The sequence below is a fragment of the Massilia sp. SYSU DXS3249 genome (assembly GCF_053668055.1).
In genome coordinates, this window is record NZ_JBSIPX010000004.1 from 55,778 (window position 1) to 113,448 (window position 57,671).

General features: G+C 60.2%; 43 protein-coding genes and 2 pseudogenes (1 of these 45 cut by a window edge). 19 read left to right on the forward strand and 26 right to left on the reverse strand.

What is annotated here, in order from left to right; all coding sequences use genetic code 11:
* Nucleotides 1–25: 25 nt before the first annotated feature.
* Complete coding sequence (locus ACWCIA_RS06445; RefSeq protein WP_454161771.1) at nt 26–202, reverse strand: hypothetical protein; 177 nt, start codon at nt 200–202, stop codon at nt 26–28.
* A gap of 233 nt (nt 203–435) precedes the next feature.
* Between ACWCIA_RS06445 and ACWCIA_RS06450 the strand changes: the two genes are divergently transcribed.
* Together ACWCIA_RS06450 and ACWCIA_RS06455 are read left to right on the forward strand one after the other, a co-directional pair.
* The gene (locus tag ACWCIA_RS06450) at nt 436–654 is read left to right on the forward strand and encodes a hypothetical protein (RefSeq protein WP_454161772.1); all 219 of its coding nucleotides are present in this window, start codon (nt 436–438) and stop codon (nt 652–654) included.
* 451 nt (nt 655–1,105) lie between these two features.
* A complete protein-coding gene (locus tag ACWCIA_RS06455; RefSeq protein ID WP_454161773.1) occupies nt 1,106–3,208 on the forward strand; it encodes an ATP-dependent helicase in 2,103 nt (700 codons plus the stop codon).
* Between the two features lie 274 nt (nt 3,209–3,482).
* On the opposite strand, the gene ACWCIA_RS06460 is transcribed toward ACWCIA_RS06455, so the two are convergent.
* From ACWCIA_RS06460 to ACWCIA_RS06470, 3 genes are all read right to left on the reverse strand, one after another.
* Nucleotides 3,483–4,307 (reverse strand): SIR2 family NAD-dependent protein deacylase, encoded by an 825-nt coding sequence (locus tag ACWCIA_RS06460; RefSeq protein ID WP_454161774.1) that lies wholly within the window; start codon nt 4,305–4,307, stop codon nt 3,483–3,485.
* Nucleotides 4,294–4,788, reverse strand: coding sequence for a phosphohydrolase (locus ACWCIA_RS06465; protein WP_454161775.1), 495 nt, complete (start codon nt 4,786–4,788; stop codon nt 4,294–4,296). The genes ACWCIA_RS06460 and ACWCIA_RS06465 overlap by 14 nt, the downstream gene beginning before the upstream one ends.
* A gap of 421 nt (nt 4,789–5,209) precedes the next feature.
* A complete protein-coding gene (locus tag ACWCIA_RS06470; RefSeq protein ID WP_454161776.1) occupies nt 5,210–6,391 on the reverse strand; it encodes a hypothetical protein in 1,182 nt (393 codons plus the stop codon).
* Between the two features lie 105 nt (nt 6,392–6,496).
* Between ACWCIA_RS06470 and ACWCIA_RS06475 the strand changes: the two genes are divergently transcribed.
* Nucleotides 6,497–6,757: a helix-turn-helix domain-containing protein gene (locus tag ACWCIA_RS06475; RefSeq protein WP_454161777.1), complete on the forward strand. Its 261-nt coding sequence runs from the start codon at nt 6,497–6,499 to the stop codon at nt 6,755–6,757.
* Between the two features lie 170 nt (nt 6,758–6,927).
* The gene (locus tag ACWCIA_RS06480; protein WP_454161778.1) at nt 6,928–8,085 is read left to right on the forward strand and encodes an acyltransferase family protein; all 1,158 of its coding nucleotides are present in this window, start codon (nt 6,928–6,930) and stop codon (nt 8,083–8,085) included.
* 275 nt (nt 8,086–8,360) lie between these two features.
* On the opposite strand, the gene ACWCIA_RS06485 is transcribed toward ACWCIA_RS06480, so the two are convergent.
* Together ACWCIA_RS06485 and ACWCIA_RS06490 are read right to left on the reverse strand one after the other, a co-directional pair.
* The gene (locus ACWCIA_RS06485; RefSeq protein WP_454162073.1) at nt 8,361–9,428 is read right to left on the reverse strand and encodes a cation transporter; all 1,068 of its coding nucleotides are present in this window, start codon (nt 9,426–9,428) and stop codon (nt 8,361–8,363) included.
* 101 nt (nt 9,429–9,529) lie between these two features.
* Nucleotides 9,530–9,943: a MerR family transcriptional regulator gene (locus tag ACWCIA_RS06490; protein WP_454161779.1), complete on the reverse strand. Its 414-nt coding sequence runs from the start codon at nt 9,941–9,943 to the stop codon at nt 9,530–9,532.
* Nucleotides 9,944–10,011: 68 nt separating this feature from the next.
* Between ACWCIA_RS06490 and ACWCIA_RS06495 the strand changes: the two genes are divergently transcribed.
* The 7 genes from ACWCIA_RS06495 (at nt 10,012) to ACWCIA_RS06525 (ending at nt 18,949) form a co-directional block, all read left to right on the forward strand.
* Entirely contained in the window at nt 10,012–11,256 is a 1,245-nt protein-coding gene (locus ACWCIA_RS06495) for a TolC family protein (protein WP_454161780.1), read from the forward strand.
* Nucleotides 11,257–11,258: 2 nt separating this feature from the next.
* Nucleotides 11,259–12,503, forward strand: coding sequence for an efflux RND transporter periplasmic adaptor subunit (locus ACWCIA_RS06500; protein WP_454161781.1), 1,245 nt, complete (start codon nt 11,259–11,261; stop codon nt 12,501–12,503).
* Nucleotides 12,504–12,539: 36 nt separating this feature from the next.
* The gene (locus ACWCIA_RS06505; RefSeq protein ID WP_454161782.1) at nt 12,540–15,725 is read left to right on the forward strand and encodes an efflux RND transporter permease subunit; all 3,186 of its coding nucleotides are present in this window, start codon (nt 12,540–12,542) and stop codon (nt 15,723–15,725) included.
* Nucleotides 15,726–15,773: 48 nt separating this feature from the next.
* A complete protein-coding gene (gene lpdA / locus ACWCIA_RS06510; RefSeq protein ID WP_454161783.1) occupies nt 15,774–17,210 on the forward strand; it encodes a dihydrolipoyl dehydrogenase in 1,437 nt (478 codons plus the stop codon).
* Nucleotides 17,211–17,235: 25 nt separating this feature from the next.
* Entirely contained in the window at nt 17,236–17,739 is a 504-nt protein-coding gene (gene lspA / locus ACWCIA_RS06515; protein WP_454161784.1) for a signal peptidase II, read from the forward strand.
* Between the two features lie 270 nt (nt 17,740–18,009).
* A complete protein-coding gene (locus tag ACWCIA_RS06520; protein WP_454161785.1) occupies nt 18,010–18,252 on the forward strand; it encodes a hypothetical protein in 243 nt (80 codons plus the stop codon).
* A 334-nt stretch (nt 18,253–18,586) separates the two neighbouring features.
* The gene (locus tag ACWCIA_RS06525) at nt 18,587–18,949 is read left to right on the forward strand and encodes a CzcE family metal-binding protein (protein WP_454161786.1); all 363 of its coding nucleotides are present in this window, start codon (nt 18,587–18,589) and stop codon (nt 18,947–18,949) included.
* Between the two features lie 104 nt (nt 18,950–19,053).
* Here the strand turns inward: ACWCIA_RS06525 and ACWCIA_RS06530 are convergent, their stop codons facing one another.
* The 3 genes from ACWCIA_RS06530 to cadR all read right to left on the reverse strand — a co-directional run bounded on the left by ACWCIA_RS06530 (nt 19,054) and on the right by cadR (nt 22,603).
* Nucleotides 19,054–19,671 (reverse strand): cation transporter, encoded by a 618-nt coding sequence (locus ACWCIA_RS06530; protein ID WP_454161787.1) that lies wholly within the window; start codon nt 19,669–19,671, stop codon nt 19,054–19,056.
* 461 nt (nt 19,672–20,132) lie between these two features.
* Entirely contained in the window at nt 20,133–22,034 is a 1,902-nt protein-coding gene (locus ACWCIA_RS06535) for an FTR1 family protein (RefSeq protein WP_454161788.1), read from the reverse strand.
* Nucleotides 22,035–22,132: 98 nt separating this feature from the next.
* Nucleotides 22,133–22,603 carry a Cd(II)/Pb(II)-responsive transcriptional regulator gene (cadR, locus tag ACWCIA_RS06540; protein WP_454161789.1) on the reverse strand — a complete coding sequence of 157 codons (471 nt, stop codon included), beginning with the start codon at nt 22,601–22,603 and terminating at the stop codon, nt 22,133–22,135.
* 90 nt (nt 22,604–22,693) lie between these two features.
* Between cadR and ACWCIA_RS06545 the strand changes: the two genes are divergently transcribed.
* Nucleotides 22,694–25,117, forward strand: coding sequence for a heavy metal translocating P-type ATPase (locus ACWCIA_RS06545; protein ID WP_454161790.1), 2,424 nt, complete (start codon nt 22,694–22,696; stop codon nt 25,115–25,117).
* 99 nt (nt 25,118–25,216) lie between these two features.
* On the opposite strand, the gene ACWCIA_RS06550 is transcribed toward ACWCIA_RS06545, so the two are convergent.
* The 6 genes from ACWCIA_RS06550 to ACWCIA_RS06575 all read right to left on the reverse strand — a co-directional run bounded on the left by ACWCIA_RS06550 (nt 25,217) and on the right by ACWCIA_RS06575 (nt 35,097).
* Entirely contained in the window at nt 25,217–27,214 is a 1,998-nt protein-coding gene (locus ACWCIA_RS06550) for an LTA synthase family protein (RefSeq protein ID WP_454161791.1), read from the reverse strand.
* An 80-nt stretch (nt 27,215–27,294) separates the two neighbouring features.
* Nucleotides 27,295–27,891 (reverse strand): SIS domain-containing protein, encoded by a 597-nt coding sequence (locus ACWCIA_RS06555; RefSeq protein ID WP_454161792.1) that lies wholly within the window; start codon nt 27,889–27,891, stop codon nt 27,295–27,297.
* Nucleotides 27,888–28,865 carry a cation diffusion facilitator family transporter gene (locus tag ACWCIA_RS06560; RefSeq protein WP_454161793.1) on the reverse strand — a complete coding sequence of 326 codons (978 nt, stop codon included), beginning with the start codon at nt 28,863–28,865 and terminating at the stop codon, nt 27,888–27,890. Before ACWCIA_RS06560 ends, ACWCIA_RS06555 begins: the two co-directional genes overlap by 4 nt.
* A 630-nt stretch (nt 28,866–29,495) precedes the next feature.
* Nucleotides 29,496–32,660: a CusA/CzcA family heavy metal efflux RND transporter gene (locus ACWCIA_RS06565; protein ID WP_454161794.1), complete on the reverse strand. Its 3,165-nt coding sequence runs from the start codon at nt 32,658–32,660 to the stop codon at nt 29,496–29,498.
* Between the two features lie 14 nt (nt 32,661–32,674).
* Complete coding sequence (locus ACWCIA_RS06570; protein ID WP_454161795.1) at nt 32,675–33,934, reverse strand: efflux RND transporter periplasmic adaptor subunit; 1,260 nt, start codon at nt 33,932–33,934, stop codon at nt 32,675–32,677.
* Complete coding sequence (locus tag ACWCIA_RS06575) at nt 33,931–35,097, reverse strand: TolC family protein (RefSeq protein ID WP_454161796.1); 1,167 nt, start codon at nt 35,095–35,097, stop codon at nt 33,931–33,933. Before ACWCIA_RS06575 ends, ACWCIA_RS06570 begins: the two co-directional genes overlap by 4 nt.
* Nucleotides 35,098–35,831: 734 nt before the next feature.
* On the opposite strand from ACWCIA_RS06575, the gene ACWCIA_RS06580 reads away from it, so the two are divergent.
* Nucleotides 35,832–36,164 carry a YnfA family protein gene (locus ACWCIA_RS06580; protein WP_454161797.1) on the forward strand — a complete coding sequence of 111 codons (333 nt, stop codon included), beginning with the start codon at nt 35,832–35,834 and terminating at the stop codon, nt 36,162–36,164.
* Nucleotides 36,165–36,217: 53 nt separating this feature from the next.
* Here ACWCIA_RS06580 and arsH read toward each other — a convergent pair whose 3' ends face one another.
* Nucleotides 36,218–36,934 (reverse strand): arsenical resistance protein ArsH, encoded by a 717-nt coding sequence (arsH, locus tag ACWCIA_RS06585; protein WP_454161798.1) that lies wholly within the window; start codon nt 36,932–36,934, stop codon nt 36,218–36,220.
* Nucleotides 36,931–37,197 (reverse strand): annotated as a pseudogene (locus ACWCIA_RS06590) (ArsC/Spx/MgsR family protein); the annotation flags it as partial. The pseudogene ACWCIA_RS06590 and the gene arsH, both read right to left, overlap by 4 nt.
* Before the next feature lie 828 nt (nt 37,198–38,025).
* On the opposite strand from ACWCIA_RS06590, the gene ACWCIA_RS06595 reads away from it, so the two are divergent.
* Nucleotides 38,026–38,604, forward strand: a complete 579-nt coding sequence (locus ACWCIA_RS06595; protein ID WP_454161799.1) for a hydrolase — start codon at nt 38,026–38,028, stop codon at nt 38,602–38,604.
* 169 nt (nt 38,605–38,773) lie between these two features.
* Here the strand turns inward: ACWCIA_RS06595 and gmtX are convergent, their stop codons facing one another.
* The 4 genes and pseudogenes from gmtX to ACWCIA_RS06615 all read right to left on the reverse strand — a co-directional run.
* On the reverse strand, nt 38,774–39,442 hold the full coding sequence (gene gmtX, locus ACWCIA_RS06600; protein WP_454161800.1) for a gamma-mobile-trio protein GmtX: 669 nt from the start codon (nt 39,440–39,442) through the stop codon (nt 38,774–38,776).
* Nucleotides 39,432–43,208: a gamma-mobile-trio integrase GmtZ gene (gene gmtZ, locus ACWCIA_RS06605; RefSeq protein WP_454161801.1), complete on the reverse strand. Its 3,777-nt coding sequence runs from the start codon at nt 43,206–43,208 to the stop codon at nt 39,432–39,434. The genes gmtX and gmtZ overlap by 11 nt, the downstream gene beginning before the upstream one ends.
* A gap of 7 nt (nt 43,209–43,215) precedes the next feature.
* Nucleotides 43,216–44,736, reverse strand: a complete 1,521-nt coding sequence (gene gmtY / locus ACWCIA_RS06610; protein WP_454161802.1) for a gamma-mobile-trio recombinase GmtY — start codon at nt 44,734–44,736, stop codon at nt 43,216–43,218.
* 181 nt (nt 44,737–44,917) lie between these two features.
* Nucleotides 44,918–45,037 (reverse strand): annotated as a pseudogene (locus ACWCIA_RS06615) (phosphohydrolase); the annotation flags it as partial.
* A gap of 184 nt (nt 45,038–45,221) precedes the next feature.
* Between ACWCIA_RS06615 and glpD the strand changes: the two are divergent.
* Complete coding sequence (gene glpD, locus ACWCIA_RS06620; RefSeq protein WP_454161803.1) at nt 45,222–46,796, forward strand: glycerol-3-phosphate dehydrogenase; 1,575 nt, start codon at nt 45,222–45,224, stop codon at nt 46,794–46,796.
* Nucleotides 46,797–46,868: 72 nt separating this feature from the next.
* Entirely contained in the window at nt 46,869–47,495 is a 627-nt protein-coding gene (locus ACWCIA_RS06625; protein ID WP_454161804.1) for a glutathione S-transferase family protein, read from the forward strand.
* 79 nt (nt 47,496–47,574) lie between these two features.
* Here the strand turns inward: ACWCIA_RS06625 and ACWCIA_RS06630 are convergent, their stop codons facing one another.
* The gene (locus ACWCIA_RS06630; RefSeq protein WP_454161805.1) at nt 47,575–48,426 is read right to left on the reverse strand and encodes a CheR family methyltransferase; all 852 of its coding nucleotides are present in this window, start codon (nt 48,424–48,426) and stop codon (nt 47,575–47,577) included.
* Nucleotides 48,414–53,333: a HAMP domain-containing protein gene (locus ACWCIA_RS06635; RefSeq protein WP_454161806.1), complete on the reverse strand. Its 4,920-nt coding sequence runs from the start codon at nt 53,331–53,333 to the stop codon at nt 48,414–48,416. The genes ACWCIA_RS06630 and ACWCIA_RS06635 overlap by 13 nt, the downstream gene beginning before the upstream one ends.
* A 373-nt stretch (nt 53,334–53,706) precedes the next feature.
* On the opposite strand from ACWCIA_RS06635, the gene ACWCIA_RS06640 reads away from it, so the two are divergent.
* Nucleotides 53,707–54,222 (forward strand): autoinducer binding domain-containing protein, encoded by a 516-nt coding sequence (locus ACWCIA_RS06640; RefSeq protein ID WP_454161807.1) that lies wholly within the window; start codon nt 53,707–53,709, stop codon nt 54,220–54,222.
* A gap of 12 nt (nt 54,223–54,234) precedes the next feature.
* Nucleotides 54,235–54,441: a LuxR family transcriptional regulator gene (locus ACWCIA_RS06645; protein ID WP_454162075.1), complete on the forward strand. Its 207-nt coding sequence runs from the start codon at nt 54,235–54,237 to the stop codon at nt 54,439–54,441.
* On the opposite strand, the gene ACWCIA_RS06650 is transcribed toward ACWCIA_RS06645, so the two are convergent.
* Nucleotides 54,416–54,631: a hypothetical protein gene (locus ACWCIA_RS06650; protein WP_454162076.1), complete on the reverse strand. Its 216-nt coding sequence runs from the start codon at nt 54,629–54,631 to the stop codon at nt 54,416–54,418. The genes ACWCIA_RS06645 and ACWCIA_RS06650 overlap by 26 nt on opposite strands.
* Before the next feature lie 212 nt (nt 54,632–54,843).
* Between ACWCIA_RS06650 and ACWCIA_RS06655 the strand changes: the two genes are divergently transcribed.
* A complete protein-coding gene (locus ACWCIA_RS06655; protein ID WP_454161808.1) occupies nt 54,844–55,449 on the forward strand; it encodes an acyl-homoserine-lactone synthase in 606 nt (201 codons plus the stop codon).
* Between the two features lie 12 nt (nt 55,450–55,461).
* On the opposite strand, the gene ACWCIA_RS06660 is transcribed toward ACWCIA_RS06655, so the two are convergent.
* Both ACWCIA_RS06660 and ACWCIA_RS06665 read right to left on the reverse strand, forming a co-directional pair.
* Entirely contained in the window at nt 55,462–55,977 is a 516-nt protein-coding gene (locus tag ACWCIA_RS06660) for an N-acetyltransferase family protein (protein ID WP_454161809.1), read from the reverse strand.
* Nucleotides 55,978–56,007: 30 nt separating this feature from the next.
* A protein-coding gene (locus ACWCIA_RS06665) for a prolyl oligopeptidase family serine peptidase (RefSeq protein WP_454161810.1) crosses the window boundary here: on the reverse strand, nt 56,008–57,671 show its 3' portion. It continues 448 nt past the right edge of the window; only the last 1,664 of its 2,112 coding nucleotides appear in the window; its start codon lies off the right edge, out of view — the gene reads right to left on this strand; the stop codon is at nt 56,008–56,010.

Below are 57,671 nucleotides of genomic sequence, written 5' to 3' on the forward strand. Positions count from 1 at the left end.
CGCGCCGGCCCGGCCTGCCGTCCAATCAGCCGCCGCCGATCCCCCGCATCACGCGTCCGCTGCCGCCGCATTGGGGGCAGGATTTGCCGTCGGCTAGCTTGCCGCTGCCGGAGCAGGCTTCGCAAACGTCTTCGCCGGCGCCCTCGGTGCCGGGTGCGGCTTCGTCGCCGGGATTCAGGTCGGGTTCGGGAGTCGTGGTCATGGGTTCCTCGCAAGCTGGGTTGAAGGTGGTTGGGGCGGCGCCAAAAGCGGCCTTGACTGCGGGCCGTGACTACGCGGCCATTCTAGGCCTGCCGCACGGCCGGCGGCGCACCGGTCGCGGGCACCCGTCTGTACAACTATTTCCGGTTTTTGATGGAAACTTGACATTGACATTGCCGCGGATTGATGAATACTCAATCGCAACGAAATTTACTCGTGTCAAGGGAGGTCAGGATGAGGTCAGCCGCAATCGTGTTCCCCAATGCCCATACCGTCACGACCGGCGAGGCCCGCCGCGACCTGCGCCAGCGCGCCATCGTCGACGACGCCATTGCCGTCCTGGCCGGCAGCAACATGATGTCCGCCTTCGAATACCTGCGTACCCACGACATTGCGCTCCACGTCATCGAGCGCGTGCTGCTCGAACCGCTGCGGCGCCGGGCTCTACCGTAAAGTTTCCGCGCGTCTACAGAATCCGATATAAATCTGTCATTTTTGTGGCGCCTGAACAAGTGTGGTTATACACAAAAATTTCTTTTTTTTATCGAAGCGCCGCTTTCGACTACCCTTGCACAACTGTGCGCAAGTCCTTGATTTTCCGTAGTTTGGACGCTGCCCGACGAACGGGCAGTTTGTTGAAACCCGCATCCCGACGCGTTTGCGCCGTGTCAAGCCCCCGCTTTTCCACAAAGTTATTCACAGACTTTGTGGATATCCGAAAAACCGCTTTGTTTCCGGTCACTTAGCCCAACTGCGTCGCGTGCTACTTGAACTTGGCTCAAGCATGGCGCATCTTTTACCCGATTCTGTTGCCGGCAGGGATTGCAAAATGTTCTTGCTACTCAGCACTGGACAAATGTACAGTTGCGCTGTCTCCCCGCTGTTTCCCCGATATCCGCCACCCATGTCCGTAGCCGCCTCCGCCACCACCGCCCCATCCGTCGCCACTGCCCCTGACGATCCCTTCGCCAGCCTCAACCCCGAACAGCGGGCGGCGGTCGAGCACGACGTCGGCGCCGCTGCGCCGCGGCCGCTGCTGGTGGTGGCCGGCGCCGGTTCCGGCAAGACCAACACGCTGGCGCACCGCGTCGCGCGCCTGATCATGTGCGGCGCCGACCCGCAGCGCCTGCTGCTGCTGACCTTCTCGCGGCGCGCCGCCAACGAGATGACCCAGCGTGCCGGCAATGTACTGCACCGCGTGATGGGCGGCAGCGGCCAGGGTTTTACGTCGCTGCCCTGGGCCGGCACCTTCCACAGCATCGGCGCGCGCCTGCTGCGCGAGTATGCCGGGCGCATCGGCCTGGACGAATCCTTCACCATTCACGACCGCGGCGATTCGGAAGACCTGATGGGCATGGTGCGCCACGAGATCGGCCTGACCGCAACGGCCAAGCGCTTTCCGCTGAAGGGCACCTGCCTGTCGATCTACTCGCGCGTGGTCAATTCGCGCGAACCGCTGGACCAAGTGCTGCAGAGCACCTTCCCCTGGTGCTGCGAGTGGGAAGCCGAGCTGAAACGCCTGTTCGGCGCCTATGTCGACGCCAAGCAGGAGCAGAACGTGCTCGACTACGACGACCTGCTGCTGTTCTGGGCCGAGATGGCGTCGGACCCGGAGCTGGGCCCCGAGATCGGCGCGCTGTTCGACCATGTGCTGGTCGACGAATACCAGGACACCAACCGCCTCCAGGCGGCGATCATCACCGGCATGAAGCCGGACGGGCAGGGCGTGATGGTGGTCGGCGACGACGCCCAGTCGATCTATTCCTTCCGCGGCGCGACAGTGCGCAACATCCTCGATTTCCCCGGGCAGTTCTCGCAGCCGGCCGAAGTGATCACGCTCGACCGCAATTACCGCTCGACCCAGCCCATCCTGGACGCCTCGAACGCCGTCATCGCGGCCGCGCTCGAGCGCCATGCCAAGACGCTCTGGACCGACAAGGCGGCCAGCAGCCTGCCGCAACTGGTCTTGATACCGGACGAGGCGGAGCAGGCGCGCTGGGTCTGCAAGCGCATCCTCGAGCACCGCGAAGCGGGCATCAAGCTCACCCACCAGGCCGTGCTGTTTCGCGCCGCCAGCCACAGCGCGGCGCTGGAACTGGAACTCATGCGCCGCAACATCCCCTTTGTAAAATTCGGCGGCCTGAAGTTCCTGGAAGCCTCGCACATCAAGGACGTGCTGGCCGTGCTGCGCTTCGCCCAGAACCCGAACGGGCGCATGGCGGGCTTTCGCGTGGCCCAGCTGATCCCCGGCATCGGCCCGGCCACGGCCACGCGCCTGCTGGACGCGGTGGCGGAGGCGCCCGAAGCGCTGGCGGCGGTGGAAGGCTTCGAGGCGCCCGGCAAGAGCCGCGGCGACTGGGATGACTTCGTCACCCTGTACCGGCGCCTGCGCACGCCCGGCCTGCGCTGGCCGGCCGACATCGAACTGGTGAAGAACTGGTACCTGCCGCACCTCGAGCGCCTGCACGACGACGCCCAGGTGCGCGCCGCCGACGTCGAGCAACTGGCGCAGCTGGCCGGCGGCTACGGGTCGCGCGAAACCTTCCTGGCCGAGATCACGCTCGACCCGCCGGAAGCCACCAGCGACCGCGCCGGCCCGCCGCTGCTCGACGAGGATTATTTGATCCTGTCGACCATCCATTCGTCCAAGGGCCAGGAATGGAAGTCGGTACACGTGCTGAACGTGGTCGACGGCTGCATCCCCTCGGACATGAGCACCGGCAGCGCCGAGGAGATCGAGGAAGAGCGGCGCCTGCTCTATGTGGCGATGACGCGCGCCAAGGAGCACCTGCACCTGGTGGTGCCGAACCGCTTCTTCATCAAGCAGCAGGCGCAGATGGGCGACCGCCACGTGTATGCGGCGCGCACGCGTTTCGTCACCCCGGCCATGCTGAAACACTTCGAAGAATGCGTGTGGATCACGGCGGATACGGTGCAGTCGAAGAAGCCGATGCCGGAGAGCGTCAGGATGCTGGTGCGGGATCGCGCCAGGAATAGTTGGAAATGAGGCCTGGAAATGATCCGCGAACAGGTGCGGCGGGGCGACTTATCCCCCGTTGTAGGACTTTGTAGGAATTTGCTGATACCGAGTTGGTGCGCCTCAAGGCTGCACGTGCAAGTCCTTGATTTCTAAGGGCTTCGTTTTTGCCTTCAGAATGGGCATTTTGTTGAAACCCGCATCAATACTGACCTTGCGGCTTGTCAAGTGGCGCTTGTCCACATACTTATCCACATTTCTTGTGGATATCGGTCTAAGCTCAATAAAATCAAGGCCTTAAGCTCTACTGTTTGCGATTAATCAAACTCGACAGTGCAAGCAGCGCCTCCTCTGCCGTGAGCGAAATAGCAACACCCGGATGACCGCCCAGTTGCGCGTCGCGCGGATTGATCCGGATGACCGGCACCTCTTGCGCCTCGCTCATGCGCCGCACCGACGGAATCGCCAGCCCGGCGCCCAGTTCGATCACCACCAGCCTCTCCACGCCCGCCCGCCAGGCGCGCAGGCGCGCGAACTGGGCCTCGGCCCGTTCGGCAATCCAGGCGCCGTCGTTGAACATCAGGATGTTGGGTCGCGCCAGCGCGCCGCAGCGCGGGCAGCGCGGGGCAGGGGAGCGCAGGCGGCAGGCCGCAACGTCGACCTCGGGCTCGAAGGCGTCGGCCGGCCAGGCGGCATCCGAACAGGGGCGGATGCACTGCAGGTGGTGGATCGAGCCGTGGCATTCGACGATGCGCTCCGGGTCGAAGCCCGCGCGCTGGAACTGGCCGTCGACGTTGCTGGTGAACACGAAGACTCCGCCGGCCAGGCGCGCGGCGATGTCGCGCAGGATCGCAAAGCCCGCATGCGGGCTGGTCTCCCGGTACAGGTTGAGCCGGTGGCCGTAGAAGCCCCAGGCCAGCAGCGGGTCGCTGCGGAAGCTGGCCGGGTTGGCGATCTCGTGGAAGTCCAGGCCGGCCTGGGCCAGGACGGGATAAGCCTTCCAGAAGCCTTGGCGGCCGCGGAAGTCGGGCAGGCCGGAATCGACGCCCATGCCGGCGCCGGCGCAGACCAGCAGGGCGCCGGCATCGTCGATCAGCCGCGCCGCGCGCGCCAGTTCAGGGGCGGCCATCGCCATCCTTCAGCGGCGCGTTGACCAGTTTTTTCAGGCGCTCGAGTTCGGCCAGGAAGCGCTCGCAGGCCAGCGCCGGCGGCCAGGGCTCCCAGGGCTTGCCGCCGTAGACGGCCACCAGCGGATCGTCCTGCAGCACGGCGGCCTGGATCTTGAGCGTGCGTTTGACCTCCTCGCGCGACCAGCCGGCCACGTGCACGGCTTCGCTGGCCGCGGCCAGGCGGTCGGCGCGCTTGTGGCGCGCGTGGTCCTGGGCGGTCCAGGACGGCAGGCCGTAGCGCAGGAAGACCACGTGCTCGAGCCGCCTGGTGAGGGCGCGGAAGCCTTCGCCGAGGAAGGGCTTGATGACCGACAGGGCGTCGAAGCCGAGCAGGCCTTCCTCGGCGTCGTGCAGCAGCTCGCGCAGTTCCAGCAGGGGTTCAAGCTGGGGTTCAAGCTGGGGATCAACCCGGCCTTTCAGCTCCGCGCGCTGCAGCAGCATGACGGTGATCGAATGCTGGGCGACCGAGAGCGGAAATTTATATCCCCCACAAACCCTATAACAAATCGCGTGGCCCCCTATGGCGAAGCTGGGTGCCAAGATTGTTATGTTTAATATTTCGTATAACATTTCACCTTGACATCGCGCGCGGGGCTGGCGTTGTTAAAATACAACACCCACACGGTTGTATGGCCCACATATGCATAAGTTGAAATTTTCCGGGGCACGCCAGCTTGATCTTCCTGGGCATCGTCACCCTCGAGCTAGCACTGAGCAAACTCCGTTGTGAATTACAAGCTACTTGCCGAAACGTGGGTCTAAATGTTGCAAGTGTCGCAAGCGTACCGAGTATTGGTGACGCTGAATCTATCGTTAGCGCTCTTGGCTCGACATTAGAATTAGCTAACTTTGGGATGGCGCTCTACGGCCGCCGGTAGAGAGATGAATTCTTACCATTCACTTGTTCAAAAGCTGCCGTGCCGGTATGAAAGACTTTGTCGAAAAGGACGCTCGTAATTACTGATTCCTTGTGTGGTTGTAGCCGGCCCCACGGGCGAATTTGTTGATTATTTGCTATCCTGCGATCGACATCACGCATGACAATTGTTGAAATCATATTGTAGACATGGGGGTGAGAATAAGTTCCTTCCTGAACTAATGCTGCAACGGTTCGCATTGTGCACCATAGAATATTCCATACCTGAGGCAGTGAAAGCCGATCTAGACAGTATCTAATTGCTCCGGCTACCTTCTCTGTGTATAGCATCTGCCTTTTAAATCTGTAGCGGTCACAAAGTTCACCGAAGTAGCGTTCACACTCCGCCTCTGCAATCAGGTACCAAAGGGCCGAAGCAGATGGAGGATCGAATTTTCCTATGATCAGTTCGAGAGCGTTCATTAACGACGCCGGGGTCATTTTGCGTTCGTCAAGGGCTAGTATCCATGTTACGTCATTGGGTAGAAATGTGAGATAGCTCTTGTCTCCGATATTAGGAAACGGACGATTACAGCTTGACGGAGATGGGATGATTATTTTTTCGCTCTGCAGGTGGAGATATATTTCAGTCGTAAGACTTGGTGTTGGTGCTAGCGTTCCGATTTGGGCACTGATGGGAGCTATCGTATTCTTGTTCCATTGCTCGCCAGCGGCCGAGAGGAGGCTATATAGCAGAAATGCGTTACTGTAATCTAGCTGATTGTAATCAATGACAGTACGAACCTTTTGAGAAGGTGCTTCTGATACCTGATCGGGGGGCAATTCGGGCGGTTTGCTTTGTCTTGCTGCTTGTCTATTAACGCAGTTGTCGCAGCGATACTGCCTATTTCTTTTCGCTACTCGCGTCACTGATTCAAAATCCGTGCGACTGGTGACCTGTATAGGGTTTGCGCATTCTTCGCAACGTAAATAAAGCATATAAGCAGAGCTGTTTTCTTTTATGAGGGAATGCAGAGCTGCTCGGCTCTTTCGGGTCTGTATTGTTAGCTGGGCAAAGCTAGAACACCATTTTCCATGCTCGTTCAGAGACCAGTACGCTAGGCATAATTCGTTGATGTAGTCATCATTGGTAAAAAAGCAAAGAAGTAGCGATCGGGCGATGGTCATGATGATGTAATTTTTCGGACAGGCAAAAATTTCTTATATGAAACTTTTATGAGTCAAGTTGTAAATTCTGAGTATACTCCGAAGACTAAGTGATACCGGAAGGACATGCTTTCTCCCTTTGTTGGGAGATCTCTGTTGGATCCTGGGCTAGCATTTGGAAAAGTATTGCGAGTAGTTCGTACAGAAGCGGGCCTAACGCAAGAACAGTTGGCCCTTGCAGCTGGAGTTGATCGCTCTTTTGTCAGCATGGTTGAGCGAGGTGTGAACCAGCCAACCATTCGGATGATTTTTAGGTTCGCAGCTGCACTCGGGGTAGCCCCAAGCCGTTTGGTTGAGCTAACTGAAGCCAAAGTCCTTTTGTCTTAGTCGGAACCAACTCGTTGAGCTCAATGCTGCAGAAGCCAGCCATTGCGCAGCAGTATCGTGGGCGCCGATTTCAGAACAGCTAAATCCGCTGAGCTTGTTCGTTATCAGGTAGGTAAGTTTCCCTGTAATTTAGGATGCGATGAACCGCGACCTCTCCCAAAGGCCCATCCGTGCCGAAGATCACCTTGCTCCAACGATCAAACCTGTCCGAAGACCAGTGGCATTCGATGCTCATCTCGCTTCTCCGGGGAGCTGCCGCGCTACAGGTCGCGGCCGCGCACCTGCGCGCTCAGGTCTACCCCGGCTTCAGCGCCGTCCAGGATCCTTCGCTCGCCTTCCAGGCGCTTGCCTTCGCCAGCGGATTCGCTTATCTGGCGGTGATCGTGTTCTTCGTGCTCAGCGGCTGGCTGGTCGGAGGCAGCCTGCTCAACCGCCTCGATACCGACAACGCCATCTCGAATTACGCAATAGACCGCGTGACCCGGTTATGGATCGTGCTGATACCGACCTTTGGCGTCATGTTGTTGTTCGGCCTTGCCACGAACGCACTCGACCCATCAAAGCTGTCGTTCGCGCCCGACAATGCCTATTCTGTCACTGCGTTGATCGGAAACCTGGCTGGACTGCAAAATATTCTGGTGCCTGAGTTCGGAGGTAATTTCCCGTTGTGGAGCCTGTCGAACGAGACCTGGTATTACGTGCTGTTCCCGTTGCTTGTGATGCTGTTCCATACGCGTTCCGCGCTGCACCGATTCCTGATCCTGATGGCGGTGGCGGCGATCGTGTACCTGCTCGACACTGCGATCCTGCTGTACTTCTCGATCTGGCTGCTGGGTGCGGCATTCTCGCGCGTGCGGATCGAGTGCGGCCCGTTCCTGCGCTGGGCCTTATTCCTTGGACTCATCGGCGGCGCTGCGGCTATCCGCCTGAAAGGCAAGAGCGATATCAGTGTGGAGAGCTTTGTCCAGTACCTGCTGTTCAGCCTGGTCTTCGTGCTTTTCCTGTCGAGCATGCAGCTCACGCGGGCACGTACGCGAGCTAACGAGTGGGTCAACCGCATTGGGCGATTCTTTTCGGAGTTCTCGTTCACGCTGTATGTCCTGCACATTCCACTGATGGCAGCGTTCCTGCACCTTGCAGTGCCCGTCCTTGGCAACGCCAAACTCGATCCGAGCCAGCCGCTGCATTTGCTGGTGTATCTGCTCCTGTATGTCGGGCTCGTCGCCGGCGCCTACCTGTTCCACCTGCCGTTCGAAGCCAGGACCTACCACGTCCGGGAATGGCTGAAGGCGACGCTACGTTTCCGGAGCCGCCCAGCCAGTGCCTGATCGTGACGGGCCGTGAACGCTGGAGGAAGGTGCACGGCTAACCAGCGGCCAGCCGCTCCTTCGTCGATGCCCTCACATCGTCGATAGAGCGGACGCCGGACGAACATTGGCAGCCGGCGGAAAAGTACGCGCTGTTGATCAGCTGCGCCTTACGTGGTTGCCCCTAGTCTGGAGAGCAGCTGTCGGCCGATTCTTCCATCAAGACGCCAGGAATCCCGTCAGGAATCCCGATACCCGGTGTGTCAGAACCTCGGCAGGACCGGGCAGAGGACTTGCTATTTCAGTTTGAGAATTCGACGGGCACCCGTTAATACGATCACGCCGATGACAGTACCGACAATCAGGTCTGGATACGGAGACCCGGTCCAGGTGACGAGGGCCCCTGCAGCAATCACCCCGATGTTTGCAATGACATCGTTTGCAGAGAAGATGTAGCTCGCCTTCATGTGCGCACCACGATCGCGTTTTTTCGCGATCAGCACCAGGCAAGCGACGTTCGCGACCAGTGCTACGGCGCCCACACCCATCATCAGTCCCGATTCCGGCTCACTGCCAAAGAAGGCGCGGCGTACTACCTCGCTCAAGGCCCCCAGCGCGAGGACCAGCTGCAGCCACCCGGCCAGGTGTGCCGCGCGTGTCTTCAGCGACGCTGCCCGGCCGACGGCATACAGGGCCAAGCCGTACACGGCAGCGTCGGCAAACATGTCCAGGGAATCAGCTATCAGCCCAGTTGATTCTGCAATCAATCCCCACACCAGCTCAACGACGAACATGATGGCATTGATCGCAAGAAGCAATCGCAGCGTCTTCGCTTCCGATGCGTCTCCAGCCTTGTCTGCCCCAGGATCCTCCTGGGATGAGTCCGGTTGGGATCCGAGCAGGTGGGCGCCCAGCTTTAGCGGCCCTAGCTTGGCCAAAATGGGATCCACCTCTCCCGTATGCGCAACACGGAGTTGTCGTTGCGAGAGATCGAAGGTAAGGGATTGGATGCCACCAACGTCCGCCAGTGCCATGCGGATCATGTTCTCTTCCGACGGGCAGTCCATCTTCGGAATCCCGAGCGTACTCAGCATGCGTTGGCTGCGGGCCTTTCGCTCGACAGGGCGCGAGCTGCGCAGCTCGACACCCAGGCGCAAGGGTTGCAGCACCTCGACAAGTTCATCTGCCTTGCCTTCGTGCAGCACAGTGACAGTACGGGTATTGAGGTCAAAAGCGATGTTGTCGATGTCGTCGACTTTGCCCAAAGCCATCCGAATCAGATTTTCTTCCGACGGGCAGTCCATTTTGGAAACAAACAATTCGGTTTCGAGGCGGGTCGTCAGGTTGGTTTGATCTTGTGTCATGTCGCTAAGCCTTTTGGTCGCTGGATTCACAAAGGATAAACCTTCAAGCAGCTTTAACGTCAAGCGTGCTCCCGGGACTGACGCTGCTTCAGCCGAGTAATCTACGAAACCTCATGTGGCGGCGTCAGAGCGTCAATGATCCGGCATTCGGCAAATCTCCCGCCGCGGCATGAAGCCAGCAGGCGAGAAAGATGTTCCTTCAACAGGTTGAGGTCCCTGATCTTTTCCTCAACCTCTGCCAGATGTCGCTCGGTCAGCGCAGTCACGGCACAGCAGTCACCGTCACCCTGGTCGGAAAAGGCCAGCAGGCTTCTTACCTGATCGATTGTGAAACCGATCTCCCGTGCGCGGCGAACGAACGTCAGCCGGGCCACATCTTCGCTTGCGTACAGCCGATAGTTGCTGCCTGACCGGGAAGGCGACTCGAGCAACCCGATTTTTTCGTAATAGCGGATGGTGGCTGCAGGAGTCTGCGCAGCCTCGGACAGCTGACCTATCGTGAAAGTTTGTGACATGTGCTTGACCTTGAAGTGGCTTTAAGGTTTATAAAGGTCATTTATTAATCCGTCAAGCCAAATCAATCATGCGCACCAAGATTAAGTGTTCTGTTTCTGCGGCACTGCTGGTCATATTTACTTCAGGGCCTGCCATGGCTGAAGGCACGGCGCTCACACTCGCTGAAGCCATCGCCAGGGCCCGCAGCCAGGCGCCACAATTGCAGAGTGCCGATGCAGCATTGCGCGCGGCAGATGCCAATGTAGGGCTGTCCTCCCTCAGACCGAATCCGACACTGTCCGTCGAGGCCGAAAATGTACTGGGCTCGGGACGCTACGCCGGTTTTGGCGGAGGCGAGAAGACATTGTCGCTATCAATGCCAATGGAGCTGGGCGGCAAGCGGGGCGCGAGGGTGCGCGTGGCAGAAGCCGAGCGTAGCGCGGCACGAATCGGCACGCAGGTCGCTCAAGCAGACCTGACCCTTCAGATTACCGAAGCCTTCGTTACCCTTGCCGCCAGCGAGAGGTACGTGGAGATCGCGAAAGCCAGCCATGCGCTGGCCGAACGAGCCCACCATGCTGCGCGCGAACGGGTACGCGTCGGCAAGGCGTCGCCTATTGAAGAGCAGCGGGCCGATGTGTTGCGTATTAACGCAGAAGTTCGGCTGGACAAGGCACTACGCGCCGCCCGGCTTGCCGGCGCAACGATTGCGCGACTGACAGGCAGCCCGACGCCGGTTGCGATCGCATCGACCTGGTTCGAACGAACCGACGCGGCGGTGCTTGGGCAGCCGGCAGTCTCGAGCCTGGCGCTTGCCGCTGCGGAGGCCGAGCTGACGGCTGCGAACGCCCGCGTCGACGCCGCCAGGCGCGACCGGATTCCCGATGTGACGCTGACCGCCGGCATGCGACGCTATGGCGAATCGTCCGAGAAGGCGGCTGTTCTTGCGCTGTCGGTCCCGCTGCCATTATTCAATCCGGGCACGGCTGCGATCGCACGCTCCCGCGCGGAATACGACCGCGCTTCCGCCGCGCGCCGCGCCGTCGCACTGGAACTCGAGCAATCCACGGCGCTAGCGGAAGCCGAGGTAGCTGACGCACTGGCAGCTGCACGCGCAGCCAATGGCCCCGCGCTCGCCGCCGCAGAGGAAGCGGCGCGCATCGCGAGGATCGGCTATGCCGAGGGAAAATTCCCGCAGCTCGAATTGATCGAAGCCGAGCGCTCATTGGCCGAAACGCGCGAAACGTCGGTCGACGCTCTCGCCGCACTTCACACAGCCCGGGCACGTCTCGCCCGGCTACAAGGTTCCAACTCTCCAATTTATAAGGATTGACCATGCAAGCGGTATTTCGATCCGGCCTGTGCGCCGCGATGATCCTGTTGGGCGCATGTTCCCCCAAACAAGAGCCAGCTAATTCCAAAGAAGCCGCAGAGCAAAGCGAGAAAGCGTCGAGCGAAAAGGGCGACAAGGAAGAGAAGGAAGAAAAAGGCCGACCTGAACACGAGGCCGGGGAGCGAGGCGAAGCTGCCGAGAAGGAAGGCGAGTCCGAAGCCAGGGAAGACTTCGTTACGCTGTCAGACCAGCAAATCAAAGCTGCAGGAATCGAGGTCATGCCGGTTCGCCAGTCCTTCGCCGGCGCGGTCGAGGCGCCGGCAGTGATCGCGGCCGACCCCAGGCATGCGGCCGTTGTTTCCAGTTCCGTCGGCGGCCGGGTAGTCGAGATCCGACGCAACCTTGGCGACTCAGTCGCGCGCGGCGATGTACTCGCTGTGATCGAGAGCCGGGACGTGGCCCAGCTCAGGGCCGATGTCGAAATCGCCAAGCGGCAGCACGAGCTCGCTCAGGCTACCTTCGCTCGCGAAGAGCGCCTGTACGGGGAAAAAGTCACCTCACGTCAGGAATTCGAGATTGCGCGTAATGCTTCCCTGGAAGCGCGAACCCGTCTGCGCCTGGCCGAGCAGCAGCTCGCTGCGGCAGGAGGCGCAGGTGGAGGACAGCTCAATCGCCTGATGCTGCGCTCGCCGATCAAAGGTAACGTCACGGCACGGCAAATCGCCTTGGGCGACATCGTGGCGCCGGACGCGCACCTGTTCGAAGTGGCCGACCTCAACGAACTCGCCGTCGAGCTTTCGTTGTCGCCGAACGACGCCGCCCGCGTCACCGTGGGCACCGCTTTGGATGTGTCGACTGATGGCCGGACTGGCACAGGACGCATTACTCACGTATCACGTGTGCTTGACCCGGCGACGCGACAGGTGCGTGCGATCGCACGGCTGTCGAATGGACAGAGACACTGGCGCATCGGCGAAACCGTCAACGCATCGATCGCGCTTGAGGGGGGAGCAGGTGGGGCGCAATTAGCGATTCCGAGGACCGCCGTGCAAACCGTCGAGGACAAGCCGAGCGTATTCGTCCGGGAGAAAGAAGGCTTCGCGATCAAGCATGTTGTCCTCGGCGGTAACGCGGCCGGCTACGTCAAAGTGATGTCCGGCCTCGACGGTAAGGAACAGATTGCGGTCAGCAATACTTACCTGCTGAAGGCGGAGCATGGGAAGGGAGAGGCAGGGGACGATGACTGATTTCCTCGTTCAACGGCTCCTGAAGGATACCCAACCATGATTGCTCGCATCGTCAACTTTTCCGTTGCGCGGCGGTGGCACGTCCTCATCGCCACCATCCTGCTGTCGATCCTCGGCGCATTTGCGCTGACGCGCCTGCCGATCGACGCCGTGCCGGACATTACCAACACGCAGGTGCAGATCAACGTCGTCGCACCTGCGCTCGCGCCGGCCGACGTCGAGCGGCAGGTCACCTATCCGATCGAAACGGCATTCGCCGGCATACCTGGACTGGAATCCACGCGCTCGCTGACCAGGCATGGATTTGCGCAGGTAACGACGGTCTTCAAGGATGGCACCGATATCTACTTTGCGCGTCAGCAGATGGCGGAGCGGCTGCGCGCCGTCGAGCGCAGCTTGCCTCCGGGTGCGACCGCCAGCCTGGGGCCGATCGCGACCGGCCTTGGCGACGTCTACATGTGGACGGTGGAGTACGCCTCCAAGCCGGCCGCGAAAGCGGGCTCGACGGCCGGACTGCAGGCAGATGGCAGCTATATCACCCCGGAAGGAGAAGTGCTGCGCAGCGCTGCCGAGAAGGCCACCTACCTGCGCACGGTGCAGGACTGGATCGTCGCACCGCAGCTCAAGAATACCGAAGGCCTGGCGGGCGTCGACGTCATCGGGGGCTACGTCAAGCAGTATGTGGTCACGCCGGATCCGCAACGGCTCGCGGCCCTGGGCATCAGCCTCACGATGCTGGGCGAGGCGCTCGAACGCAACAACACGAGCGCCGGCGCCGGCGTCGTCATCCAGAACGGAGAGGCGCTTACGGTCAAGGCCGATGCGCGCATCACGTCGACCGAAGAACTGGCGAAAACCGTCATTACTACCCGCAACGGCACGCCAGTGCTGGTGTCGCACGTCGCTACGGTTGGCATGGGGCAGGAAGTAAGGTTCGGCTCGGCGTCAGAAGGCGGCCAGGAGGTCGTCGTCGGTACTGCCGTGATGCGCATCGGCGAGAACAGCCGTACGGTCGCGGCGGCCGTGGATCTCCGACTGAAGGAAATCGCACGATCCCTGCCGCCGGATTTGCTGATCAGGCCAGTCCTCGACCGCACTCGGCTGGTCGATGCCACCATCAAGACCGTGGCAACCAATCTGACCGAAGGCGCGCTTCTGGTGATTGCGGTGCTGTTCGCGCTTCTCGGAAACCTGCGCGCGGCACTGATCGCCGCGGCCGTAATTCCGGTCACCATGCTGATGACCTCGGCAGGCATGCTCGAGGCAGGGCTTTCGGCGAACCTGATGAGCCTGGGCGCGCTGGACTTCGGCCTGATTGTCGACGGCGCCGTGATCATCGTGGAGAACGCCCTTCGCCGCATCGCCGAACGCCAGCATCAGACCGGCAGGATACTTACCAAAGCAGAGCGTCTCGATACGGTTGCCGCCGCCGCGCGTGAGATGATCCGGCCGAGCGTCTACGGCCAGGCGATCATCATTCTCGTCTACGTTCCCCTGTTGACGTTCCAGGGAGTGGAAGGGCGGATGTTCGCACCGATGGCGGTCACGGTGATCCTGGCCCTGGTCTTCGCATTCGTCCTCTCGCTCACCTTCGTTCCGGCTGCGATCGCGCTCTGGCTTTCGCGCCATGTCGACGAAAAGGAAAACAGGCTTGTCAAGGCCGTGTCGTCGTCCTACGCGCCCTGGCTGGACCGTGCGCTCGCCAAGCCCAAGCTCACCGGCGTGCTGGCGGCCGCTGGTTTCGCAGGCGCGCTTGGTTTGTTCACGACGCTTGGCCAGGAATTTCTCCCGACCCTGGACGAGAAGGATGTGCTGCTGCAGGTAGCCCGCATTCCCGGCACGTCGCTGGACCAGAGCCAGGCCATGCAGTTCGCTGTCGAGAAAGCTGTCGGAAAACTGCCCGAGGTAAAGCTGGTCTTCTCCCGAACGGGTACGGCTGAACTGGCCGCCGACCCGATGCCGCCGAATATCACCGACACCTTTGTCATCGTAAAAGACCGTTCGGAATGGCCGGAACCCGGGATGAGCAAGGCAGAACTTGTGGAAAAGATCGAGAAAACGGTTGCAGGCATCCCGGGCCAGAACTACGAGCTGACCCAACCCATCCAGATGCGCTTCAACGAGCTGCTGGCAGGCGTGCGGGGCGACATCGCGATCAAAGTCTATGGCGACGATTTCGACGCCATGATCCAGACCGCCGAGCAGATCGCAAGCAAGCTGCGGGCGGTCGAGGGCGCGGAAGACGTTCGTGTAGAGCAGGTGCAGGGGCTTCCGCTGCTCGATGTCCGGCTTGACCGCGACGCCATGGCCCGCGTCGGGCTGACCGCCCAGGACGTGCACGACACCCTGGCGGCAGCCGTCGCGGGACGGGAGGCCGGGTCGATCTACGAGGGAGACAGGCGTTTCGACGTCGTGGTGAAACTGGGCGAGAAGACCCGGAACGATGTCGAGGCCCTGCGCCTGTTGCCTGTGCTGACCCCGGGCGGCAGCTTCGTGCCACTGGGATCGGTGGCCACGCTGCAGACGGCCAAGGGACCGAACCAGATCAGCCGCGAGGACGGCAAGCGCCGGGTGGTCGTTCAAGCCAACGTGCGCGGACGGGACATCGCAGGCGTGGTCGGCGAAGCGCGCGAACGCATCAACGCCGACGTGCGACTGCCGGCCGGTGCATGGATTACCTGGGGCGGACAGTTCGAGAACCTCGAGCGTGCGCGGATGCGCCTGGCGGTCGTTGTGCCGGCCTGCTTCGCGCTCATCGTCGTGTTGCTGTATTCCGCCGTCGGATCCTGGCGCTCGGCTGCGGTCGTGTTCACGGGCGTGCCCCTGGCCCTGATTGGCGGTATTGCCGCACTCTGGCTGCGTGGCCTGCCATTCTCGATTTCCGCAGCCGTCGGATTCATCGCATTGTCCGGGGTTGCCGTCCTCAATGGACTGGTGATGGTGGGCTCGATCGACGACCTCGCGAAGGAGCTCCCCTGGGCGCAAGCGGTACGTGAAGGTGCGTTGCGGCGCCTGCGCCCTGTCCTGATGACGGCACTGGTCGCGTCGCTGGGCTTCGTCCCCATGGCACTGGCAACCGGCGCCGGCGCCGAGGTGCAGCGTCCGTTGGCCACGGTCGTCATCGGGGGCCTGATTTCCGCCACGATCCTGACGCTCTTCGTGCTGCCGACGCTTTACCAGCGCTTCGCCCGCCCCGCGGAGAGCGTGGCGGAGGGAATTTGAACAATCCGGTAGAGTGAACGCAACGACTCGGACATTGGAAGGAACCACATGAAAATGCAATACGACCTGGTCATCGTTGGCGCGGGTTCCGGTGGGTACATCGCCGCAATCCGCGCCGGACAACTCGGCTTGTCCGTCGCCTGCATCGAATCGAACCCTTACGCTGCCCCCGACGGCCAGCCGCGCCCCGGAGGAACCTGCCTGAACGTGGGATGCATCCCATCGAAGGCATTGCTCGCGTCGAGCCACCTGTACGAACAGGTCGTGCACCATACCGCCGAGCATGGTATTACCACCGGCGGCGCGGCGATCGACATCGACAAGATGATCCACCGGAAGGACGGGGTGGTCACGAAAATGGCCAAGGGGATCGAATACCTGTTCAAGAAGAACAAGGTCGACTTTATCAAGGCGCGGGCCCGCTTCGTCGGGATGCAGGACGGGGTGTACTCCCTAGAGGTCTCGGCCGAGGGTTCGGTGCAGCAGATCAGCGCACGTAACGTGATCATCGCCACCGGATCGCAGCCGCGCCAGCTGCCGGGCACCCGGATCGACAATTCGATCATCTGCGACAACGCCGGCGCACTCGATTTCCGCGAAGTGCCGAAACGCCTGTGCGTGGTTGGCGCCGGCGTGATCGGCCTTGAGCTGGGATCAGTGTGGCGGCGCCTGGGTGCGGATGTCACCCTGCTCGACGCCATGCCGGACTTCTTGCCGGGTTGCGACACCGCCGTGTCCAAGGAAATGCTCAAGTTGATGTCTGGCCAAGGGCTGAAATTCGACCTCGGCGTGGCCATCGACAGCATCGCACTCGGCGGCGACGGGGCGCATATTTCGTATCGAGACCGTGCCGGCGTCTCCAAGGAGCTCGCTTGCGACAAAGTGATCGTGGCGATCGGGCGAGTGCCGAATACGGATGGCTTGGGAATCGAGGCAATTGGCCTGGAGCTTGACCAGCGGGGCTATGTTCCGGTCGATGAACACTGCCGGACGACATTGCCAAACCTGTTCGCCATTGGTGACGTCGTGCGCGGGCCAATGCTTGCACACAAGGCTGAGGAAGAGGGGATCATGGTCGCCGAGATCATCGCAGGGCAATCGGGGCATGTGAATTACGGCGCCATCCCCTTCATCATCTATACGAGCCCGGAAGCCGCGTGGGTTGGCAAGACGGAGCAGGAACTGGCACGCGAAGGCCGCGCATTCAAGTCGGGACAGTTTCCCTTCTCGGCCAACGGCCGCGCATTGGGCCATGGCGACGCACAGGGGTTCGTCAAAGTCCTGGCCGACGCCCAGTCGGACCTTGTGCTGGGCGTGCATATCGTCAGTTCGCTCGCGTCGGAAATGATCGGCGAAGCGGCAATGGCGCTCGAGTTTTCGGCATCTTCGGAAGACATTGCCCGGATCTGCCATGCGCACCCGACTTTGTATGAAGCAATCAGGGAAGCCGCGCTCGCTGTCGACAAACGCGCGCTCAACCTCTGATCGTGAACTTTGAAGGAATTACATAGTGACCAAACCTTTGAAACCCCTCGCTGCCGTCGTGTTCGCCGGGTTGATCGCCACTGCTGACCTGGTCACCAAGGCCGCGATCGTGGAGCGGCTGGCCTACGGCCAGCAGATCGAATTGTTACCGTCCTTGAACATCGTCCATGTGATCAACCAGGGCGCAGCCTTCGGGCTACTCGCCACGGCTGGCGGGTGGCAACGCTACCTGTTCATCGTGGTCGCTGTACTCGCGTCGATCCTGATTGTTTGGTTGATCAGGAAGCCGGAAACGGGCTCCGCAGAAAGGGTCGGTCTGGCGATGATCCTTGGTGGAGCGGTCGGCAATCTCGTTGACCGCACCGCGCGGTTGGGCGTAGTCGACTGGATCGATGTGTATGTAGGGGTGCATCACTGGCCAGCCTTTAACATCGCCGATATCGGCATCACGCTGGGCGCGGCGGTAATCGTGTTGCACGCACTGTTTGGTGGCCGAGCGGAAGCTCCGGTGAGCGACAAGACCCGATAGTCTGCCGGCTGCTGCGGCCCGGCCAGTGTGGTGCGCCGACGCTGCGGCGACAGGTCTGAACAGGGCCACGGCCCGGCGTCGACAGAACAAAGCTAATCAGATCTACAACAAATCGGGACGCATGTTTTCGTCCAGTGGGTGTTGTAAAATTTACCATCCTCCAGTGTTCTCTTCTGTGATCAGGCAGTCAGCAACTACATGAAGCGCCTATTTCTGATTATATTGCTTGCGCTTTTGCCGTTACAGTCTGGCTGGGCGGCAGGATGGTGCGTGATTTCCGACGACATGCCGGTTGCCGCAGCGCTATCAGAAATGAGCGATGCCGACAGTCCACTTAAATCGCCGCTCGAATCCGTTTGCAGCGCGGCTTGTGTCTCGGCCTGCGACCTGCAGCCGCTCGACAGCGGTCTTTCGACGCTCAGGTGGTCAGAGCAGTCGCACTCCTTTCCTGCCAGTCCCAATCAACTGAATTATCAATCTCCGATCCTCGGCGGCTTGATTCGTCCAAAGTAGTGCCGATCATCCCAGCCGGCAAATACAGCCTGCGCTTGGTGGTGAACTCCATCACTCGACAAATCAAGCCATCGTTTCGGCAAGCCGAAGCACAGTTGTACGGTTCATGGACGAACCGTAGCAATTTCCTCTCCTCGGCGAATCAGGCGACGCGATGATGGCACGAAGCGACGTAGGGGCGGACTTGATTCGAGCAGCCAAACAGGCATTCAACATATTTGCTAGCTAAATCCATTGCGTGTATACATGCCTTGCTCACGACCTTGGCGGCTAAGGAACAGCCATGTCGAGAGCCAGTGCATTCAACAAACCTTACTTTCAACTGGAAAATTCGATGAAGACTTACATTAATTGCGTATTCGCCGCGCTCCTCGCATGCGTACTCGTGCCATTTGGAGCCGTGGCCAACGCGGGACAGGTGCCTGCAGAGATCACGGAGAAAGCGAAGACAGGAATAGTAGCGCCGTTCGGATACCCCTCCAATGGGGCGCCCGAGCGTGTTATCACAGTAATGCCTGGGAAGCCTAGACCGATCCATGTCGAGCGACTCGAGACTGTCCGTATCGTGGACGGCCCAAGAAGCGTTACCTGGACGTTCGATACCCTCGGCATGCCGAATATTCCCCTGGCAGACATCCTCCCCAACGCAACCAAGGTAATGATTTATGTTAAGGAAAATTCGATGTACGCTAATTAAGCTCTGCTATCGGTGATTGTAGAGATCACCATTTGTCGTTCGATGCCGCACGCGGCATCGAACCTCGAGAATATCCTTCTTTCTTATGAACAGGACGTATGCCGCTACTTTGGTCGGGCTTCTTTCGCCTCCGAAAGGATTTCGTATCCTCCTTTTGCAGCAATGAACGAAACCACTGTTCCCAGCAGCAGATCGGGAAGGTTAGATTTTGTCCACATCACTAACGCGCCCGACAGCACGATCGCGCCATTGACGATCGAATCGTTATTCGTAAAGATAGCGGAAGCTTTGAAATTGATGTCCTGGCCGCGATGCTGCTTCAAAAGCCGGATGCAATAAATATTAAGAAATGCATTTGCAGCAGCCATCCCCATCATGGCAGGTCCCAACGGGGCTTCACCGCCGAGGAAGCGACGGACAACCTCGATCAACAATAGACAGGCAAATCCAATGAGGAGCCATCCGGACAACTGGGCTGCACGTGTCTTGATCGCATCGGACCTGCCGACAGCGTACAGGCTCACACCGTAGACGGCGGCGTCCCCCAGGTTGTCGAGGCCAGCGCCGATCACCGCGGTTGAGGATGCCCAGGTGCCCCCCACAACGCCAGCCAGGCACTGCCCCAGATTGATCAATAAGACTTTCCACAGGATGCTGCGATCGCGTTCGTTGGCAGCGTCAAGGCTTGGTTCGTCAGGGCTATCGTTGATACTGTCCTTCATTCGCTCTCCGTAAAAGGTTCAAAGGAAGTACGCGTGGCCCAATCGGCAGGGGCGCTCACCGTTCTTGCCGGATTGGGTTATTGTTTTTTGCGGGAATGCTTCAGCACCTGCACCACTTGCGGTAACGCCCCATCCTTGCATAAGGGCGGGAATATCTCGACCTTATCGTGAAGCTCAACCTCGATTGAGTCAGGTACCAAGGCGCTTACATATCTGTATGACCGTAGATGAGGAACTGAAATTAGCGCGTACCGATGGCCGGCAATGTCGGTGTCGCTGAGATTTGCCAGGCAGCCAGGGCGGTTCGCCATTAGTCTCTCTGCCGTATAAAATTCGGTCACCCAGCCGGTTTTGCTGTTCGGCCCCACCCTTGGATCAGCACATCCACCCAGGAGAACGAGCGCAGCACATGGAACGGTAAAGATTGTCTTCCTGATCATGATTGCTCCTTGTCGAGCTGATTATCTGCGGGCTTTTACCAAATTGAATCCAAAACCAAGGCCCGCTGCGAGAAGCAGGGCCAGCTGCGCTCCATAGGTCTGTATGGTCGGGTAAATGCCAAGCACGGGCACGCGCAGCCCAGTGACTGGCGTGGCCATCATCCACCCGGCTTCCTGCAGCCCGGCGATTCCTTTACCGACCAGGACCACCGCCAGGACAGCCACCAGCACGGAACTGAACGAGAAGAATTTACCGATCGGCATACGTGCGCTGGTACGCAGGAAAACGGCAGCGATTACCGACAGCAGGACCAGGCCCGTAATGAACCCTCCCAATAGTGCAGGGCCGTTGCCATCGGCCGCGAGCGCCGAGTAGAACAGGACTGTTTCGAAGACTTCCCGGTATACCGCGATGAAAGCAAGGGCAAACAAGGCCCATGCGGAGCGTTTCTCCATGGCCGCAGTGAGATGCTGCTTGAGATAGGCCTGCCACTGTCCGGCCTGGCCTTTCTGGTGCATCCAGAGCCCGACCGACAGCAATACCGCCGCGGCGAAGAGCGACGACAGGCCTTCGGTCACTTCGCGGCTTGCGCCACTGATGCTGACCATATAGGTGGCTACCAGCCAGGTCAACGCGCCTGCGGCCAGCGCCGAGATCCAGCCGGCGTGCACGTAACGCAGCGCCTGAGGACGCTCCGCTTTGCGGAGGAACGCGACCATCGCGATCACGATCAACAGGGCTTCGACGCCTTCGCGCAGGAGAATGGTCAGAGCGCCGACGAACACCGTCGTCGCATCGGTCTTGTTCGCGCCGGTAAGGTCCTCGACGCGGACGAAATACCCGTCCAGTTGCTGGGCGTATTCGGTCGCGCGCAGCACATCGCCTTGTGCAACCGCGCCTCGATACAGCTGCATGGTTCGTTCCACGTCGACCAGGAGTTGGCGGTCGGTCGCGTCGAGCGTCGCCTCGAGCGGTTCGAAGCCGTCCAGGTAGGCCGATAAAGCGAGCTCGGTGGCCTTCGCCCGCTGATTATTCTTCAAGGCATTCAGGCTGTCTTGCAGCAGCTTGCGCGCAAGGGCGATGCCCGACCGTTCCTGCTGCACCCGTACCGCCTCGGGATGGGTGCGTGCGTACGCCAGAACGGCTCGCACGGTTGACGGTGAGCTTGCCTTCGCCAGTTCTTCTTCGGTTGCCGTCACAAGGGTGTTCATGTCGGAAATGGTGGCGGACGCGGCCTTGTTCTGTGCGAATGCGGACTCTCCCGCTGCGATATCCGTGTCCTTGAACGCCAAAGTGCCGACGTGAAACGCCAGCGACCAACGGTCATGCTCGGACAGGCTTGCAAAGGCTGGCATCGAGGTGCCTTCGACGCCTTGGCTGATGACCTGATACAGCGCCATGAGGGAACGGGAGCGGGCTCGTTCCTCGTCCGTAAATGCGATTGGTTTGGGTTCGAGCGTGGCCGCAAGTGCGCCATCGCCGGCGCCGGTCGCGCCGTGACATGCAGCGCATTGCGCCTGGTAAAGCGCGGCACCGCGGGCCAGGTCGGGCATGGCGCGTGGCGCAACAGGGAAGGGGTAGGCCTGCAGAAGCAAACGGTTTGCCTCCCGCGCAAGCTGGGAAACCTGCTGCGGTGAGTCCTTCCGTTCGACCGCCTGCTTCAGTCTCGAGGCGGCATCTGCCAGTTCTGCGTGCAAGGGATGCTGAGGCAATGCCTGCACCTGGTTTTGCGCCCGCGTCGAGAACTCCCGCATTTCGCCATATTCCAGTTCGCTGATGATCGCGCCGTTCTGGACGGCGCCAGCATAGTCTACGGCAACGTAGTCAAGCAACTGCCAGAGCTGGCGGACTTCTGCCTCTCGCGATGTGGGGTTTGCGTGGGTCGCGCCGATCACGCAACCAAAGAACACGACGAGGGCCATCAGCCGACGCCAAATGGAGTACTTCATATCAGGGCACTTGTCTTCATGTACGAGAACCTGACATTTAACACCTTCTAGCTACTTGAAGGTCAAGCGCATTATCCCTGTTGTTCGCTGGCTGGGGCGGAAAGATTGGACTCGCCAATCGCGCCATGCCGTCCTGGTTCGTCGCCGGCGTCTGAAGTGCCAAGCGCATGCAGGATCTCGCATGGCCTCGTGCTGTCGGTGGCGACACACCGGCTCCTGAGGTTCCTGAGCTGCGTCTCCAGTATCGACAGGTTTGCTATACGGTCGACGATGTGTCCGATGTGTTTGTCGAGCAGCGCGTTGACGCCCTCGCAGTTGTGCCCGGGGGTCTCGCGAAAATCAAGCAGCATCCGGATCTCATCGAGTGTCATGTCCAGGGCGCGGCAGTGCCGGATGAACAGCAAGCGCTCGGCATGAAGTTCGTTATAGGCGCGATAATTGTTCGACGCCCGCTCGGGCGGGGCCAGCAGGCCAATCCGCTCATAGTAGCGGACGGTTTCAACCAGGCAGCCTGAGCGTTCCGCCAATTCGCCAATTTTCAAGAAAAATCCCGTTATGTTGGTTTAGTGCTTGACCCCGTACCCGCTACAGGGTGTTCAATGCGAACTATACACAGTTCTCAAGGAGTCGTCATGTCGGAATGCCAGGCCAAGTCATGCTGTGCGAAGTCTGCGCCAATCGAGACCACGGGTACCTTGCCTTCAACCCAAGACCGTTCGCTGCTCATTCGCATCGATCAGATGGACTGCCCGACAGAAGAAGGGCTGCTGCGGCAAGCGCTTGGGCGCATCGAAGGCGTCGGAAGGCTGGAGTTCAATCTTGTCCAGCGCAGGTTGCGGGTGGAGCACAGCCTCGGCGACCCACAGCCGATCCTTGCGGCGGTACGTGCGGTCGGCATGGACCCGGTGGTGGAGCAAGCTGGTGGCGAAAGCGGGGCAGCGGCCGGTACTGTTTTCCGGATCGAGAACATGGACTGCCCGACCGAGGAGGCGCTCATCCGTAGCAAGCTGTCCGGCCTGCCGCAGGTTGAACAGCTCGACTTCAATCTCGTCCAGCGCCGTTTGAGCGTCAGACACAGCGGGCCAGCAACGGCGATCCAGGATGCGCTGACGTCCATCGGCATGCAGGCGGTGCTCATCAAGGCCGGACAAGGACGAGCCGAGGCGGCGCCTCCCACCTCCCGAAAGCGGCAGTATGCGATCCTCGGGCTTGGGTTGGCCGCAGCGATCGGCGCCGAAATCGTTGCGTGGACGACGGGCGATGAGAACTGGTGGCCAGTCATCCTGCTATCGTTGCTTGCGATCGCGACGACTGGCTTGGGGGTGTACAAGAAAGGCTGGATCGCGCTCAAGAACCGCAATCTCAATATCAATGCCCTGATGTCGATCGCCGTGACTGGTGCGGTACTGATCGGGCAGTGGCCGGAAGCGGCAATGGTGATGGTGCTGTTCGCGGTGGCCGAGATGATCGAGGCACGCTCGCTCGACCGGGCGAGAAACGCCATCCAGGGCCTGATGGCATTGACGCCCGAGCGGGTCAGCGTGCGTCTGGACGACGGTAGCTGGAGTGAACAGGACGCCACCGCGGTCGCGATCGGCGCCTTGGCCCGTGTCGCTCCCGGCGAGCGGATCGCCCTGGACGGGGAAGTGACCTCTGGCCAGTCTTCCGTCAACCAGGCGCCGATTACGGGCGAGAGCATGCCGGTACCAAAGACGGTCGGCGACAAGGTGTTCGCCGGCACCATCAACGAAACCGGCTCTTTTGAATACCGTGTCACTGCGGGTCACAGCAACTCGACCCTGTCGCGCATCATCCGCGCGGTCGAGGACGCGCAAGGCAGCCGCGCCCCGACCCAGCGTTTCGTTGACCGCTTCTCCAGCATCTACACGCCTATCGTATTCGCCATCGCGCTCGCCGTTGCTCTCGTACCGCCGCTCATGCTGGGCGCCGAATGGATGCCCTGGATCTACAAGGCACTCGTGCTGCTGGTGATTGCCTGCCCCTGCGCCCTGGTGATCTCGACCCCGGTGACCGTCGTCAGCGGCCTGGCTGCCGCAGCCCGCGCCGGCATCCTCATCAAAGGCGGCGTCTACCTGGAGCAGGGCGGCAAACTACGCTCGCTCGCGCTCGACAAGACCGGCACGATCACCCAGGGCAAGCCTGAGGTGACGGACGTGCTGCCCCTGCAAGGCGATGCACAGACCCATCTGCAGCTCGCGGCAGCGCTCGCGGACCGGTCCGACCATCCGGTATCGACCGCAGTGAGTCGCCACTGGCAAAACTCGGGTTTGGACCTGCCGCTCGCTGCCGTGACCGAGTTCGAGGCGCTGACCGGCCGCGGCACCAAAGGGCGGATCGACGGCAAGTGGTACTACCTCGGCAATCACCGACTGGTCGAGGAGCTCGGCATCTGCAGTGCCGCGACGGAAAGCATCCTGTCGAAACTCGAGGGTGAAGGCAAGACGGCGGTTGTCCTCTGCGATGAAACGTCGCCACTGCTGGTGATCGGGGTGGCCGATACCATTCGTGAAACCAGCCGCGAAGCGGTGGCCCAGCTTCATCAGTTGGGAATCCGGACGGTTATGCTCACCGGCGACAATGCGGTGACGGCTGCGGCGATTGCAAGGCAGGTTGGCATCGACGACGCCCGGGGGAACATGCTGCCCGAGGATAAGCTCGCTGCCGTCAATGACGAGGTAGCGCGATTCGGCACCGTCGGCATGGTAGGGGATGGCATCAATGATGCTCCGGCGCTGGCCAAGGCCGATATCGGGTTTGCAATGGGCGCAGCGGGCACCGACACAGCAATTGAGACAGCCGACGTCGCGCTGATGGATGATGATTTGCGCAAGATCCCGCAGTTCATTCGCTTGAGCAGGCAGGCGGCTACCATCCTCAAGCAGAACATCGTCGCAGCCTTGCTGATCAAGGCTGTGTTCCTGGTGCTCGCTATTGCAGGGTCGGCTACCCTGTGGATGGCCGTGTTTGCGGACATGGGCGCGAGCCTGCTTGTCGTGTTCAATGGCCTGCGCCTGCTGCGCTTGAAAACCCGGTAGCTCGAACAGTCCGCTTTTCACTGCCGCACGTTCCGCGAGCGCGAGCCGGCTCTGCTGCCCGGTCCACAGGCCCGGGCAGCCTTGCACATCACGCCGCCATTACTGCGCCAGTCTGTAGCGATGTTCGCGGTAGAGCAATGAAGGCAGCATTACATGTGCCATCGCCCTGCCTACTTCGGCTTGAGGCGGCGCGTCGGCGCTGACGTCCAGCACTCCTGTCTCACTGTCGTACCGGCCCATCAACGGTGACTGGCCAGGACGCAAGATGGTGGCGGACTTCTCGTCGAGCCATGCAAAGTAGTTGTTGAACTGGATGAGCGCACGTCCGGGCGTGCTGTCATCCTTGACGAAATCCCGGCCGATCATTGGGTGCTCGCTCGAGACCCCGAGTAGTGAAAGCAAGGTAGGACCGAGATCGACCTGGCTCGCGATCGTCCCGATGCGCTTGGGCTTGATATCCGCACCAAGAATCAGTCCGGGAATATGGAATTTCTTGATCGGTACCAGCGCGTTGCCATATACCCGGTTGTCATGATCTGCCACGATCAGAAAGACCGTATCTTTCCAATATTCCTGCTTCCTGGCTTCCCTGATGAACTTTCCGAGTGCGAAATCGGCGTACTTCACTGCGTTGTTGACAGTCTGCTTGGGCTTCTCATACAGCTCGATTTTTTCGTCTGGGAACTCGAAGGGCTCGTGGTTGGATGACGTAAAAATCAGGCTGAAGAAGGGCTTGTTCTGTGCATGCAGGGATTGGAGGCGCTCAAGCGATTTATCGAACAGGTCTTCGTCCGAAGCACCCCAACTCCCGACAAACCGGGGAGACATCTGCCGCAAGTCCACGATTTGCTGGAAACCGTTGCCAGTAAAGAAGCTGCGCATGTTATCGAAATGCGCTTCGCCCCCATAGACGAACTCCGTGTGATAGCCCTGCTGGCCCAAACCGGCCGCCAAGGTATAGAAATTCTGCTGTGCAAGCGAGAGTTTGACGACACTACGGGCCGGCGTCGGCGGATAACCCGCGACAACCGCTTCGATCCCGCGGACAGAGCGTGTCCCTGTCGCGTACAGCTGTTCGAACCACCAGCCTTCCCCTTTGAGTTTCTCCAGCTCAGGCGTTACCGGAAGGCCGCCCAGCGATTCGACAAAGGTGGCCCCAAGGCTCTCTTGTAAAACAATTACAAGGTTTAGGGGACGGTCGCGTTTGATTGCCGCTTCCTGCCGGTGGAGCGTAGGCAAATCTTTATTCGAGAAGACATGGTCGCGCAGCCAAGGAGCGGCTTTTACTTCAGCCAGGACTTGGCTTGTCGGGATGCTGCCGTAAATTTCAGACGAGTTCGCCTCCTTGCGCAATGAGTTGACGGCATCGAGAACAGACCATCCCGAGTTGATGATCAAGGAGTTGACCATTGCATCGCCGGTAAGGGCGAACAAGGCTGGGTTGGCAGGCCGATGGCCAGTGGTGGAGCGAACCTGCGCGAATACCACCAGGCAGATAAGTGGCCAAGTCAGCAGCAAGGTACGGGCCGGCCAGAACTTCATGCCCGAAGCCGCGTGCCTGAACACGTAGAAGAACAGGGCGGTCAAGGCGACCGTGGTGCCGATGCCGAGTATGACAGCGGTGCGAAAGCCATTCCACAGGGTGGCGAAGACTTCACGTGGATAGGACAGATATTCGACGAAGAGGCGATTTGGCCGCACGTCGTACTGCATGATGAACTGCGGGGACGACAATTCCATGAACACGATGAACATCAGTGCGAACGTCGCCCAGCAGCTCGTAAACCCTTTCCAGATTGATGCGCGAGAAGGGTGCGCGAGCAGTGGCGCGAGCAGCAATGGAATCGCAATGAAATAGCCCAGCAAAATCAGGTCAGCCCGTGCTCCCTGGAGCAGCATTTCGCCTGGAATGCCGCTTGCCCGGACCCGGTCCCATTGCCACACCATCATTGTGAAGCGGGAAAGCGAGAGCATGACAAAGCCGAGCAACGCCATTTGCAGGATGGTCACATATGGCCCGGCCCAGCTTGTCAAGTGCGCCAGCCGTGCGGCGCCTGCGTGGAACAAGGAGTGTACTTGTGTATCGGATTTCTTCATGTTGCTACCAGCGAGATCGAAAGGACCACCATTGCGGGGCAAGGGGGTCCTAAAGGTTGTGATTTTTCGGATGGCGTTACTTAACGTGGCTGTTCATAGTTCGCAGGCTGAAGTGCCCGCTCGACCAGTTCGATCAGGATATGGATGACCTTGATATGGAGCTCCTGCACCCGATCAGCGTAGCGTCCGGCGCTCGTGCAGATGCAGACATCCGCACATTGCTCGAGTTGCGATCCCGACCGTCCAGTCAGCCCGACTACCCTCATTCCCTTGGCGCGGGCTGCCTGCGCGGCAAGAACAACGGACGGGCTGCTCCCGCTCGTACTGATCGCGAACAGGACATCGCCAGGCCCGCCGTTGCCCTCGACGAAGCGGGCGAAGACCTGGTCGTATCCATAGTCATTGGCGACGCAGGTGATGTAGCTCGGGTCGCTGATGGCCACGGCCGCCATGGCGGGACGATTCTCGCGGAACCGTCCTGACAACTCTTCGGCCAGGTGCATCGCGTCACACATCGAGCCGCCGTTTCCACATGAAATGACACGACGCCCACTGCGCAGCGAATCGATCAGGAGGGCGGCCCCTGCCTCGATATTTGCGAGCTGGGTGGCGTCGTTGATCAGGCGATCGAGCGCTTCGCGCGCCTCGACGAGGTTTGCCCTGATATGATCAATCATCGCTTTTCTCCTTCATGCTCATGGTGGCCGGCGTGCTCCGCATGCTCGGCATGGTCATGACCTGCTGCCGGACCGAAGGTATGCTCTTCGATTGCCTGCTCGCAGGGCGTCGTTTCGATCTGGATGGTGCTGTGATGGATGTCGTACTTGCTGGCGACTAGCTGGCGGACAGCAAGCAACAAGGCCTGCGGATCGGTGACGTCGTCACGCTGGACCACATGTACCGTCAGGCTGGCTTTGCCGCTTGTAATCGACCACACATGCAGGTCGTGCACGCTTGCCACACCCCGTACGCCGGTGATCGCTTCCTTCACTTCGTCGATGCCGAGGCCTTCCGGAACGCCTTCGAGCAGCACGTTCATGCTCGCCTTGAGTAGCGTCCAAGTGCGCGGCAATACCCAGAGCCCGATGGCAACTGCGATGGCCGAATCGACCCAGGCCCAGCCGGTGTACCGAATCACGAGGGCACCGATGATGACGCCGATCGAGCCGAGCATGTCGCTCCATACTTCAAGGTACGCGCCCTTGACGTTCAGGCTGCTGTCCTTGCCGCTGGAGAGCAGCCGCATGCTGATGAGGTTGACGACGAGGCCAAACGCGGCAACCAGCAGCATCGTCCCGGATTGGATTTCCGGCGGGTTGTTCAGGCGTTGGTACGCTTCGTACAGGATGTAGATCGCCACCAGGAACAGAAGGATGGCGTTGAGTGCGGCCGCCAGGATCTCGAAGCGGTAGTACCCGAAGGTGCGCGCGCTGTCTGCCGGCCGTTTGCCGATGCGGATCGCGGCAAGCGAGATCGCCAGCGCTGCACTGTCGGTGAACATGTGCGCAGCATCCGAGATCAGGGCAAGGCTGTTGGTGAGAATGCCACCGATAATTTCAGCGATCAGAAATGCCGTTGTGAGGATGAGCGCGATCCAGAGAGGTCGCTCGTTCTGGCCTGGCTGTGCTGCATGAGAATGTCCTGAACCCATCGTCTTCCCCTTGTGTCGTGTTTTTGATTGTCCTGCCTGCTTAAATCAACGAAGGAAGTCCCGTACCGTCGAAACACCCTGTCGGATACCGGACCGCCATATCGTTGTGCGGCTCTGCGTTGGCCAGGAGCGCACTACTTTCGCTTTGCCTTCGGTTTTGAGCCCTTTCGCGGTTTGGTCCTTGCGGAATTGTTTCGATCCTTGTACTTGAGCCAACCGAAGAACACCATCATCACGCCGAACAAAACGAGGCCTCCGATTCCGATCACTTCGAACAGGTAATCGTGTAGTGCCTCTGCGGGCTGTTGTTGTAGCTTCATTCATCGCCTCCTTCGATATCAATCGACGCACCGTCCGTTTAACAGCAGTTCAATCCGGCGTCTGCTCGTCCGTGATCTCTGTCGAGTACAGGCGAAATCCGACACTGGCCACTTGATGTGAGGCTGCTCCCATCAGGACGACGCTTTCAAGAACGATTCCCCCAGTCGCGCAGCTCACAAGAGCTACCCCGTGCGCAGCCAAGTCCAGCCCTACAAGCCGACGGGTTCTGCAAGCGCACCCCTTGCGGTTGTCTCGACGCATTTTGTTCTCCCTGGCTGGGCCGCAAGAAATCCTCGCGGCCCAGTACGCTTAATGGACGAGGACTTTCGCCTTCTGCACCGGTACCTCATCGCTATCCTTGCGATGCGCAAGCCGGTAGAGCAGGGGAAGAACGAGCAGCGTCAGTGCCGTCGATGACAGGATGCCCCCGATGACAACGGTTGCCAGCGGCCGCTGTACCTCGGCACCGGTACCGGTTGCGATGGCCATTGGTACAAAGCCCAGCGATGCTACGAGGGCGGTCATGAGGACTGGTCGCAGCCGTGTCAACGCGCCATGTGTAATCGCCCGGTCCAGGCCCATGCCTTCCTCCCGCAAGGTGCGGATATAGGAAATCATCACCAGCCCGTTCAGGACCGCCACGCCGGATAGCGCGATGAAGCCGACCGCTGCCGATATCGACATCGGAATGCCGCGCAGGGCCAAGGCGATGACGCCGCCAGTCAGGGCGAATGGAATTCCCGTGAACACTAGCAAGCCGTCCTTGACGTTGTTGAACATCATGAAAAGCAGCGTGAACACGATGAACAGGGCAAGCGGCACGACCACCTGCAGGCGCGCGGTCGCCGACTGCAGCTGCTGGAAGGTGCCGCCCCAGCTCGTCCAGTAACCCGGGGGCACCTGGACTTGCTTGGCGATGGCAGCCGCGGCTTCGGGCACGAAGGTGCCGATATCACGTCCGCGCACGTTGGCGCTCACGACAATGCGCCGCTTGCCGTTTTCCCGGCTGATCTGGTTCGGCCCGGGCGTAAATTCGAGCGTCGCCACTTCACCCAAAGGAATGTAGGACGTCGGGCTGCCCTCCTTGGCAGGCAGCGGGACAGGAAGCTGCCTGAGCGCGTCCAGATCGGCCCTCAGCGTCTCGGGCAGGCGGACGACGATGTCGAAGCGGCGGTCGCCCTCGAACATGGTGCCGGCCTCGCGCCCGCCAGTCGCGATCGCCAACGCCTCCTGCACAGCGCCAATGTTCAGGCCATAGCGCGCCGTCTTCTCGCGATCGATGTTCACGGTTAGCATAGGCAGGCCGCTCGTCTGCTCGACTTTCACTTCGGCCGCGCCTGGAATGCGCTGGAGAACCTCGGCGATTTCCTGGCCTGTCGAAGCAAGCACATCCATGTCGTCGCCAAAGACCTTGACGGCCACGTCGCTGCGCACGCCGGAGATCAGCTCGTTGAAGCGCAACTGGATCGGTTGGGAAAATTCGTAGGCATTGCCGGCGTACTTTTCCGTTTCCTCTTCGATCGCTTCAATCAGCTCCGCGCGGCTCTTCTTCGGTGCAGGCCAGTCCGATTCGGGCTTGAGCATGATGTAGCCATCCGAGATGTTCGGCGGCATCGGGTCCGACGCGATTTCCGCCGTGCCGGTGCGGGCGAACACCCGGTCGATCTCGGGGAACTTCGCCTTCAGGCCGGCTTCCACCTTCTTCTGCATTTCCACGGACTGGCTCAGGCTGGTCCCGGGAATGCGCAACGCCTGCAACGCCAGGTCGCCTTCGTTCAGGCTCGGGATGAATTCACTGCCAAGACGCGTGACCAGCAGGCCCGACAGGAGGACCAGGACGATTGCGCTCGTGATGACCAGTGCGGCGTTGCGCATCACCTTTTCGAGCATCGGTGCATAGGCGCGTTTGGCCATGCCCATGATCCTGTTTTCCTTCTCCGTAACGCGCTTGCCGATGAACAGGGCAACTGCGGCCGGAATAAAGGTGATCGACAGGATCATCGCACCGACCAGTGCCGCCACAACGGCGAACGCCATCGGATGGAACATCTTGCCCTCGACGCCAGAGAGCGCGAAGATCGGCAGGTAGACGACCATGATGATGAGCTGACCAAAGAGCAGGGGACGCCGTGCTTCCCTGGCAGCTGCGAACACTTCGTGGAAGCGCTCGGTCAGGGTCAGGTCGCGCTTGTGCTGCTCCTGAGCATGCGCGAGGCGCCGTACGCAGTTTTCGACGATGACGACCGCGCCGTCGATGATGATGCCGAAGTCGAGCGCACCCAGGCTCATCAGGTTGGCGCTGACCCGGTAGGACACCATGCCCGTGAACGTGAACAGCATTGCCAGCGGAATCACCATCGCGGTGATGATCGCCGCTCGAATATTGCCGAGGAACAGGAAGAGGATGACGATCACCAGCACCGCGCCCTCGAGCAGGTTCTTCTTGACCGTATTGATGGCCTTGTCGACCAGCACGGTGCGGTCGTACACCGTCACTGCCTTGACGCCTTTCGGCAGCGAGCGATTGACATCGACCATCTTGGCGGCCACCGCCTGGGACACCGCACGGCTGTTTTCGCCGATGAGCATGAACACCGTTCCCAGCACGACCTCGCGGCCGTTCTCGGTCGCCGCGCCGGTGCGCAGTTCGCGGCCGATATCGACGGTTGCGACATCACGTACCCGAATCGGGACGCCGTCGACGTTGCTGAGGATGGTATTGCGGATATCGTCCAGGGTGCGCACCTGGCCGGGCGCCCGGATCAGGAACTGCTCGCCGCGGCGTTCGATATAGCCAGCGCCGACGTTATTGTTGTTCTGATCGATCGAACCGACGACGTCGGACAGCGACAGCCCATAGGAACTGAGTTTGGCGGGGTCAGGCGCGATCAGGTATTCCTTGGCGTAGCCACCGATCGAGTTGATTTCGGTAACGCCGGCCACCTGGCGCAACTGCGGCTTGATGATCCAATCCTGGATTTCACGCAGGTCTGTCGGCGTGTAAGGGGTGCCGTCTGGCTTTTTCGCACCGGGTTCGCTTTCCACCGTCCACAGGTAGATTTCGCCGAGGCCCGTGGAGATCGGTCCCATCATCGGCACAACCCCGCCAGGCAGGTTTTCCCTCGCCTCCTGAATCCTCTGGTTGACAAGCTGGCGGGCAAAATAGATGTCCGTCCCGTCCTTGAAGATGACGGTTACCTGCGACAGGCCGTAGCGCGACAGCGAGCGGGTCTCTTCCAGGCCAGGCAGGCCGGCCATGACCGTCTCGATCGGGAAGGTGACGCGCTGCTCGACTTCGAGCGGCGAATAGCCGGCTGCCGAGGTGTTGATCTGGACCTGGACGTTGGTAATATCAGGAACTGCGTCGATCGGCAGCTTTTGGTAGTTGTAAATGCCGACAGCAGCCATCGCGACGACGGCGACCATGACGAGCCATCGGTGCTCGATGGCAAAGCGGATTATTCGTTCAAACATGTCTGGTTCCTCGTTCAGTGTTCGTGCTCGGCACTGCCTTTGCCTTGCTCGGCCTTCACAACGAAGCTTCCCGTTGCAACATACTCGGCACCGGCGGCCAGGCCCTGGACGATCTCCACGACCTTGCCGTCGCTCGCGCCGAGGGTGACTGGCCGGGCCTGGAAGCCCTCCGCCGCTTTGACGAACACGACCGGCTTGCCTTCGATCGTCTGCACGCCGTCTGCCTGCACGGTGACGGCCGCCTCCTTCTTGCCGCGTACCACCGACACGTTCACGAACAAGCCGGGGCGCCAGACGAGGCCAGGGTTATCGACCACGACGCGGGCGGTCGCAGTCCGGGTCTGCTCGCCCAGCAGGTTGCCCATATAGCTCACCTTGCCGTTGACTGCTTCGCCGCCAGCCGGGGACCGGATGGTCACGCTCTGGCCGACGCGGATCGTTCCCAGGTCTTTCGGGCTGACCGCAATCTGTACCCAGACTTTCGACAGGTCGGACAGGACGAAGGCATTGGCGTCTTCCTTGACGGCCTCGCCTTGGACAAGGTGCTTTTCTACCACCACGGCGTTGAACGGCGCGCGTAATACATAGCGATTCAGGGCGCCTGAGCCTGAGCCGGCGCCCAGGGCGGTCAGCTTCGACCGCGCCGACTGGGCTTCGATCTGAGCCTCGCGGTATTGCTGCTCTGCCTGCAGGAAATCCTGGTGGGCCGAGATCTTGTCCTCCCACAGCTTCTTCTCGCGTTCGTAGGTTGCACGCGCGAGACCAACACGCTTGTCGGCCGCGAGGGCAGCACTACGCAGCTCGGCGAGCTCCGGGCTGGCAATCTCGGCCAGTGCCTGGCCCTTCCTGACGTCCTGACCAAGCGCGGCGGAGACCGATTCGACGACACCGGCGACACGGGGAACCACGTGCGCCGTGCGGTCCTCGTTGAAGTGCACCTCGCCAGGGAGGGTCACGGCCGTGTCGACGCTGGCCGGGCTTGCCTTGGCGGTAACAATGCCGGCGCTCTGGATTTGCTGGGACGTCATCTTGACCAGGCCGGGCGCGGCGTCGGCGTGGCCTTCTTCCTTGCCTTCGGCATGCGCTTCTTCCTTGCCTTCAGCCTGCCCGTCTTTAGCAGCGGATTTTTCCGTCGTCTCCTCAGCGTGTTCGGTTTCGCCATCACCAGAAGGGGCGTCTTTTTTCCAGAACAGAATGGCAATCGCAAGAACAATACCTACGGCCACAACGGCCAGGATGGAGAAGGCGGACTTTTTGTCGATGTTGAGCTTCATGGGGAGATCCTGTTGTTCGAGGTGGCGCCGTCGATCTCGACATAGCGGCCAAGGTCTGCGACGGCACGGTAGCGGTCGTACAGCGCCTGGATGTACTGGGTGCGGGTCTGCAGGAGCGTGCGCTGGGCATCGAGGACGTCGAGGAAACTGAACTTGCCTGCTTCAAATCCTGTGACGGCCGCATCGAACACGCGCTGTGCCCTTGGCAAAATGTCCTGGCGCATCGTGCGTACCTGTTCGCGGGAGAGCTGTGCCCGCTGGTAGGCGGCGGTCAGCGATTGGTGCAGGCGCAGCTGCTCCGCTTCGAGTTCCGTACGTGCCTTTTCAGCCCGGGAGAGCGACGCCTGGAGACTGCCCTGGTTCCGGTTAAACAAGGGAATTGGTACCGAAACGCCGAGCACGGTTTGCGAGCGACCGATTTCGTCATCCTTCTGCCTGCCGACAATGAGCGTCAGATCGGGCATGCGCTGGGAACGGTCGAGGCCGACCTGCGCTTCCTCGCGCTCTACCTGCAGGCGGGAGCGCCGCAGCTGGGGCGAGGCATCCAGCCGGCGCTGCAGCTCGTCCAGTGCCGGCGCAGGCGCCAGGTCCAGCTCGGGGATCGCGAGGGGCTGCGATACCGCGCTGGTCTCCCCCCAGTACGCAGCCAGCGTGTGCAAGGCGATGGACAGTTCGCTCTGGGCCTGGGCAAGCTCGAGCCGCGCCGATGCCTGGGCAACGCCAGCGCGGTCCTGCTCGACAGGCGACACGCGTCCGGCCGCCACCCGCTTTTCCGCTGCAAAGGCAGCCTTGCCGGCCACGTCGAGCGAAGCCTGGGCCACTTGCAGCCGCTCCTGCGCACCAAGTGCGTCGAAATAGGCGGTGGTGACATCGGCGCGCAAGTCGGTGCGCGCAACGCCAAGGTTTCCTGCGGCGAGGCTGCGCTCGCTTTCCGCGAGTCTGATGCGGGCGGAGCGCTTGCCTCCGAGTTCGAGCACCTGGCTAAGCTGAACTGTTTGGGTGCGGGTGCCGCGCTGGGTTCCCTCGCGAACGAACGAGACCTCTGGATTGCGAAACACGCCGGCCTGGCGGCGCGCACCCTCGGCAATCGCCACGTCGAGGGCGGCTGCGCGCAGTGTTGGATTGGCGGCCAGCGCCTTGGCAACGGCCTGCTCGAGCGTCAAGGGTGAGCTCGTGGGCGGGGCGGGCTGCCGGGTTGCCCCAGGTGAAACTGGCTGCGCTGTCATCTGCGCAGCACTCGGCAGCGCCTGTGCAAATAGCACAGCCGCCCCGAGGACGAAAAACTTGGAATGCATGAATAACTCCGGTTATTGAAAGCGAAGGCTATTCAGCAGCGAGACGTATCGGGATGGCCTTCCGGCCTCCCGCACAACGATGAGTGGATGTATACGATCTGCCGCCGAATCAGACGGCGGAGATCCATTGAGGCCGCTCGGGCCGATCGGAGAACAAGGAAGAATAGTGCAGCGAAGTAGCCGACGACACGAGGCGAGCAGGCTCCAGAATCGCTACAGCAACTGGGAGAGCATCGAAGGACAGCGAGATGTGGGCGCAGGACGAGCAGTGCGAATGCACGCTTGCTTTCTTCGCCGAGCCAGAGGGCTGGTCCTTCCCGTCGAATGCGACTTTATGAGCATCGGCGTCGGACGAGTGGTGTCCGAAATGCTGAGCGGCACGGCCCGACTCATGCTCGCAATACGCAGCGACCACGCTCCAGCTGAGCTGAAGAGCGAGAATCGTCAGGACGAGGTAGATGAAGCGTCGGGCAGCCATGGAGAAAAGTATAGCATGGGGCATCGTTTTGCTTCCGCGCCTCATTGCGGTAGGCTGGTGAGCGAGCGCAGCAAGATGGTGCCCATCTATAATGCTGCAGTGTTGCTACTGGATGAGAACTGCGTTGATACTGAAAACCACACTGCTTTTTGTCGCCACCGCCATCGCCGAAATTGTCGGCTGCTTCCTGCCTTACCTATGGCTGCGCAAGGGAGGCTCGATCTGGCTCCTGGTGCCGGCAGCGGCCAGTCTCGCGATTTTTGTCTGGTTACTGACTCTGCATCCAGCAGCTAGTGGGCGAGTGTACGCAGCCTACGGCGGCGTCTACGTCGCAACTGCCCTGGTCTGGCTGAGATTCGTCGATGGGGTGAAGTTATCGACACTGGACTGGGCAGGGGCAGCAATTGCCTTGTTCGGCATGGCGATCATTGTCTCCGGGTGGAGCAAGGCGAGCTGAAACAGATGTGTCGAAGGAAAATCAGGACGGGGGCGCCTGATTTCCTTCACGATTCAGATTTTTTGTATTTGCCGGTCGATCGCTTTCTGGGCGCGCTCGTTACGTTCGCTGTACCTGTCTGTCAAATAGTCCGTGCGACCCCGCGTCAAGAGGGTAAATTTTATTAACTCCTCCATGACGTCGACCACGCGGTCATAGTAAGCCGAGGGTCTCATGCGCCCCTCGTTGTCGAACTCCTTGTAGGCCATCGGCACCGAGGACTGGTTCGGGATCGTGAACATGCGCATCCAGCGGCCGAGCAGGCGCAGGGTGTTGACCACATTGAAGGATTGCGAGCCGCCACAGACCTGCATGACTGCCAGGGTGCGACCCTGGCTCGGGCGGATTGCGCCCATCTCAAGTGGAATCCAGTCGATCTGGTTCTTCATCACCGCAGTAATGGCACCGTGTCGCTCCGGGCTGCACCAGACCTGACCCTCGGACCACAGGCACAGCTCGCGCAGCTCGACCACTTTCGGGTGGGTTTCCGGCACGCTGCCGACCATCGGCAATTCCATTGGGTCGAAGATCTTCACCTCGGCGCCGAACTGCTCGAGGATACGCGCGGCCTCGTATGTGAGAAAGCGGCTGAAGGAGCGTTCGCGTAGGGAGCCGTAGAGCATCAGGATGCGCGGCGGGTGGTTCATGTCGCCAACCGGTGCGAGCTTCTCGATAGTTGGCATGTCGAGCAGCTCCGGCTGGATGTTGGGGAGGTTTGGACTCTTGCTCATTTGATTCGCTTTCCCTCTGCATCGATGACAACCTCGCCGTCTTCTTTTGTGAAGGCACCTTGTTGCGGCAGCGGCAGAATATCCAGTACGACCTCGGAAGGACGGCACAGGCGGACGCCAGCTGGGGTTACCACGAACGGGCGGTTGATCAGTATCGGGTGCGCCAGCATCGCATCGATCAGCTGGTCGTCGGTGGTGGCGGGGTTGTCGAGGCCAAGCTCGACGAAAGGCGTGCCTTTCTCCCGCACAGCCTCGCGCACAGAGGCCTCTCGTTAAATAAGAAGTACGAACCTGCAAGGTCGACCATACGTCACACTCCCAGCAATAAACCCTACAAACATCAAATCACGGGCTTCGGCGCCGGACCAAGCCTTCGAACCAAGTGTTGGGAAAGCCTCGCAGCCCCCAAGCCGGCCGCTTCCGATCCCAGTTGCGCACCGCTTCAGCGTTTTGTCGACAAGTTCTCGAAGGTCTACACTAAGGCCGTGTTCGCGCAGCACTTGCAGTCACCGTTTTTCCCGACGCTGGGTTTGGCGGCGCAGTGGATGCCATGGAGTCACAAGGCGTTTGTCCTGCTCGTGACCGCCCGTCCGTGTGCTCCTGTTATCTCGACCCCAATGACAGTCGTTAGTGCTCTTGCCGCAGCAGCCAGCACGGGGATCCTCATAAAGGGTGACCTCAATCTTGAAGAGGGCGGCAAAGTGCGTTCGCGTGCTTTGGACAAGACGGGTACGATCGCGGAGGGATACCAGTCGTGACCGATGTATCCACCTCACTAGGGGACGCGGGCGACTCGCTGCAACTGGCGGCATCGCGCGCTGACCGCTCGGACCATCCCGGTGTCGACCGCGGCGATCCCCTACTGGACAGACCATGCAGGTAGCGTACCCGTGTCGGCGGTGACCCTACAGGCAACCGTTCTAGACCAATGGGCTGCCCAGACGATTTCTATCGTCTCACACCAAACTTTTCAGTTCGACGATACTACATCGATGTAGGATAACGACAGAACTTGGGCTCCAAAATGCATCAGGCACAGCTTCTCTACTGGATACAGCGATAACACTACTGACAAACGGCAACATTACACAATGCAACTTGAATTATTAGATAAACCGGATGGACGTACGTCAATTTTGCTACCATCAGGATACGTCCTTGATCTGCAAGCTCCGGACGCCACAGGATTGCCGATTTCTGATATCGCCCTGTGCCTAGCCTCGCAACCCCGGTGGGGCGGCGCTGCAAGGCCTTGGTATTCAGTTGCCGAGCACTCGGTTATGGTGTCTCGTCTTGTTCCGGAATCCCTTGCTTATGCTGCATTGCTACACGATTGTGAAGAGTTCCTGGGCGATTGGCCGTCTCCTGTGAAAGTAATGTTGGGGCGTGAATACGTAAAATCGCATATTGAGCCAGTAAAGAACGCATTACGTCGCCGTTTCGGCTTCAATGACGACAATCCATTAATAAAGAATGCCGATCTAGTCTCAATGGCGACAGAATTGCGGGATTTGCTGCCCCCGGCATGGCTAGAATGGGGGCACCTTCCCGACCCCCATCCATGTAAAATCGTTCCGGTTGGGCCTGACAAGGCATACCGTTTGTTTTTGGAGCGCTTCGAAGAACTGAGGAATTTGGCAATTTCTTTTCCAGCGAAGGGCACGACATAAGGTTTGTTGACGGGAGTTGCTAGCTGTGCGGCGATCGCTAAGGCTTCTGCGTCTTTATTGCGTGAATTTACTTGACCAGCAATTGGACGATAGATACGTAGCCAGCGAAGGAAATTTTTTCTTCTGTGGACATTGGATAAACTCTTGTCATTTCGCAGTAAGAAACCTTTCATCCTGCTCCAAATGTTAGTAGAATTTTTTTTATCGCTGTCGCGAAACCGGGTTTAAAGACAATAAAAGGACCTTTGGTAACTGCGCCGTTCTCTACATTAGTGCTCCAGCCATGTCTACGCATCGTCTCCGAACTGAGTGCGTCCCGTAAAGCATCCAATTCCTGCTCAAGCAATGAGGCGGTGTGTGTAGCGGTTTCGTTTAAAGGAGTGTTTTGTCTATCGTAAAGACTAATCACCACGTTATCTTTGGCGATGCGCTTCAGAACCTGATTTTCGTTCTTAAGCTTTCTATTTTCAGAAATATACGTCTGCACTAGGATCCGAGCAACTGAGTCGTTTATCATTGATAAGACGTCGTCTTCCAGTCGGCTGGGTTTCAATTTCTCAGATGGGCTCGATTTTTTGTCAGCGAGACAAGCCCAAGCGTCAATTAAGGTTCGATAAACGGCACCGCTTTTATTGCGGATGGGTTGTGCTTTTGGGCCACCTGCGTTTTCCGAAAGTTGTCCAATCATGCTGTAACTAAAATCACGACTGCCTCGCTCAAACTGCTCTCGGCAAGCAAGATGAATTAGGTCTAATGATTTAACTGTCCGCAGCGACTTAGCGCCAGCTTTAAGACGTGCCAGGATCTCGTCTGGATGTGGGTTAATGTTAACTGCCATCTGTTGCACCAAAAGCCGAAGTTTCATGAGGAAGCGTAGAAAGCCTTGCGTTCTCCTTCCGCTGAAAGACGATCGGACGCTCCTGCTTGCGCCCTAACAGCTGGATTGGCGTTCCAGCTGACGCCAAGCTCAAAATTTCTTCGGTATCTCCGATTAATCCAAGTTCTGACAACTGTTCGATCCCTTCAATAAATGGGATCGCGTTTCCAATACTGCCGGTGTAGGCTCGCAACAATCGCGTCATGTGAGAGACTACTAAGGGCAGTTCACGGTCGTCCAGTTTGAAAAAAACTGGCTCCTTCCCATTCATCGACAGCATGCGATCAAAGGCGTTTCCAGCCTTTAGCATCGCTCGGTTCGCTTCTTCGTCGACGTAAATTGTAGACCCTACTGCTACCGTCAATACTTGTTCCAGTTCGCTACACTCGCGCACATTAATCGTTACCTCATCCATTCCTCCTACAGAAAGGAGAACAACCTCGTCGTCGTGAGTACTCGCGAGGTCAATAATCCCTTTGCAACGAATGATCAGCCTCATGGTTGCAAGAGAATCGGCGGCAAGTTTTTCATTGCCGTCGTAAATAACGGCCAATTGATGTCGCAAGCTCTCTAATCTTGTCTGTTCTTTAAATCTAATGCCATTCTTCTGACAAGACAGCATCTCAGTCTCAAGCTCTGTAATATCAGTTGACATTTGGAGGTAACGCTCGCCACTGTCACCCAGGTTGTAGTGGAGCAGGTTCCAATGGTGCACTAATGCTTGGAGAAATGCAGGGCCGGTCAGAAACCATCTACAGCGTACACAGTTCTTCTGTTGTGGATAACCCGGAGTCGGTCCATACGAAACTGCTTGACTGTCTTCATCCACATAAATCCCACCATCGCTACATCCCATACCCCCCTTCGCGCATAGACCCAAGTTTGTCCTCAGCAGACTGACTCCACCTTGACTCAGTGCGTCTTGAACTGTTTGCAAAACAGACAGATCGACGCTGGCCGAATTAACTTCTAGTTGTCTTAACGTCGCGTCCTTCATCCAACGCACCCAGTTCTTCTGCTCTACCGTTTCCTCTTCCAACCGTTCGGATGCAGCATCCATCGCTTCACTCACGTACACAATTCCAGATTTCTTGTAGTAGAGTGTCATCAAAATTCTTGCATGTCCGGCAATGCACTCAGAGAGGATGCTCATCTCGATACCGCCATCCGTCGCTAGATGCGTGATCAAGGAAACGCGCAGGGAATGCAACGAATACAGTACTGGAGTAGTTGCGTCGTCGTTTTTGCTTATAAAGCGCAGCGGTGAGCCATCAGCAGATAGCTGGCCGGTTTCGGCGCAGAGTTCTTCTAACTTCTCTAACATCCGCACCCATAAGATTGCTAGCTTCCCTTCAGGAATAGGCCAAGCGTTCTCGCCCTTGCAGGCCGCTGGATCGCGAAGAAGAAAGGCCATACTTCCCATTTGGCTTTTCTGAAGATCTGTTTTTTTTCCAAAGATTTTTTCGGATAATTCCATGCACGGCACCAAACGCGCCAGCTTGTTATACTTCTCCTGCCATTTGCGTAGCCGTTCACACCAATACAAAACTTTGCCATGCTGCCAAGGGATTACATATCCTCTATCCCAACGTTCTTTGCCACGATCTTGCGTTTTATTAGTATTGATATACAGGCCTGCAAAAACCTTTCCGGAGTTTGCATCCGGCATGCGACGAAAAACTCCCGCGTGCCTTTCAGTTTTACCGATATCAGAAACGAGCGGGCCTTTGTTTTTTTCGAATTTTCCGGCTCGATAGATCCATTCACCCCGATGATTTTTCTCCAGTTTGCTCCCGCCAAACCGCCAGGTATCAGCTTCTCCACTGTCCAGCATTCTCACCTGAAGCGTACGCAAAGGTAACTCAAGCTTAATTAATATCCCGACTGCTCGTACAGGTGACCAAATCTCGTAGATCACATGGTGTTTCAAACCCTGTTTTCTAGTATTTTTTCCATAAACTAATCGCCCTCGCCATACACAATCTGGATCCTCCTTATCAATTACATCGGGATGGACTTCGAACCAATCTCCAAATGGCAGTGCATCGTGGGCCCACTTGAGGTCACGAAAATACTCTGCACCATTCGGGCAGATCATCTCACGCATATACTTCAGATAGCGGGTCGGCAGCACATCCTTGTTCGACTGTGTCCCATTCGTACCACCACTACGCGGCAGGTCGCCGAACTGATGGAGGAGGAAGTTACGGAAGTCTCCGGAAACGGTGCGTCTACCAAAGTCATCTTCAGCCGAATAATGCGTAATTAGCACATAATCGATAAACTCTATCGCTTTCGAGAATTGTGGAAGGGCATGTTTCGAGCCAAGTGTTTCCAGTGCAGTTCCAGCATAAGAGGGAATCTCATTTTGACGCTGCCATTCTACAGACAGCAATGTAGACGGGTCTGCAGGGAGACGTAAGGAGGCAATGTAGTCAACGACGAGCTGCTTGACAGCGTTATAACCGGCCCCGAGGTTTGCCTTCATGGACGCTAACCAGCCTACACCATAAATACGCCACTGCTCAAGTTGCGGGTTTATATCTGTCAAAAACGTTAGTTCGGAATCCTTTAGCGCGCCGAGGGGGATCAATATTTTGTTGTTTGCACCTCGCACTGTGTCAAATCTAGAGCCGGCGATCGGAGGAAACGTATTTTCATATTCCTGTTTGCGTACCCGATAACCTTGTCCGTCGACTAATGCAAACGCACCATTTTGGTCGAGCGCGTACTCGAGCATTACGTTAATAGAGCGCCATCGGTTGAAAACCTCCCCCGCTGCCAGTTCCTTCATACAAACCTCGGCGATTGGGGGCGGCTTATATCCTTTGCTCAAGAAGGACTTAGGAGTGAGCCGCAGCGCTTGAAGGAACAGGTATTCGTAAAAAAAATTATGCAGTGCCAGGTAAGTTGCTTTTCGTTGCCGTTCTTTAATTTTTGTTTCGAGAAACTCGAGAAGAATGGGTCTCCATTCGCATAATTCTGGATGCAGTAACAGCCATCGGAAGCGAGTTGTGTCGGCTGTGGGTGCGTACTTCCACAAATCCATTGCAAATCGATATCGCCGCCAGTGTTCAATTGAATCTTCTAGCTGGGTATCGCTTAGATTAACCGCCGTGTTCTTTCGCGTTTCTCGTACGAGCATCAAAGACGGGACGGATCCCGTTTTTTCAAATAACGCGTCACAAACGCTTCCGACATCGTCTAAGATGCATTCCTTTTGCGCTTCCTGCCATCTTTTCATACAAGCATGCACGCGAACTGTGCGGGCGCCCTGAGACTGACCTTCACCTACTGAGGTCGAAACGCCTTCCTCGAAAATCATTCGAAAAGTCGGCAGGCATCCGATTTTTCGGAAATAGGCGTCAATGTACTTAGCTCCGGTTTCTAGCGCATCGATGCTTTTCAGTGCGCGTAGCGACCGTGTATGTCCTCCTGCAAACGTCGCCCATGCTCTCATCAAGTCGCGATAGGGCGCCCTTGAAAGGCCCTTATTGACAAAAAATGTAGTGCCGAGTTCGGTGAGACTTTTTGCGATGACAGATGGAGAAAAGTCGAGGCTACCGGCTTCATATTGTTTACGACAGGCGTTATGGATAAGTTCAAGGTTGCGCTTACTTCCCAGTGAGCCGACCCTTGGTTTATCCTTGGTTCGTGCTTGTAATTCCTGTAGGACTTGATCAGGATGTGAAACCGCATCGCCGTTTTCAAATTTGGTTTTTGTCATGAGTAATTTATTTATTTTGCTGAAATTTGCCCTTGCCCCGGTATTTTTCCCACTCGTCGTCAATCTGCCAAAGGTCTGCCCAACCAGATATCTCGTTGATTGGTCTCTCGCCGTTCTCAGCAGCACCGATTTTTCCTTCGATTCGGTTAGTTGCTGCCTCCATTGAATCAGTTACTTGCTCAGGCGTTGGAACCCTGTAAACTTTTTGGGACTCTAGTGAACTATGGGCGAATAGTTCCCGCGCATCGTAAGGGCTAAGTCCCGCCTTATTAGCCCGATTGCCGGCCCCATGTCGTCCCCCGTGCGGAGTCGTTCCATAAGACTTCGCGTGTGGCAAACCGATCCGTTTTACTGCGCGTTCCCACGCTCTTTCGAATGAACTTATGGTATATGGCTTACCTTTGTGTTCTCCACTATGTGACACAAAGGCAAACGGATGCTTCGACGCATCTAGCCCAAGGCTTGCACGTTGGTGCATGTAGTTGTGAAACGCCCATAGAAAAGCGCTGGCCATGTTCGAAGGAAGCCAAAACACTTGTATGAACTTGGCCCTATCATCAGTCATTTTTCGGCCCTTAAAACCTGCGCGGTAGTTTCCGTGAGCGCCAGTGCGGGGGGAATAAGCAGGGAAGAAAGTGCGGAGATAGGCTTGGCGATTGGGAGCGCGACGGCCGTTAATTGTGGGGTGCGCGGGTGCTTGTCCTTCTACTGGATGATATATACGGACCAGGGCTTCGCCGGGGCGGGTCGGATTTTCCATAACGTCTCCATTCCAGAGGTGAAAAGGTTCAGAAAGTCTTTTAGCCCCAAACATCAGCAGCAAAGCAATGCATATTCCGCGCCAGTCAAACTTTTTGAGAATGTCTTTTTCTTTTTCTTTTCCTGGGCGAACGAACCCGTGGCGAAGTAAGGCAACCTCGAAGTTCGCAGGAAAAGCTTTGGGAGCGCTTTTATTGCCAGCGGGTTGCCTTCGCAATTTAATCATTCTTGCCTGTTTCATTTCGTCGGCGTTCTTTCCAGTTTGGCCAAGATGGCCCAAGAATGAATATTGATTCTGGCGGTACCAAGCGATCCAGTTCAGCCGCTGCTCAGCGTTTGTCGCGGTGGTCCAAGGGTTTAAGGGGGTAGTAACATAGCCTTTAAGAACCATCCAGTCAGAAAATTCTTCCAGCATGTGAAGCTTCGGGTTAATCGTAGAAGAATTAGAAGGCAACCAGCTTAGTCCGCTTGGATCGTCACCGTTCTCGTCAAATGTCCCGTTATACAAGGCGCCAACGAAACCTTCAAAAAGGTGAACAGGCTTTTTAAGCAGATGATTTACTTCGATATAGTGCAACAATTGCTCCACAATCTCGCATAACTTGATCATCCAGGAGTGACTTCGGGCGTGGTGCCGGACTAAAAAGAAACGAAGCAGCGCCTCTAATGGCGCTAGCTGTTGGTCGTTTGATGTAAGGATTACAGGTAAGCGGATCAGATTACCGGTATCGTCCAGCTTGACTCGTGCCCATATACGTACGTGACTCATCTCTTCCCTCGGTCATCACCCTGTGTACCATCGTTACTTTCCTATATGCAATTGTTATTGCGGATAGCATTGTAGTGCAGGTGACGGTTGATGTGAGGAGAAATGCTCGCAAAATCAGGTATTTATGCTTTGCGCACGGATGTTGCAGGGGCAATTGTTATGTGTAGATCGTGGTCCATAACAGCGGCCAGGCAGAATGGCCGCCCCAGCGGTAGGTACGGGCCAGGCCGAGCGCGAGGTCGGCGTCGTCCCAGTCGAAGGGGGTCGGATTGAGCAGGTCGAGCCGCTTCCCGGAAGGCATGCGCACCCAGGCGCGTTGCTGGACCATCAGTGGGCACTCGTTGTTGGCGTCATGCCCCGATTTTACACATCGGGCCGCATGAGGGGGCAGAGCGACGGGAACCCGGACGCCTTGATCTATGCGAACATGATCGGCGGGCGCCGCAAATACACTGGACCGGTTTGCGACTCTTCAGGAGAACGCCGTGGACGAAGCGGTGAAGCGATTCGATTGCGACGTGCTGATCGTCGGCGGCGGCATCAACGGCGCGGCGATCGCGCGCGATGCCGCCGGCCGCGGCCTGCGCGTGGTGCTGTGCGAGAAGGACGACCTGGCCGGGCATACCTCGTCGGCGTCGAGCAAACTCATCCACGGCGGGCTGCGCTACCTCGAGCACTACGAATTCGGCCTGGTGCGCAAGGCCCTGATCGAGCGCGAAACCCTGCTGCGCTGCGCGCCCCACATCATGCGCCCGCTGCGCTTCGTGATGCCGCACGAGCGGGGGGAGGGCCCGGGGGCGCGGCCGGCCTGGCTGATCCGCACCGGGCTTTTCCTCTACGACCGGCTGGCGCGGCGCGAATTCCTGCCCGGCTCGCACGGCCTCGACCTGCGCAGCCATCCGGCCGGCGCACCCCTGCAGCCGCGCTTCACGCGCGGCTTCATGTATTCCGACGGCTGGGTCGACGATGCCCGGCTGGTGGTGCTCAACGCGCTCGACGCGCGCGAGCGCGGCGCCACCATCCTCACCCGCGCCCGCTGCGCGCCGCCGCAGCGCCGGCCGGGGGGCTGGAGCGCGGCCATCGACACGGCCGGCGGGCGCCTGCAGGTCACGGCGTGCCTGCTGGTCAACGCCGCCGGGCCCTGGGCGGCGCACTTCCTGCAGGGCGCCACATCAGCTGCCAAGGCCGGGCGCACGCTGCGCCTGATCAAGGGCAGCCACATCGTGGTGCCGCGCCTGTTCGAGCATCCGCACGCCTACATCTTCCAGCACCCGGACGGGCGCATCGTGTTCGCGCTGCCCTACGAGGGTGCCTACACGCTGATCGGCACGACCGACCTCGATTACCGCGGCGACCTCGACCGGGTGGCGATCAGCGCCGAGGAAACGGCCTACCTGTGCCAGCTCGCCAACCGCTATTTCAGCCGCAGCATCGCCCCGGCCGACGTGGTCTGGAGCTATGCCGGCGTGCGCCCGCTGGTCGAGGATGCGGCCGCCCACGCGTCGGCCGCCACGCGCGACTACCGGCTCGAACTCGATGGCGCCGCCGGCGACAGGGCCCCGCTGCTGTCCGTCTTCGGGGGCAAGATCACCACCAGCCGCAAGCTCGCCGAGGACGCGGTGGACCGCATCGCCGCGGCGCTCGGGCACGCCGCCCCGGCCTGGACCGCGCACGCCTGCCTGCCCGGCGGCGACCTGTTCGGCACCGGCCCGGACAAGCGCGGCGTGCTCGAATTCGGCGCCTGGCACGCACGCCAGGCGGCCTGCTACCCCTGGCTGCCGCCGCGCCTGCTGGAACGATGGGCCCGCGCCTACGGCACCCGCATCGATACCCTGCTGGCGCGCAGGCGCAGCCTGGACGAGCTCGGCCCCGAAGTGCTGCCCGGCCTCCACCAGGCGGAAATCGACTACCTGGTACGCCACGAGTGGGCGCGGAGCGCGGACGACATCCTGTGGCGCCGCACCAAGCTGGGGCTGCACCTGGCGCCGGGCAGCGCCGCCGTGCTCGATGCATGGCTCGGCGAGTGGATGGGGGCACGGCAGGCGGCGCCGGTGCCGTAAGCGCTCCGTGTCGCTAGGCCAGCAATGGAATCGGCTATGATTGCCTGGCCAATAACAACCGGAAGGAGACCCATGAAACTGTACATCAGCCCGCACGCCCCGAACCCGCGCCGGGTCGCCATGTTCATCCTCGAAAAAGGCATCACCGGCATCGACACGGTGAACATCGACATCCTCAAGGGCGAGCAGCGCACGGAAAGCTTCCTGGCCAAGAACCCGCTCGGGCGCGTGCCGGCGCTGGAATTCGACGACGGCCGCGTCCTGAGCGAAACGCGGGCGATCTGCACCTGGCTCGAAGGGATGCAGCCGGAGCCGAACCTGATGGGCGTCGATTTCGAAGAGCGCGCCTTCATCGAGATGGCCGACCGCCGCATGGAACTGCACCTGCTGCTCGAAACCGCCCACGGCGCACGCCACTCGCACCCGGCGCTGGCGCCGCTGGAGCAGCCGCAGTTCAAGGACTACGGCGCCGCCCAGGCCGACAAGATGCGCATCACCGCGCGCTGGCTCGACCAGGTGCTGGCGCGCCAGCCCTATGTGGCCGGCGAGCGTTTCACCATCGCCGACATCACCGCCTTCTGCGCGCTCGAGTTCGGGAAGGGCTTGCTGAAATTCCGGCCGGGCGAGGAGGGGATGGCCCACCTGCAGGCCTGGCGCGACCGCATCGCGGAGCGGCCGAGCGCGGTGGGGTCGAAATAACGCGGAGGGTCGCGTAGGGTGGGCGCGCGGCCAGAGGCGAAAAAAAAAGGGCGGCAACGCCGCCCCCATCACATCAGGTTCACCCCACCCGCCGATACCAAGGCAACGCCCCCAGCAGCGGCTGGTACGCCCCCGCATGCGCATCGCCCGGCGCCAGTTCACGGTCGATCCCGAGCACGCCGAAGCGCGACAGGCTCTCGAAGAACAGGCGCAGCGCGCGCTGGCGCAGCATCGGGCCGAAGTCGGCCAGGGCGCGGCAGCAGACGATGGCCTGGAACTCGTTGAACGAGGCGTCGGTCACCAGGTTGTAGCCGGCCCAGGTGATGCGCGCGCGCAGGCGCGGCAGGAGCAGGGCGCGGCCGTCGCGCAGCTCGAAATAATCGGCCAGCGCGCCGCTGCCGCCGGCAAGCAGGTAGTTCTCCTGCAGCGCCGGCAATTCGGCGGCGTCGATGCTGGCGTCGCGCACCTCGGCCAGCAGCTCTTCGTTGGCGAGCGTGGCGAAGATCTCGGTGCGCGCCAGCAGGCCTTCCTCGTGCAGCAGGATGGCCAGCGTCCAGGCTTCGCCCACGCCCGCGCACTCGGGCAGCCACACCTTGGGCACGGCCGACGAACGCAGGTTCGCGCCCAGCACCTCGCGCGCGGCCCTGGCACAGGCCGGGTCGTCGAAGAGGGCGCCGGGCGCCACGCTCAGCGCGCGCAGCACGCTTGATGCCGCACCGGGTTCGTGCAGCACCCGCTCCTGCAGGGAGGAGACCGTCTTGAGCTCGCGCGCCTCCATCACCGCGAGGAGTTTACGCCGCACCAGCTGGCGGTCGTAGTCCCGGAAATCGTAGCCGTGGCGCTGGAAGAGGGCTTCCAGCAACAGGTCGATCTCCAGCTCTTCTACGGCCAGCGAAGCGGCGAAGGCGGCAAAGGCGGTCAATGCAGCCACACCCGCATCAGCGACAGCAGCTGGGCCACATCGACCGGCTTGGTGATGTAGTCCGACGCGCCGGCGGCGATGCACTTGTCGCGGTCGCCCTTCATCGCTTTCGCGGTCAGGGTGATGATCGGCAGCGACTTGAACTTCGGAATGCGGCGGATCGCGCGCATCGTGTCGTAGCCGTCCATCTCCGGCATCATGATGTCCATCAGGACGATCTCGATGGTCGGATCCTTTTCCAGCACCTCGATGCCGTCGCGGCCGTTCTCGGCGAAGAGCACTTGCATCTGCTGGCGCTCCAGCAGCGAGGACAGGGCGAAGATGTTGCGCAGGTCATCGTCGACGATCAGCACCTTGCGTCCGGCCAGGCCGCCGTCGAGCGCGTGGATCTCTTCCAGCATCTTGCGCTGCAGTTCCGGCAGCGAGGCGTGCGAGCGGTGCAGGAACAGCGCCGTTTCGTCGAGCAGGCGTTCCGGCGAGCGCGCATCCTTGATGACGATGGTCTTCGCGTACTTCTTGAGCTTCGTGACTTCCTTGCGCGAGAGTTCCTGCGCGGTGTAGATCACGATCGGCAGGTCGCGCAGGGCCGGTTTCTTGCCGATTTCGTCGAGCAGGTCGAAGCCGGAGATGTCGGGCAGGGTCAGGTCCAGCACCATGCAGTCGAAGTGCTGGCTGTCCAGCGCTTCCATCGCGGCCTTGCCCGTCTCCACGGTCACCATGTTCAGGTCGCTGTCGCCGATCAGGGAAACGATCGCCTCGCGCTGGGCCATGTCGTCCTCGACCACCAGCAGCGAACGCTTGCCGCCGACCAGGAACTTCTGGATTCGGTTGAATTCATCTTCCAGGACCTCGCGTTCCACCGGTTTGTTCAGGAAGGAGATCGCGCCCTGGCGCAGCGCACGTTCGCGCTCGCGCAGTGCCGAGACCACGTGCACCGGGATGTGGCGGGTGCTCGGGTCGCGCTTGAGGCGGTCGAGCACCGTGAAGCCGTCGATGTCCGGCAGGTCGATGTCGAGCAGGATCGCGGACGGCAGGTAATCGCGCGCCAGCGACAGGGCCGAGTCGCCGCGGTGGGTGACGATGCCCTTGAAGTTCTTCTCGCGCGCGAGTTCCAGCACGGTCTTGGCGAAGCGGTCGTCGTCTTCCACGATCAGCACCGACGGGTCGCCCGGGGCGATCAGGCCGCGGTCGTCCAGCATCGAGGCGTATTCGACCAGGTTGCTGTTGGTCGGCGCCTGGACTTCGATCGTGGCCACGTTGCCGTTCTCGGCCGCGTCGGGCAGGGCATACACGACAGGGGCGGCGACGGGCGCAGCGCTCGGCGCCACCAGGCGGGCCGGCTGCGGCTGGCGGGTCGCTTCGTAGTTGATGAAGCCGGCGCGGTTGTACGGCAGGTAGAGAGTAAAGATCGAACCCACGTTCACTGTGCTCTCAACCCGAATTTCGCCGCCCAGCAGTCGCGCCAGTTCGCGCGAAATCGACAGGCCCAGGCCGGTGCCGCCGTACTTGCGGGCGGTCGAGCCGTCGGCCTGCTGGAAGGCTTCGAAGATCAGCTGCAGCTTGTCGGACGGGATGCCGACGCCGGTATCGCTGACCGAGAACGCCAGCACGGCGTCCGCATGCAGCAGGTGCGGGTGGTCGGCGGTCCAGCCGCTGGTGACCAGGCTGATGTTCAGGGACACCTGGCCATGGCTGGTGAACTTGAACGCATTCGACAGCAGGTTCTTCAGGACCTGCTGCAGGCGCGTCGTATCCGTCATCACCGCGGTCGGCAGGTTGTCCGCCAGCGCGACCTGGAAGCCGAGGTGCTTGGCTTCGGCCATGTGGCGGAAGGTGCGGTCCACGTAGTTGCGCAGGTTGGCGAAGCGGTACTCCGACACGTCCAGGGTAACGGTACCGGACTCGATCTTCGAGAGGTCGAGAATGTCGTTAATCAGGGTCAGCAGGTCGGAACCGGAGCCGTGGATGGTCTTTGCGAATTCCACCTGCTTGCCCGACAGGTTGCCCTCGGGGTTATCCGAGAGCTGCTGCGCCAGGATCAGGAGCGAGTTCAACGGAGTACGCAGTTCGTGCGACATGTTGGCCAGGAACTCGGACTTGTACTTCGAGGACAGGGCCAGCTGGGTCGCCTTTTCTTCCAGCGCCAGCTTCGCCTGTTCCACCTCGCGGTTCTTGCGTTCCACCTCGATGTTCTGCTCGGACAGCAGGCGCGCCTTCTCCGCCAGTTCCTGGTTGGTCTGCTGCAGTTCCTGCGCCAGCGACTGCGACTGGGTCAGCAGCGACTCGGTACGGCTGTTCGCCTCGATCGTGTTCAGGACGACGCCGATCGACTCCATCAGCTGGTCGAGGAAGGACAGGTGGGTTTCGGTGAAGCGGTCCAGCGATGCGATTTCGATGACCGCCTTGACCTGCTGTTCGAACAGGATAGGCAGCACGACGATGTTGTTCGGCGGCGCCGAGCCCAGGCCCGAGGACACCACGATGTAATCGCGCGGCACGTCGGTCAGCCAGATACGGGTCTTCTCGACCGCGCACTGGCCCACCAGGCCTTCGCCCGGCAGGAAGGAGGTCGGCAGCTTGCGGTTCGAACGGTAGCCGTAGGAGGCGATCATGCGCAGGCGTGCGTCGGCCTCCTGCGAGTCCATCATGTAGAACACGCCGTGGTGCGCCGAAACCAGCGGAGCCAGTTCGGAGAGAATCAGCTTGGTCACCGCGCCCAGGTCGCGCTGGCCCTGCAGGAGTCGCGTGAAGCGGGCAAGGTTAGTCTTGAGCCAATCCTGCTGCGCGTTCTTCTGCGTGGTCTCCTTCAGGTTACGAATCATCTCGTTGATGTTGTCCTTCAGGTAGGACACCTCGCCGCGCGCTTCGACCTGAATCGAACGCGACAAGTCACCACGGGTCACCGCGGTCGCCACCTCACCAATGGCGCGCATCTGGTTGGTCAGGTTTGCCGCCAGCTGGTTGACGTTCTCGGTCAAGTCCTTCCAGGTACCTGCCACACCCGACACGTTTGCCTGTCCACCCAGCTTGCCTTCGGTGCCCACCTCACGGGCGACTCGCGTCACCTCGGATGCGAAGGAGGACAGCTGGTCGACCATGACGTTGATCGTGTCCTTCAGTTCGAGAATCTCGCCCTTCACGTCCACGGTAATCTTCTTCGACAAGTCACCACGCGCCACCGCGGTCGTCACCGCCGCGATGTTACGCACCTGGCCCGTCAGGTTCGACGCCATGAAGTTCACGTTGTCGGTCAAGTCCTTCCAGGTACCGCCGACGCCTGGCACGTATGCCTGGCCGCCCAGCTTACCTTCGGTACCCACCTCACGTGCCACACGGGTCACCTCGGATGCGAACGAGGACAACTGGTCGACCATGACGTTAATCGTGTTCTTCAGTTCGAGAATCTCGCCCTTCACGTCCACGGTAATCTTCTTCGACAGGTCGCCGTTCGCCACCGCGGTCGTCACGTCCGCAATGTTACGCACCTGGCCCGTCAGGTTACCCGCCATCGAGTTCACGCCGTCGGTCAAGTCCTTCCAGGTACCCGCAACGCCGGGCACGTTCGCCTGGCCGCCCAGGCGGCCCTCGGTACCGACCTCTCGTGCGACGCGGGTCACCTCGGATGCGAAGGAGTTCAGCTGGTCGACCATGACGTTGATCGTGTTCTTCAGCTCGAGAATCTCGCCCTTCACGTCCACCGTAATCTTCTTGGACAAGTCGCCGTTTGCCACCGCGGTGGTCACGTCCGCAATGTTACGCACCTGGCCCGTCAGGTTACCCGCCATCGAGTTCACCGAGTCGGTCAAGTCCTTCCAGGTACCCGCGACGCCCTTCACCTGCGCCTGTCCGCCCAGCTTGCCCTCGGTACCCACCTCTCGGGCGACTCGGGTCACCTCGGATGCGAAGGAGGACAGCTGGTCCACCATGACGTTAATCGTGTTCTTCAGTTCGAGAATCTCGCCCTTGACGTCCACGGTAATTTTCTTCGACAAGTCGCCGTTCGCCACCGCGGTCGTCACCGCCGCGATGTTACGCACCTGGCCCGTCAGGTTCGACGCCATGAAGTTCACGTTGTCGGTCAAGTCCTTCCAGGTACCGCCCACGCCCGGCACGTATGCCTGGCCGCCCAGCTTGCCTTCCGTACCCACCTCACGCGCCACACGGGTCACCTCGGATGCGAAGGAACGCAGCTGGTCCACCATGACGTTGATGGTGTCCTTCAGCTGCAGGATCTCGCCGCGCACGTCCACGGTAATCTTCTTCGACAAGTCGCCGTTCGCCACGGCGGTCGTCACTTCCGCGATGTTACGCACCTGGGACGTCAGGTTACCCGCCATCGAGTTCACCGAGTCGGTCAAGTCCTTCCAGGTACCCGCCACACCTTTCACCTGTGCCTGTCCACCGAGTTTACCTTCCGTCCCGACCTCTCGCGCCACGCGCGTCACTTCGGAAGAGAAGGAGGAGAGCTGTTCCACCATCGTGTTCGCGGTCGTCGCCGCGCGCAGGTACTGGCCCTTCAGCGGGTGGCCGTCGACTTCCAGCGCCATCGTCTGCGACAGATCGCCTTTCGCCACGGCGCCGATGACGCGCGCCATTTCCGTGGTCGGGCGCACCAGGTCGTCGATCAGGGTGTTGACGGAGCTAATGATGGTGCTCCAGCCGCCGACCACGCCCGGCACGTCGGCGCGCTGGGTCAGGTGGCCCTCGCGGCCGACCACGCGCGACACTTCGGTCACCGCCTCGACCATCTTCGACTTGGTCTCGATGATGTCGTTCAGGGTGTCGGCGATCTTGCCCGACACGCCCGTCCAGTCGGAAGGCATGCGTACCGAGAAGTCACCCTTTTTCAGGGCCATCAGCGTTGCGAGCAGGAGCTTGACATCCAGCTGTTCGGCCATGTCGGTCATTGTGTTCATCGACGTGTAATCCTTGTTTTGGAAAGTAAGACGGTATTCTTGTCGCGGCGGAGCATAAGCCGGGGCGTATGTGTCGCGTTGGAGAAACTGTTAAACGGAAAGTATGGAAGGTTACTCTTGTGCGAGATCAAGTCAAGCTTTAGGCCAGAATAAAACTTGCATTTAGGGAATGTTCAGAAACCAGCGCTGGAGGGTAGCGGAAAAGTGATTTCCACCGCGCACGATTGATTTATGCCCTATGAATAACGTTGCGCGCCTACTACAAAAATAAGTGACCACAAGTTCATAAAGGTTGCTAAACTTGCTAGGATGCATGCTACCAAGGCATGTATGCGCTAGCATGTGCCGCTCATTTAAGAAGCGAGCAAAGGCTATGGTGGAAACTGCACAACTCGTGCAGCTGTTGGAGTCACAGAACACGGACGCGTGGCAGCGGACCTTGTTTTCGCTCGGGCGCGACCTCGGCTTCGAACAGGTTTTGTTCGGCGTTGTCCATTCGCGCCACGAGCAATTGGAACGTGCTTTCCTGCAGAGTAATTATTCCGCCGAATGGCGCGAGCGCTACGACGCCGAACGCCTCGCCTATGTCGACCCGACCGTCGGCCACTGCCTGGTCAGCACGCTGCCGATGATATGGGAGCCGGAAGCCTTCTCCACCGACGCAGGGCGGGCCCTGTACGAGGAAGCCTGCGGCCATGGCATCCGTACCGGCGCGACGCTGCCGATCCATGGCCCGAACGGGGAATTCGGCGTGCTCAGTTTTGCGTCCGACGCAGCGCCCGGGGAAGGCTTCGAACGCGAGATCGCGCATGTGATGCCGATGCTGACGCTGGTGCGCGACTATGCATTCGCATCCTCGACCCGCTTCATCGACCAGGGCGGCGGCTAAGCGGCGCCGCGCCTGACCAAGCGGGAGCTGGAAGTGCTTCAGTGGGTCATGGCGGGCAAGTCCTCATGGGAGATCTCGATGATCACCCGTTGTTCCGAGGCGACCGTCAACTTCCACCTGGCTAACGTGCGTCAGAAGTTCAACGTCAACACACGTCAGCAGGCGGTGGTCAAGGCCATCTCGCTGGGTTTGCTCAACCCTGAAGATCGCCATCGTTGAGCTTGCCGTTGACGTAAAGCTTCAACAGGATCGCCACCGGGGCCGGAATCGCCAGGCCCGTCTCGAAGCGGCTGCCGCTCGACTGGGTCACGCCGAAACGGCCCCAGAATTTTTCCTGACTTTCACGCTTGCTGATGCGGAACTGCCGCAGGTCGACGTGCGGCGCACGCACGGGCATGGGCATCTGCATGGCGCTGTTCACGCCCGGACGGGCAAGCATGGATTCGCTGATGAAGTCGTTTGGCATGGCGTCTCTCCTGGTTGTTCGGGTGAAAAGCCCAGTATTCCACTGTGTTACTTCGTAGCCACCTAGCAAACTTGCTAGTACCGCTCCTGCCCGAATTGCATGAGTCTTTATGCCTGTCGCATATGTTTTTTGGTCAATAACCAAGGGAGAACGAAATGGCACTGCAAATCGATATCGCAGCACGGCGCGAATTTAAATCCCGCGATCTGTGGGAGATGCACACGCTTCGCGCAAAAGTGTTCCAGGGCCGGCTTGGCTGGGAAGTGCCGGTCTTGTCCGGAATGGAAATCGACGGATACGACGCGCTCGAACCGCACTACATGATGATGCGCGAGCCGGATACGGGACAACTGCGGGGCAACCTGCGCGGCTGCTGGCGCCTGTTGCCGACCGACGGCCCCTACATGCTGAAGGATTCGTTCCCGCAACTGCTGCATGGACAGGCGGCGCCCCGCGACGAGCACATCTGGGAACTGTCGCGCTTTGCGATCGAAACGGGCGGCAGCGACCATTTCGGTTTTTCCGAAATTACGATGGAGTCGATCGCCGCGATCATCCGCTACGGCCACGAGCACGGCATCGAGCGTTATGTGACGGTGACCACGACCGCCATCGAACGCCTGCTGCGCCGTGCCGGCGTCGTCACCGAGCGCCTCGGCCCGCCGCTGGTGATCGGGGTGGAAACGGCAGTCGCCCTGTATGTGGATATCGAACCGACCTGCGATGCCCTGCACCTGTACGAGACGCGGCTCGCAAGCTGACAGCCTGGGTCTTTACAACACCAGCAGCATCATCTGTTCCAGCCGCGCATCCCCGGGCCGTGTCGGTTCGGGGGCGCCGGCCGCGACGAATCCGGCGCGCTCGTAGAGGCGCCGCGCCGCATCGTTCCCGTTCATGACCCCCAGCTGCATCGTGCGCGCCTTGCGCGAGCGCGCCCAGGCGATGGCTCCGTCGAGCAGCGCCGCCGCCACGCCCCGGCCGCGGCATTCGGGCGCCACCCACATCTGGAACAGGTTCACCAGCTGGCCGTCGTTGGCATCGAACTTGGCCCAGGCCAATCCCGCCTGGACGCCGTCGACTTCGGCCACCAGCGGCAGGTCGCGCCCCGAGTTCGCCGCCAGGCCCAGGCGCCAGGCCCAGTCCGCATCGGTGCGCTCCTGCTCGGCCGCCAGCGTGCTGCCGAAGGCCGCCGGCGCATCCGCCAGGGCGCGCAGGCGCAGCTCGCGGTACAGCGGCCATTCGCTGCCCGCCAGTGGGCGAACCGTTACGGTGTTGCAGGAAAGCGTCATCTGGAACTCTGCCCTTATATAGAGAAGGGGTTATTCGAGCTGCTTGCGCAGGAAGGAATAGGTCAGGGCCCACATCCTCGCCTGCTGGGTGTTGTTGGCGGCGCCGGCATGGCCGCCTTCCGTGTTTTCCCAGTACAGCACGTCGTGGCCCTGGTCGCCCATCAGCGCCGCCATCTTGCGCGCATGGCCGGGATGGACCCGGTCGTCGCGGGTCGATGTCGTAAATAAGACACGCGGATAGTGCTTGTCCTTGAAAACATTCTGGTAGGGCGAGTACTTGCCGATGAATTCCCACTGCTTCGGATCGTCCGGGTCGCCGTACTCGCCCATCCACGAGGCGCCCGCCAGCAGCTTGTGGTAGCGCCGCATGTCGAGCAGCGGCACCTGGCAGACGACGGCATTGAACAGGTCGGGGCGCTGGGTGAGGGCGGCGCCGACCAGCAGGCCGCCGTTGCTGCCGCCCATGATGCCGAGGTGGCGCGGGCTGCTGATCTTGCGCCGGATGAGGTCCTTGGCCACCGCGAGGAAGTCGTCGAAGGCCTTCTGCCGCTGTTCCTTGAGTGCCGCCTGGTGCCAGCGCGGGCCGAACTCGCCGCCGCCGCGGATGTTGGCCAGCACGTAGGCGCCGCCTTGCTCGAGCCAGCCGGCGCCGATCATGCCGCTGTAGGCGGGTTTGAGCGACACCTCGAAGCCGCCGTAGCCGTAGAGCAGGGTCGGGGTCTTGCCGTCGTGTTTCGTCTTGCGGTCCATGACGACGAAATAGGGCACCATCGTGCCGTCCTTCGAGCGCGCCTGGAACTGGGACACGGTGTACGGTTGCGGGTCGAACCAGGCGGGCATCGCCTTCAGCTTGTCGCGCGCGTCCGTGCCCGCCGTGCCGAGGTAGAGCGTGGTCGGGGTCAGGAAGTCGGTGACGCTCAGGAAGTATTGGTCGGATTCGATTTCGTCGAGCGCCGCCACTCCCAGCGTGCCGATGGCCGGCGCCGCCACGTCGCGGCGCTGCCATGCCTTGCCCTCGCGGCGCAGTTCGACGATGCGGTTCTTCACGTTGTCGAGCACCGTCAGCAGGACCGCCCCGCGCACGGCCGTAACGCCGTCGAGCGAACTGGTTGCGGTCGGCGCGAACAGCAGTTCGAAGTCGCGTTCGCCGCGCATGAAGCGCTCGAAATCGATGGCCAGCAGCGCGCCCTGCGGCCAGGTGCGCCCGCCCAGCGTCCAGTTCGAGCGCAGCTCGATCAGCAACTGGTCGCGCACCGCGTACGCGTTGGCGTCCTCGGGCTTGTCGATTTTGACCAGGCGGCCGCCTTCGCGCAGGAACAGCTCGCTGCTGTAGAAGCCGATCTGGCGCGTCACGAATTCGCGCTCGAAGCCGGGCGTCCTGTCCTTGTGCGCGGAAGCCGACAAATCCTCCGGCCGCGCCTCGAACACCAGGGCGGCGGCAGCGAGCGGCGTGCCGCGCTTCCACTCCTTGACCAGGCGCGGATAGCCGGAGGCAGTCATCGAGCCCGGCCCGAAATCGGTCGCGACGAACAGCGTGTCCTGGTCGATCCAGCCGACGCTGCCTTTCGACTCGGGCAGGGCGAAGCCGCCCGCCACGAAGGCGCCGCTTTCCAGGTCGAACTCGCGGATCACTTCGGCGTCGCCGCCGCCGCGCGAGAGCGACACCAGGCAGCGCGTGCCGCGCGGCTCGAGGC

Excerpts from the sequence above, each read along its gene's own strand:
- ACWCIA_RS06445 (WP_454161771.1), bottom strand. The coding sequence starts at position 202 with ATGACCACGACTCCCGAACCCGACCTGAATCCCGGCGACGAAGCCGCA.
- ACWCIA_RS06450 (WP_454161772.1), top strand. The coding sequence starts at position 436 with ATGAGGTCAGCCGCAATCGTGTTCCCCAATGCCCATACCGTCACGACC.
- ACWCIA_RS06455 (WP_454161773.1), top strand. The coding sequence starts at position 1,106 with ATGTCCGTAGCCGCCTCCGCCACCACCGCCCCATCCGTCGCCACTGCC.
- ACWCIA_RS06460 (WP_454161774.1), bottom strand. The coding sequence starts at position 4,307 with ATGGCCGCCCCTGAACTGGCGCGCGCGGCGCGGCTGATCGACGATGCC.
- ACWCIA_RS06465 (WP_454161775.1), bottom strand. The coding sequence starts at position 4,788 with ATGCTGCTGCAGCGCGCGGAGCTGAAAGGCCGGGTTGATCCCCAGCTT.
- ACWCIA_RS06470 (WP_454161776.1), bottom strand. The coding sequence starts at position 6,391 with ATGACCATCGCCCGATCGCTACTTCTTTGCTTTTTTACCAATGATGAC.
- ACWCIA_RS06475 (WP_454161777.1), top strand. The coding sequence starts at position 6,497 with ATGCTTTCTCCCTTTGTTGGGAGATCTCTGTTGGATCCTGGGCTAGCA.
- ACWCIA_RS06485 (WP_454162073.1), bottom strand. The coding sequence starts at position 9,428 with ATGACACAAGATCAAACCAACCTGACGACCCGCCTCGAAACCGAATTG.
- ACWCIA_RS06490 (WP_454161779.1), bottom strand. The coding sequence starts at position 9,943 with ATGTCACAAACTTTCACGATAGGTCAGCTGTCCGAGGCTGCGCAGACT.
- ACWCIA_RS06495 (WP_454161780.1), top strand. The coding sequence starts at position 10,012 with ATGCGCACCAAGATTAAGTGTTCTGTTTCTGCGGCACTGCTGGTCATA.
- ACWCIA_RS06500 (WP_454161781.1), top strand. The coding sequence starts at position 11,259 with ATGCAAGCGGTATTTCGATCCGGCCTGTGCGCCGCGATGATCCTGTTG.
- ACWCIA_RS06505 (WP_454161782.1), top strand. The coding sequence starts at position 12,540 with ATGATTGCTCGCATCGTCAACTTTTCCGTTGCGCGGCGGTGGCACGTC.
- lpdA (WP_454161783.1), top strand. The coding sequence starts at position 15,774 with ATGAAAATGCAATACGACCTGGTCATCGTTGGCGCGGGTTCCGGTGGG.
- ACWCIA_RS06525 (WP_454161786.1), top strand. The coding sequence starts at position 18,587 with ATGAAGACTTACATTAATTGCGTATTCGCCGCGCTCCTCGCATGCGTA.
- ACWCIA_RS06530 (WP_454161787.1), bottom strand. The coding sequence starts at position 19,671 with ATGAAGGACAGTATCAACGATAGCCCTGACGAACCAAGCCTTGACGCT.
- ACWCIA_RS06535 (WP_454161788.1), bottom strand. The coding sequence starts at position 22,034 with ATGGCCCTCGTCGTGTTCTTTGGTTGCGTGATCGGCGCGACCCACGCA.
- ACWCIA_RS06545 (WP_454161790.1), top strand. The coding sequence starts at position 22,694 with ATGTCGGAATGCCAGGCCAAGTCATGCTGTGCGAAGTCTGCGCCAATC.
- ACWCIA_RS06550 (WP_454161791.1), bottom strand. The coding sequence starts at position 27,214 with ATGAAGAAATCCGATACACAAGTACACTCCTTGTTCCACGCAGGCGCC.
- ACWCIA_RS06555 (WP_454161792.1), bottom strand. The coding sequence starts at position 27,891 with ATGATTGATCATATCAGGGCAAACCTCGTCGAGGCGCGCGAAGCGCTC.
- ACWCIA_RS06560 (WP_454161793.1), bottom strand. The coding sequence starts at position 28,865 with ATGGGTTCAGGACATTCTCATGCAGCACAGCCAGGCCAGAACGAGCGA.
- ACWCIA_RS06565 (WP_454161794.1), bottom strand. The coding sequence starts at position 32,660 with ATGTTTGAACGAATAATCCGCTTTGCCATCGAGCACCGATGGCTCGTC.
- ACWCIA_RS06570 (WP_454161795.1), bottom strand. The coding sequence starts at position 33,934 with ATGAAGCTCAACATCGACAAAAAGTCCGCCTTCTCCATCCTGGCCGTT.
- arsH (WP_454161798.1), bottom strand. The coding sequence starts at position 36,934 with ATGAGCAAGAGTCCAAACCTCCCCAACATCCAGCCGGAGCTGCTCGAC.
- ACWCIA_RS06595 (WP_454161799.1), top strand. The coding sequence starts at position 38,026 with ATGCAACTTGAATTATTAGATAAACCGGATGGACGTACGTCAATTTTG.
- gmtX (WP_454161800.1), bottom strand. The coding sequence starts at position 39,442 with ATGGCAGTTAACATTAACCCACATCCAGACGAGATCCTGGCACGTCTT.
- gmtZ (WP_454161801.1), bottom strand. The coding sequence starts at position 43,208 with ATGACAAAAACCAAATTTGAAAACGGCGATGCGGTTTCACATCCTGAT.
- gmtY (WP_454161802.1), bottom strand. The coding sequence starts at position 44,736 with ATGAGTCACGTACGTATATGGGCACGAGTCAAGCTGGACGATACCGGT.
- ACWCIA_RS06625 (WP_454161804.1), top strand. The coding sequence starts at position 46,869 with ATGAAACTGTACATCAGCCCGCACGCCCCGAACCCGCGCCGGGTCGCC.
- ACWCIA_RS06635 (WP_454161806.1), bottom strand. The coding sequence starts at position 53,333 with ATGAACACAATGACCGACATGGCCGAACAGCTGGATGTCAAGCTCCTG.
- ACWCIA_RS06640 (WP_454161807.1), top strand. The coding sequence starts at position 53,707 with ATGGTGGAAACTGCACAACTCGTGCAGCTGTTGGAGTCACAGAACACG.
- ACWCIA_RS06650 (WP_454162076.1), bottom strand. The coding sequence starts at position 54,631 with ATGCAGATGCCCATGCCCGTGCGTGCGCCGCACGTCGACCTGCGGCAG.
- ACWCIA_RS06655 (WP_454161808.1), top strand. The coding sequence starts at position 54,844 with ATGGCACTGCAAATCGATATCGCAGCACGGCGCGAATTTAAATCCCGC.
- ACWCIA_RS06660 (WP_454161809.1), bottom strand. The coding sequence starts at position 55,977 with ATGACGCTTTCCTGCAACACCGTAACGGTTCGCCCACTGGCGGGCAGC.